This is a genomic window from Allosediminivita pacifica (genome assembly GCF_003054175.1).
Classification (GTDB): Bacteria; Pseudomonadota; Alphaproteobacteria; order Rhodobacterales; family Rhodobacteraceae; genus Allosediminivita; species Allosediminivita pacifica.
Map to the genome: position 1 here is coordinate 1 of NZ_QBKN01000021.1, position 54639 is coordinate 54639.

Genomic DNA, 54639 nt, shown 5'->3' on the forward strand with positions numbered 1-54639 from the left:
CCGTGAACTTCGATGCCTTCATGCGTTTCCGCTCCTCTCCCAGCCAGGAAAGATTAGCCGAAAACTCCAGCTTCAAACGGTCCAGTTTTCAGGGGGCAGAGCAGCCAGCCGAAGCTCCCCTGCCCCACCCTTGCCCTGCCTGTCCCGGCCCGAGGGCACTAGGAACTGCGCGACGTTTCCCCGGCGCCCTCAGCGGCCCCGCGAGGATCGCGCGAGTTCCCGTGCGAGATCGACGAAGACCTTGAAGGCCGCCGGCGGATTGCGTCGACTGGGATAATATAGGCAAAGCGGCGCCAGCGGTGGCGTCCAGCCGTCGAGAACACGCACCAGGCGCCCCGTCTCGATATCGTCCCGCACGTCCGACTCCATGAAGAACCCGATACCCAGACCATCGAGCACGGCAATGCGCGCGAGACTGGCCTCGTCCAGCGTGATCGGCCCCTCGACATCGACCTGCACCGGCTGCCCCTCGGATTCGAATTGCCAGCGAAAGAGCGCGCCGTTCGGCAGGCGCGTGCGGATGCAGGCATGCGCCATGAGGTCGGAGGGCACCTTCGGCGGTTCCCGCCCCTCGAAGTAAGCGGGTGTCGCGACCACCGCGTGACGCCGCGCAGGCCCGAGCGGGATGGCGATCATGTCGCTCGGCACGAGGTCTTGGCTGCGCACCCCGAAATCGAACCGCTCCGCCACGATGTCCACGAGGTTGCCTTCGGTCACGAGATCGATCTGCACCCCCGGAAACCTCCGCAGGTATTCGAGGACGAACGGCGCCAGGATCTCCCGGCCCGCCGTGGCGAAGGTGTTGATCCGCAGAATGCCCCTGGGCGTCTCCTGTTGCGACCGGACCGTATCGATCGCGCCGCGAATGTCCTTGAGCGCCGGGCTTACCTGATCGACGAAACGTTGCCCGGCGGCGGTCAGCGACACGCTGCGGGTCGTGCGATTGAAGAGCCGCACGCCGAGCTGCTCCTCAAGCTTCGAGACCGCGCTGCTGAGCGCGCTCGTGGACATTCCCACATCCAGCGCCGCGGCCCGGAAAGATCCCCTCCGGGCGATCGCCAGGACCGCGTCGAAATCGGCCAGCTTGTAGGTCGCCATTATCCCGAGAACCCAAACTCCACGTCCAGATTAGTCCCGCTTATCCGCATTGTGTCAAAGCCTTAAATTCGTGCTCAGGGCGCCGGTCCCAATGCGACCCGGAGGGCAAGCCGCGAGATCGGTAGCCACCACTGATGCCTATCCAGAAAGGAGACCCACCATGAGTATCGAACTTCCCGACGTGATCGCCGCCTATTTCTCGGCCGACAAGAAAGGCAACGCACAGGCGATATCCGAATGCTTCACCGAGGACGCCACCGTCGTCGACGAAGGCAACACCTACACGGGCCGCGACGCGATCCGACGATGGATGGCGAACGCTTCCACGCAATACACCTACACGGTCGAGCCGTTCGACATCGCCGAGGACGGCCAGCGCACGATCGTCACCAGCCATCTCGTCGGCAACTTCCCCGGGAGCCCGGTCGACCTGCGCTATTTTTTCGTTCTCCGCGGCGACCAGATCGCCGAACTGGAGATCGTGCCATGAGCCCCTTCCTGACCCTTGAGGGGAAACGGGCCCTCGTCACCTCCGGCACACGCGGTGCCGGAGGAGCGACCGTGTCCCTGTTCAAGGAGCTTGGCGCCGACGTCCTGGCGACCGCGCGGACAAGGCCGCCGGAGATGCCGGAAAACCGGTTCGTGGCGGCAGACCTGACCCGGGCCGAGGGCTGCGCCGAGGTGGCCGAGGCCGTGCGCGAGAGGCTGGGTGGCGTGGACATCATCGTCCACATGCTCGGCGGTTCCTCGGCGCCCGCCGGCGGCTACAGGGCGCTTGGCGAGGAGGAATGGCAGAGCGAGCTCAACCTGAACCTGATGCCGGCGGTCCGCCTCGACCGTGCGCTCGTTCCCGATATGGAGGCACGGGGCAGCGGCGTCGTGATCCACGTCACGTCCATCCAGCGCGAGCTTCCTCTGCCAGAGGCGACGACCGCCTATGCCGCCGCCAAGGCGGCCCTTTCAACCTACAGCAAGAGCCTGTCAAAGCAGGTCTCGCCAAAGGGTGTGCGGGTCGTCCGTGTCTCTCCGGGCTGGATCGAGACGGAGTCCTCGGTCGAACTGGCCGAACGCCTCGCGGCGGAGCACGGGGTCGACGTGGAAGCGGGCAAGCACATGATCATGGAGTCGCTCGGCGGGGTGCCGATCGGGCGCCCATCCAAGCCGCTGGAGATCGCGAACCTCGTCGCCTTCCTCGCCTCCGACCGCGCGGGTACCATCACCGGCACCGAATACGTGATCGATGGCGGCACCGTGCCGACAGTGTGAGGCATCCTATCATTCACCCATTCCTGAACAGGAGACGACTTGTTCGAAGCAGTTCCTTGCGAACGAACTTCTGGCCTGGCCCTCGGATCCGCACGGGTGCTGGACTGGCCACCGGCCACGGCATCCACAATGCTTTCTTGCTGGGCTTGGCCAATCATCTCGAAGATTGAACTGGCCGAAAGAATGACGGGATCGATAGGGTGCCATAACGAACAAACCGTCTGGGCATGCTGAACGCACACCGGAGTCCGAATGAATCTCAAATCCCTTCAGCTTTTTCGCCAGATCGTCCTGACGGGATCACTGGCGGAAGCCTCGCGACGGTTGAACGTCTCCAACTCCGCTGCGAGCCGACTGTTGTCGCTACTTGAAACCGAACTCGATATCACGCTCTTCAGCCGGGAGAAGCGGCAGCTGATCCTTACCGATGATGGGGACACCTTCTACCGTCGGCTGGTCCAGACCCTGGATGGGCTGGACGAGATCCCGAGGCTTGCGAGTGACATTCGCAACCGTTCGCATCGCCGGCTGTCGCTTGTGACCGCGGCGCCGATCGCCCGCACGCTCGTGTCGCCTGCGCTCTCTCGGATGGAAGCCGGAGGGCGATCGATGCAATGTTCGCTCAACGTCGAGACGCGGTTCGACATCGAAAGCAAGGTTGCTGCGCGGGGCTACAACCTCGGAATTATCTCTTTGCCGGTGGAAAACGCGATCCTCGACGTGGACGTGGAGCCGATCCTCGAGGCCCGGAACGAAGTGCTGATGCCGCGCGATCACCGGCTTGCGAGGAAGGACAGCATCACGGTCGAGGATATCGCCGGCGAACGTTTCGTAGCGCTACGGCCAGGGCAACGCTGGCGCGACCGGCTGGATCAGGTCATGGGGCTCGCTGGTCACGAAGCGGATGTCGCGGTCGAGACGAGCTCAAGCATCGTGGCGCTGCAGCTCGTGCGGGATCGGCTGGGCATCACGCTGACCGACCGGGCGTCGGTCGATCTGCAGCACGACGATGAGGCGGTCTTGCGGCCGCTCGCAGACACGCGCCCCGTGACGTATGCGGCCATCCATGCACCGGGGCCGCGCGCACCGCTCGCCACCGCATTCCTCGACGCGGTGAGCGAGGTCATTGAGGCACGTCGGGCAGCAGATCCGGCCGCAGCAGCGATGCTCGAACTGATCTGAGTGCTCAGCCGCGTAGCGCCGCGGCGCGCTTCTCGGCAACATCCGCCAGCCGGTGCGCGATTCCCGCGCTCTGTCCGGTATAGCCGGCAGGATCGAGCAACGTGCGCACCTCCGCCGCGCCGAGGGCGCGGACCTCGGGAACGGTCAGAAGCGTCGTCTCGAGCTCTGCCCCGCTTTCCGCGACATATTCGACCGCGTGATGCACCAGATCGTGCGCGCGCGAGCGTCCCGTGACCGGCGCAAGCGCCATCATCAGACGCTCGGTCGCGACCAGACCACCCGACCGCGTCAGGTTCTCCCGCATCCGGACCGGATGTGTCTCGAGACGGTCGAGGAAACGCGCGAGATCGCGTGCGACGGTCCAACCGAGCGGGAGCGCCGTGTCGAGCACCGAGGACAGCAGATGATTGGCGGCAGCGTCGCCCTCGTGGCTGGGCAATCCAGCCTCGAGGGCGGGCGCGGTCTGAGCCCTGAGGCGGGCGCACTCGGCCTGCAGACGCACGACGTGCTTGGGGTTTACCTTGTGCGGCATGGTCGAACTGCCGACAACACCGACCTCGAGCCTTTCGCTAAGCTCACCGATTTCCTCGGTCATCAGAACATAGGCCTCGCGGGCGATACGTTCGGTCGTCATACCGAACATGCCGAGCTGCATCACGAGCTCGATGAAGAGGTCGTTCACCGTGCGCCCGGGGACAAGGAGCTCACCAAGGTCCAGCTCGTTCGCCAGCGCCGCCATCAGCGCCGGCCCGTCCTCTCCGTAGCCATGAAATGCGCCCACGGCGCCGCCGAACGGCAGCCGGAAGGTGCGCGCCCCGGCGTCGTCGAGGCGGTCGACCGCGCGCGAAAGTTCATCGATCCAGCCGGCGACCTTGAAGCCGAAGGTGATGGGCACGGCGTGCCGACGGTTGGTTCGACCTGCCATCGGTGTCTCGGCATGTTCGCGCGCCAGATCGGCAAGCCGACCGAATGCTTGCGCAAGTGCATCGTCGATACCTGCCCGCGCACGCCTGATCAGCAGCAACCGTCCGGTTTGCATCACGTTCTGCGTCGTAGCGCCCCAGTGCACGTATCGACCGGCCTCGCCGGCGTCTTCCGCAAGGCAGCGGGTCAGCGACAGGATCGGGGCCATCGTAAGCGCGATGGAGGCCCGCAGGCGGTCCTCGCCAATGGCTTCGATGCGGGCATGGCGGGCAATCTCCTCCGCCGCCCAAGCAGGGATCATGCCAATCTCCGCCTGCGCCCGGGCCAGAGCCGCTTCGACATCAAGCCATGCCTGCCATAGCGTGCGGTCTGAAAAGAGCGTCTCGGGGGTAATGTCCTGCAGGTGTTGGTCCTTCATACCGCCAAATCCCTGGTCTGGGCGTCGTCACGCTCGAACCGAGGTGCCGCCGCCAATAGGCGCTTTGTGTAGTCTGTTGCGGGATTGGTCAGCACCTCGTCCGCAGGACCGGCCTCGATTAGCCGTCCGTTCAGCATGACCGCCACGCGGGTCGCGACCTGGTGGACCACCGCCATATCGTGGGTGATGAGTAGGCAGGTCAGGCCGAGATCGCGCTGCAACTGGACGAGAAGGTTGAGGATCTGCGCCTGAACGCTGACGTCGAGCGCCGAGGTGGGCTCGTCGCAGACCAGCATCCGGGGATCAGTCACCAGCGCGCGGGCGATGGCAACGCGCTGGCGCTGACCACCAGAGAGCTGCGAGGGATACGAGTGCAGTAGCCGATCCGGCAGGCGAACAAGCTCCATCATCTCGCACGCCTTCCGGCGGCGGGATCGGGCATCACCCTCGCCGCGAAGCGCAAGCGGACGGGCAATGATCTCAGCCAGCGTGCGGCGGGGGTTCAGCGAGGAATAGGGGTCCTGAAAGATCGGCTGAACGCGGCCCGCGCGATCCATCGGCGCCATGTCAGAAACGCGCGTACCATCGAGGAGGATCTCCCCGGTCGTTGGTGCATCAAGGCCGAGCAGCATGCGCGCGAGCGTCGACTTGCCCGACCCGCTTTCACCTACGAGGGCGAGGATCTCACCACGTTTTACGTCGAGGTTCACGTCGTCGACGGCACGGATCTCGTGCGGTGGACCGAACGGGCCCTTACGACTTCGGAAGACGCGCGTCACGCCCTTCGCCTCGAGCGCGATCTCCTCAACGTCCGCGCGTGCGCGCTCGATCGCTTCGGGCGCATGTTGCGTCGCACGAAGCTCCGCAGCGGCGAGCACGCAGCGACGCCAGTGATTGGAATCCCCCCTGACCGGCGGAACGCTTTCCTGGCACTCGGGGCGGGCCTGCGGACACCGGGGCCCGAAAACACAGGCCTCCGGCCGCGCATAGAGCGACGGCACCGTGCCCGGGATCGCCTCCAGCTTTCGCGCAGGCCCGTCAGTCCGCGGGATCGCCCCGAGAAGCGCGCGCGTGTAGGGATGCCTCGGCATATGCAGCACTCGAGCAGCATCGCCGGCCTCGACGACTTCGCCGCCATACATGACAGCGACGCGGTCGACGTTGCGGGCAACCACGGCAAGATCGTGGGTGATGAGGATCATGCCCATCCCCATCTCGCGACGCAGGTCCTCGAGCAGTTCCATGATCTGGGCCTGGACGGTCACATCAAGCGCCGTCGTCGGCTCGTCGGCGATCAGCAGGTCCGGCTCCATCATGAGCGCCATCGCGATCATCACGCGCTGGCGCTGGCCGCCCGAAAGCTGGTGGGGATATTGCGCCATCCGCGCCTCAGGTTCGGGAATGCCGACCCGGTCCAGTAGCTCGATCGCGCGTCGGCGGGCAGCAGAGGCCGTTAGCTTGCCGCCGCGGACGCTCGCCTCCGTCAGCTGCCGCCCGATCCGGTAGACCGGGTTGAGCGAGGTCATCGGCTCCTGGAAGATCATGCCGAGCTTCGGGCCGAGGTAGTCGCCTGCGAAGGTCGCGTCGTCCAAGCCGCCTAGGTCCACATCGTCGAAGCGAATTGCACCCGCCCCCATCCGTGCGCGCCGCGGCAAGAGCCGCATCAGCGCAAGCGCGGACATCGACTTGCCCGAGCCGCTTTCCCCGACGATGCCGAGACTCTCGCCCCGATCGAGGCTGAGCGAGACGTCCCGGACCGCATGAAGGGGGCCGGCGGGCAGGTCGAGTGTCACCGAGAGATTGTCGATCTCGAGCATGGGCATATCAGTTCCTCCCGTCGGGCGAGGTCACGTCGCGCAGGCCGTCACCGAGAAGGTTGGCGCCGATCACGAGCGCGAAGAGGCAGAGGCCGGGCAGCACCACCAGCCAGGGGCGGTAGAACATCGACTGCTTCCCCTCGGCGATCATCAGGCCCCAGGACGGCATCGGGGGCTGTATGCCCACACCGAGGAAGGACAGGCTCGATTCCGCGAGGATCGCAATGCCGAGTTCGAAGGTGAAGATCACGATGATCGAACTCACGAGGTTGGGCAGGATTTCGTGCCGGATGACCTGCCCCGGCGTCGAGCCCGCGGCCTGCGCGGCGGCGACGAAATCGAGGCTCCGGATGCGCTGCGTCGCGGCTCGGGTCACTACGAGGTAGTAGGTCCAATGCAACACGCCGACGATGCAGATCACGACCCATACGGACGGGCCGATGATGAAGACGAGCGCCATGGCGAGCAGGAGACCCGGCAACGCGAGCTGCGCGGTTAGAAGGAAGCTCACCGCATGATCGATCCAGCCGCCAAAATAGCCGGCGGTGACGCCGAGGGTAACGCCGATCAGCATGCCGATGCTGGCGGCCCCGAGGCCGATCATCAGCGAGATGCGGGCGCCGTAGATAAGCCGGCTGAGATAGTCGCGGCCGTTCTGGTCGGTGCCCAGCAGGTATTCGGCGTTGCCGCCCTCGGACCAGACAGGCGGCAGCATCCGTGCGCTGAGCGACTGGGCGAAGGGATCGTGCGGCGCGAGAAGCGGAGCGAAGATCGCGGTCAATATCAGCAACAAGATGATCGTGCTGCCGATGAGTAACCCGCCGTGCCCGTATGCCCGGGTCAGGGCGAGGCGGCGCGGCGTCGGAGGCAGCGCCTCGCGCCTATCGTCGGTAGCGGCGACGGCGCTGCGCGCGGCATGGGGCTGCGTCGGGTCGGTCTGTGCGGGGTCTGCGTCAGTCATGGTCATCCGATGCGGATCCTCGGGTCCAGCGCTGCGTTCATGATGTCGGCCAGGAGGTTCATGGCCACGAAGACGAGGGCGAAGACGAAGATCAGCATCTGCACCGTCGGAATGTCCGAGCCGAGAATCGACTCGAGCGCGAGGCGTCCCAGCCCGTTGATCGCGAAGATGCTCTCGGTGATGACGGAGCCGCCGAACTTCTGCCCGAGTTGCACGGCCAGAACCGACACGACCGGCAGGATGGCATTGCGCATCGCGTGTCGGGTCAGCAGCGGCATGCCGCGAAAGCCCTTGGAGCGGGCGGTACGGATGTAATCGCTGTCCATCACCTCGATGAGCCCGGTGCGGGTGAGACGCATGACGGCGGGAACCGAGCTTGCCCCGAGAACGAACGCGGGCAGAACGAAGTGCAGCCACGTGTCGTCGCCCGAGACGGGGAAGATCGGGACCGTCACCGCGAAGAGAATGATCATGATGAGGCCGAGCCAGAAGTTCGGCACCGCCTGCGCCGACACCGCGACGCCGAGCGCGAAACGGTCGGCCCATGAATTGGGCTTGAGCGCAGCCAACGCGCCGAGCGGTATCGAGATCAGGATGGTCACCGACAGGGCCGAGAGTGCCAGTGCAATGGTCGTCGGCGCGCGAGAGGCGACGAGTTCGGCAACCGGCTTGTTCCAGTAGTAGCTTTCGCCGAAATCGCCGGTTAGTACGCCGCCGAGCCAGTCGAAATAGCGAGAGGCGAGCGGCCGGTCGAGGCCATGTGTCTCGCGGATCTGCGCCAGCATTTCTGGCGTCGCGTCTTCCCCGGCGATGGCGTAGGCTGGGTCGGTGGCAACGTTCAGCAGAAAGAACGTCGCCAGCGACACCGTGAACGCCACCGCAAGCGCCAGCGCGCCGCGTTGCAGGATGTATCTGAACATGAGGTCTCCTCCCCTCGGACGTCCCGCGCCGGGGCCGGCGCGGGAGCCGTCCTACTTCACTTCCACGACGACTCGTCGAGGCGCGGCAGCCCGTCAGGGCTGAGCGGGAAATCGAGTTCGGGGTTCACAAGGTAGTTCTGCGAATACGAGAACAGTGGCGCCCAATACGCCTGCTCGGCGATGGTCGTGAGCGCTTCTTCGTAGAGCCTCTTGCGTTCTTCCGGATCGGCGGTCTTTTCGGCGGCGAGCACGGTTTCCGTCAGTTCGCCATCCCCGGAGAGGTTGCGGTCGCTCTCGGAGGAGAAATGCACGCGCGCGATGGCGGCGGTGTCGGCAGTACCGCCGGAACCCCAGGTTCCGAAATAGGCCGGGATCTCCTGCTGCGCGCGCGCCTGGTTCAGCGAGGCGAGCTTGACGTAGCGCAGGTTCACATCGATGCCGACCGCCTCGAGATCGGCGGCAATGGCCTCGGCCGCCGGCTTGTCGCGGTAGGCCCAGAGATCCATCCGGAAACCGTCACCGTAGCCAGCCTCATCAAGCAGGGCTCTAGCCTTCTCGGGATCGTAGGGATACGCCGGGATGTCCTCGGTGCAACCGAACTGCGCTGGATGGCAGGGCGTGTGGATCGGCTCGGACGAGCCGCCGATCAGGAACTTCGACATCTCCTCGCGGTTAAGCGCGTGATTCACAGCCTGCCGCACCTTCACGTTGGTCAGCGGGCCTTCCTCGTCGGTGTAACCTGCGGCATCGAGCACGAGAAAACCGACGCGAAGATCCGGCCCGGAGAGGTGCGTCGCCTGCGGCGTATTGCCGAGCGACTCCGCGACATCGAGCGGCACCTTGAACATCCAGTCGACGCCACCGGACATGAGCTCGGCCTGCTGCGTGCCGATGTCGGGCAGGTTCCGCACGACCACGTTTTCGATGGCGGGACGTTCGCCCCAGTAGTCCTCGAAGCGCTCCAGCACGACCTCCTGTCCCGGCTCGAACGCTACGACCTTGTAGGGGCCTGCGCCGATCAGGTCGGACGCCATCGCACTCTCGTCGATGCTGCCGTCATCAGCCTCGTAAGCGCCCTCGGGACGCAATTTCACCCGCTGCGCCATGTCGCGAAGCACAAGCGGGTAGACCGACTTGAGGTGAAACCGCAGCGACAGATCTCCCGTCACCTCGACATTGTCGAGCCAGCGCTCGATCGTGCCCTTGGCCTGGGCTTCGCTCTCCTCCGAGACGATCCAGTTGTAGGTGTAGGCCACGTCCGCCGCTGTGAGTTCCGATCCGTCATGAAACGTCACGCCCTCGCGCAGGGTGACGTCGAGCGTGGTGTCGTCGACCCAATTCCAGTCGGTGGCGACGGCCGCACCGAATTCCTGTGTTTCGGGGTCGAGCTCGAATAGAGTGGCGTCGGTCAGCTCCGCCATGATGATGTATTCGCGCTTGGTCGTATAGTTGTAGTCGAGGTTCAGGATTTCCTCGGCAAGTGCGACGCGCAAGGTGTCGTCCTGCCTTCCCGCCTCTGCAGCGTCTGGCAAGGCACCGGATAAAGCGGTGCACAGGGCGGTTAGGGCAACGGTAGTTCTCAGCATATCACTCCTCCCAGAGCTGATGATGCCGAGACCCTACGGCGGCGCAGGAGATGTATAAACTGCAATGATTGGATAAATAGTTGCAAAAATTCGAACTATAGACCGCTCTCTTGCGGCCTCAGCCGCGACAGTTGCCGAACTTTCCGGAAGCTTCGCGCCTCTGAAAGCGATGGGATACAAGAGAATTTCACGTGCGTCTGCAGCGCGTTCACGGGGCGGCGCGCCGCCGAGAGCCGTGCCGCGTCGGAAAGGGCAATGGTGGCCTCTGCCAGTTGTTCGGGCGTGTTCCTGAGCGACGTGCGCTTCGCCTTGCGAGGCAGAAGGCTGCGGCCGCGCCGGATCGAGGCGAAGCGCTAGCGCACGCCGGCGGTGACGGTCGCCGGGCCTTGGCCCGCCGCAAGCACCAGTCGCACCCGCCGCTGGCGCGCCGCATCGGCCTTCACCGCGTTCAGCAGCAGGCCGGCGACCGTATCGGCGCCCGGTTCGACCAGGTTCTTCCTGCTGACCGCCGTGCCCGCCATCGCGACCTCCCTAGGAGGGATGCCGGCGGTGGCCGTCACCGACGGCGGCCCTCAATGCGCGATCCGGATACAAGAGGGGCGCCCACGAGGGCGCCCTGCATGTTGTTGAAGCCAATGTTGGCCGGGTTTTCGAGGCGTCTGGCCACATACCTGATGCGGCTCGAGGCCCTGCGAATTGCTCAGGAACCTGGCTTCGCGGGATCTTTGCCCCGGTTTCGAGGCAGCCTTGCCCCGATCTACACGCTCAGTGCGTCCAGGTCGTCCGGCGGTCGTGGGCAAAGTTCTCGGCGTAGCCGCGGGCCCGCACGTTCGGGCGGCGGACCTTGGGGTCGAAGACCTGCGCGTCGATACCGTGCTCGCGCGCGTATTCCAGCGCCTCTTCCTTGGTGTCGAAGCGCAGCTTCACCTGGGCCTGCGTGTCGTCGGAGGAGGTCCAGCCCATCAGCGGATCCACCTCGCGCGGGCTCTCGGACACGTAGTCGAGGACCCAGTGCTTCGTGCGCCCCTGCCCCGAGGACATGGCGGTCTTGGCTGGCCGGTAGATGCGTGCGCGCATGGTCACCTCCTGATCGATCCCCTGCTATATCGGGCATCAGGCGCTCGCGGGCAAGCCTTTGAACCGATTGAATTGTCGCAGAAGGCGGGAACCGCAAGCGGCGGTCGGTCGGCTGGATCCCGAGGGGAGCGAGGGGTGGGTGTGTCCGGAGCGCCATCCGGCCAAACGCCTGCTTGCGGGCAAAAACTACCCGGCGCGTCGCAGGCCCCGCAACCGGCAAATCCGGTCAGTGCCGGCGGCAGCACTTCGCCTTGCGATGAACGACGCAGCGTAAGCGACTGAGTGCCTTTCGGAAAAGAGGCAGACCGCGACACTTTGCACCGTCAGATCAAAGCAACAGATCGACGAGCGCCCCCACTTCAGTTGCCGGCCAAACGGGCATGTGTCAGGGCAACCGGACACTTCACGAAGCCGGCGACTGTCACGCCTGCAGCCAGGTCACAAGCGCCCCGGCGTCGGCCGAGACACGGATCCGCGCTTCGTCTTCCAGACCATAGCCGCTCGCCGAGAGCTGGAACATCCGCATCATGCCGTAGCCGGTATCGCTGCTGACCAGGTAGCCGCGCCGCACCCCGCTGCGCTCGGGAAACTCGGAGAAGATGAAGGCATAGCCGCGGAAACGCACCACCGGCGTGTGGTCGAAATCATGGTGCCGCAGGTCCCACAGCGTCGGGCGCCGTGCGCCCAGCCGCGGGTCCGAAATCAGGTGACGCGTCGCCGCCGAAAGGCTCTCTCGGTCGACCACGCCCTCCGCGATTCCGTAGCTGAACTCGAGGCCGTTCTGCGATCTTGCGAGGCAGATCTCGATCCGCCCGCCGGGCCCGGCCGCAAAGGTGCGTTCGGTTCCGGGAACCGCCTCCCAAGGGTCACCGACCTGCAATTCCTCTCCCGGCATAAGCCGCTCCCTCGTCGTTCTGAAATGTCACCACAGAATGACCGACAAATCAAATCCGGCCCGCGCAGCGCGCCTTCCACGCGGCCGCGGGATGAAACATAAATGGCCTCAAGATGTCCCAGGGGACGCCGAGCCCTTGATCCCCGCGCGCCGCGCTTCAATCTAGGGGACAGGAACAAGGAATCCCCGATGCCCTACGCCCACTCCGACAAGTCCGAGCCCATCCTGCACGCCGCCGCGCCCGACGTGGCGACGCGCGAAAAGCTCGAGGGCGGCAAGCGCTTTGTCATGCACACGGAATACGCCCCGGCGGGCGACCAGCCGACAGCCATCGCGGAACTGTCACAGGGGGTCATGGAGGGCGAGCACAATCAGGTCCTGCTCGGCGCCACCGGCACGGGCAAGACCTTCACCATGGCCAAGGTGATCGAGGAAACCCAGCGTCCCGCCATCATCCTGGCCCCCAACAAGACGCTGGCAGCGCAGCTATACGGCGAGTTCAAGCACTTCTTCCCCGACAATGCGGTCGAGTACTTCGTCTCCTACTACGACTACTACCAGCCCGAGGCCTACGTGCCGCGCAGCGACACCTTCATCGAGAAGGAAAGCCAGATCAACGAGCAGATCGACCGCATGCGCCACTCGGCCACCCGCGCCCTGCTCGAACGCGACGACGTCATCATCGTGGCCTCGGTCTCGTGCATCTACGGCATCGGCTCGGTCGAGACCTACGGCGCCATGACCCAGGACCTGCACGTAGGCTCTGAATACGACCAGCGGCAGGTCATGGCCGATCTCGTCGCTCAGCAGTACCGCCGCAACGACGCCGCGTTCCAGCGCGGCAGCTTCCGGGTGCGCGGCGACACCCTGGAAATCTGGCCCGCCCACCTCGAGGATCGCGCATGGCGCCTGTCCTTCTTCGGCGAGGAGCTGGAAGGCATCACCGAGTTCGATCCCCTGACGGGCGAGAAGACCAGCAACTTCGACCGCATCCGCGTCTACGCGAACTCGCACTACGTGACGCCCAAGCCGACGATGCAGCAGGCCGTCATCCAGATAAAGAAGGAGCTGCGCCAGCGGCTTGACCAGCTCGTGGGCGAGGGCAAGCTGCTCGAAGCGCAGCGGCTCGAGCAGCGCACCAATTTCGACATCGAGATGCTCGAGGCCACCGGCGTCTGCAACGGGATCGAGAACTACTCGCGCTATCTCACGGGCCGGGCGCCGGGCGAGCCGCCCCCGACGCTCTTCGAGTTCATCCCAGACAACGCCATCGTCTTTGCGGACGAATCCCACGTCTCGGTTCCGCAGATCGGGGGCATGTACCGGGGCGACTACCGGCGCAAGTTCACGCTGGCCGAACACGGCTTCCGCCTGCCGTCCTGCATGGATAACCGCCCGCTGAAGTTCGAGGAATGGGACGCCATGCGCCCCCAGTCGGTCTTCGTCAGCGCCACGCCCGCCAACTGGGAACTGGATCAGTCGGGCGGCGTCTTCACCGAACAGGTCATCCGCCCGACCGGCCTGCTCGACCCGCAGGTCGAAATCCGGCCCGTCGAGATGCAGGTCGACGACCTGCTGGACGAGATCCGCCGGGTCTCCCAGGCGGGCTTCCGCACGCTTGCCACCGTGCTGACCAAGCGCATGGCCGAAGACCTGACCGAATACCTGCACGAACAGGGCATCCGCGTGCGCTACATGCACAGCGACATCGACACCATCGAGCGGATCGAGATCCTGCGCGACCTCCGGCTCGGCGCCTTCGACGTGCTGGTGGGCATCAACCTTCTGCGCGAGGGGCTCGATATCCCCGAATGCGGGCTCGTCGCCATCCTCGACGCCGACAAGGAAGGTTTCCTGCGCTCCGAGACCTCGCTGATCCAGACCATCGGCCGCGCCGCGCGCAACTCCGAGGGACGTGTGATCATGTACGCCGACCGGATGACCGGCAGCATGGAGCGCGCCATCGGCGAAACCAACCGCCGCCGGGAAAAGCAGATCGCCTACAACGAGGAACACGGCATCACGCCCGCCACGATCAAGAAGAACGTCGAGGACATCCTCGCCGGGCTCTACCAGGGCGACGTGGACATGAACCGCGTGACGGCCAAGATCGACGACAAGCACGCCGGCGCCAACCTGCAGACCATGCTCGACGGGCTGCGTACCGACATGCGCAAGGCGGCCGAGAACCTTGAGTTCGAGGAAGCCGCCCGCCTGCGCGACGAGATCAAGCGCCTCGAGGCCGTGGACCTCGCCGTCGCCGACGACCCCCTCGCCCGCCAGCAGGCGGTCGAGAAGGCCTCGGCCGAGGCCACGAAGTCGAAGGGTCGGAGCACCTCCGGCAAGCCGGGCCAGCGCGGCGGCAATGTGAAACGCAAAAGGTAGGGTGCGTGCGAGCACGCACCCTACGGCCTGGCATGGGGGGTCGCGTCCGTCGACCGATGGATCGACGAATAGGGCCATGCCTCCGGGCACGTGACGAACCCGTGTTTCACCGGGCTATGCCAGCAATACTGGACGTGCGCCGCGTAATCCTCCGCGTTTCGGATATGGTGCTCCCAATAGCGCCGCTGCCAGATTCCGCGCTCCATCCGGGCCACATGGCTCGCACGCAGCGGCCCCTTCGGCAATCCGCGCGAAAATCGCGACTTGATCAACCGCCAGCGCGTCGGGAAATCGCGATCCCCCTCGGGCAGGGTCCAGACGCAGTGCATGTGGTCCGGCAGAACCACCCAGGCGTCGACGGCGAAGGGGCGCTCGCGCCGCGTGGCAACGACGGCCCCACGCAAGCGGTCGATCTCACGCACCAGCAGATCCGACCCACGCTCGGCCAGTGTCACGGTAAAGAAGATGGTCGCGCCAGGCGCCCGCGGTCGGATGTAATTCGGCATCCCCCAAGAGGGTCCGAAACAACGTTAAGACCACCCTCACGTAGGGTGCGTGCTCGCACGCACCCCATAAAACAAACACAAAAAAACGCGGCCCCTGCAGGGACCGCGTCGCATCTCTCCGGAAAACCGGAAGAAGGCTTCAGAGCAGCTCGAGGTTCGTCGCGCTCTCACGGCCGTCACGACCGGATTCCAGATCGTAGGACACTTTCTGGTTGTCGGCGAGGCCGGTGAGGCCCGAACGCTCAACGGCGGAGATGTGCACGAACACGTCTTTGCCGCCCGTCTCGGGTGCGATGAAGCCGAAGCCTTTGGTGGTGTTGAACCATTTCACAGTGCCGGTGGCCATGTGTGTTTTCCTTTTGTCGGTACCGCTCGCGGAACTGCAGCGGCTCGGCATAGCGCGTCCTGGATCGAATGACTGCGTGCCGGTGAAGGAAAACAGGGTCGATAGAAAGTCTAAGCCCCTCCCAAGTGACAGGTTTGCAGCCATCTGGCAAGGGGAACCTCGCGACGCTCAGCCTGCCCGCGCGGGACAATCCTGACAGGCGGTTAACGCGAGCAGCCAAGCCCTTGGAATCGTTCGATCCGAAAAATGTCCCGGCCCGGGACACCCTCAGCCCGCGCCCTGATAGACCTCGAGAAAGGCCGGACGCCCGCCGTAGCCCCAGACCCTCACGAGGATATAGGCCGACCCGTACTGCCGCATCTGGGCCTCGATCTGCGGGTTTCCCCCGCCCGCCGCATAAAGCTGCGGAATCGCCTGCCGCGCGCCTGTCGAGGTAAAGAGAGGGTCCCACCCGTCCTCCGGATGCGCCCTTCCGAAGCGGTGGAAATTCGCCCGGTCCTGCTGGAGAAAGGCATCGAGCGATCCCAGCCGCGCGCCGCTCGAATTGAAAAGATCCGGCCCCGCGATCAGGGTGTAATACTCGGCCAGCAACTGCTGTGCCCGCGCGCCCGAAGCGCCCGCCAGCACAAGACCGGCCGTCAGAATCAGGATTCGAAACATATTTGCCTCCCGGCACAATGGAATGCCGGAAAGCTACCCTGCCCCGCGGAAGTCACAAAGTCCGGAATCCCGCCTTCGGGCCTCAGGTGCCCGCTTCGACCATCCGGGCGATCTCGGTCGCCCATTTCCCGACGATGGGCAGGAACTCCACCTGCGCCAGAAGCCACAGCATGACCGACAGCAGCACCGTGGCGCCGATGACCGTCCCGAGGCCCATGGCCACCCCGCGGATGAAGTAGAAGTACATCATCCGGTACCACCGGGTGTGCGCCCGGAAATAGTTGTGGGACCGGATCCGCCCGAGCTCCATCCGGAGTTCGTGAACCTCGGTTCTCAGAATTTCTGTTTCGGTCGGCATGAACGTCCCGTTGGTCTGCGCCTGCGTGGCGCGCCGGGCCGTCCTACCATGTTTGCGGGCCGGGTGCGCCCTCGATCCGCCCACGAAGATTCGGTGTGACCCAACCGCCATACCGCCCGCCGGGCTGCGGCAAGGCCGCCGCCCCGCCGACGCGGCAGCTTTCCATCGACAGCGCCGACAGCGCGATATGCCCGCGCAGGGACTTGTAGCGCCCGCGTGCTTCCGGGTGATCCCAGGCCGCGCATTCCGCGGTCACGCCCGCGGCTCTCAGTGTCCAGTAGTAGGCCTGCGCGCACCAGGCGCAGATCCCCTCGCCCGGCAGCGCCAGCAGGTCCGCCCGCAGATCCTCGAGCGGCAGGTAGTAGGTCGGCGCCTGCCCCCGCTTGAGCACGCGGAGCCCCCAGACCGTCCGCAGGATATCCACGCCGCCCAGCCGGACCACGATCTCGTCGGGCACAGGCTCGATCAGGGGCGTGATGGGATAGCTTTCGACATTTTCAGGTGTCAGTGGCATGAATCCGAAGGTAGCGCCAAGCGCAACACCTTCTCAATGAAGACCGCCCGATCCGTGCTTGAGGATCACCGGAACGATGAGTTCTTCCTCATCTTCGAGGTGCCTGCTCAGAAGTGCGTCGAAATCGAGCAGCTCCTCGCGGAAGGCCCCTACCTCCACCTGGCCCCGCAACACGCCGTTCGCCCCGGTCGTGAAACGCTCCAGCAGCCCGTCCATAGCGTGGTGGTCCTTGTCGAGGATGGAAAAGCCCCGCTCCAGCGACCGCTCCATCCCCGAAAGCACGGGGAAATAGTGCATGTCCTCGATCTGGTGATGGCCGTGAAGCTGCTGCACGAGCATGCCGCCAAAGCGCGACAGCCGCGCCTTCTGGGCCTCGACATCCATCTTGCCGTCCATGACCGCCTCGGAATCCTCGTTCAGCGCCGTGGTCAGCTTGCGGAACATCAGGTGCCGGTCGAGCCAGAATTCCACCAGCCCCGAGAAGTTGGCATGCGCCTCCCACTCGTCGCGCGGATAGCTTTCCAGCAACGCGCGCAGCGCGTCCGGCAATCCCGCGCGTGACCTCAGATCCAGCTCGTCCATACCTGCGCCTTTCTCATCAGGGAGTTCACCGAATGATGGCATCCGGTACGCCGCGGTCAAATCACGGCGCCTGTGCCTTTCCGCACGCCCATCGGTTGTGCAAATCGGTCAAAAGCGATGCATTCCGCCCTTCCTCGTTCAAACTCCGGCCATAATTTCCTGCTATCCATCCTCACCGGCCGCAGAAAGGGCCTCAGACGGTCCCCTCCCCACAGAACGTTCCGGACGGATCAGCCCAATTGCCATGTGTGTGGCCCCTGTCGGGTCACCGGCGGGCCCCAACCAAAACGGTGAGGATCTGAAGTTGCGTTACCTGATCGCGGAAACCACCTGGGAAACGATGTCTCTTGCTGTCGCGCTTGCCAACAACGGCACGCTGCTGACTCGGACCGACCGGCCCGAGGACATCCCACATTATCTCGAATGCGGCGCGCACGACCTGATCGTGCTCGATTCAGCAGCCCTGGCCACCCAGGTCCGGCTTTCGGCGCTTTCGGTTCTCGCCCGCCGTACCCCGATCTGCGTGCTCGCACGCAAGGCAACCTCCGCGCAGGTCGCGAAGTGGCTCGACAACGGGGCCGCCATGGTCATCGACGCAGCCACCGACCCCGAGGAAGTGGTCGCGCGCCTGCACGCCGTGGCCCGCCGGGCACGCGGCATCTCGCACGGCGAGATAGACTACGGCCCGCTGCGCATCCGCCTGAAGGAACGGCGCGCCCAGATCGGTGCCGCGACCCTCTCGCTCTCGCCCAAGCTCTACGAGATCCTCGAATACCTCGCGCTGCGCCCGGGCACGCTCGTCACCCGCGACGCCCTGCTGAGCCACATCTACGGGCTGGAGGATGAACCCGCCCCCCGAGTCTTCGACGTCTACATGTGCAATCTCCGCGCCCACCTCGGCCTGGCCGAGGGCGCCGTCGCCATCGAAACCGTCCGCGGCTCGGGCTACCGCTTCGCGGTCTCGGCCGACGCCATTCCGCAGCGCATCGCCGCCTGATCGCTCGCGCGACACCCGGTGTCGCCCATGCACCAGCGCCCCGCGGCTTCGCCCGCCGGGGCGCCTTTTCGTTGACATGACGCCCTAAGCTGGCAGAAATGCCCGAAAAAATCGCAAGACGGGCGCTGCGGCCATGATCCCATGCACGTCGCCCCGCGGACGAGCAGGAACAGGCCCCATGACACGACCCAGCAGCATCGACGACAGCCTGCGCGAGACCATCATCGCGCAACCCGACATCATCCTTGACGACAAGGACGTGATGCAGGCGCTGATCGACACCAACGAACGGAACATGGGCGGCAACATCGTCGACCTGCGCGGCGTCGCCATGGAGCGGCTCGAAGAACGGCTCGACCGGCTCGAGGACACGCACCGTAGCGTCATCGCCGCCGCCTACGAGAACCTTGCCGGCACCAACCAGATCCACCGCGCCATCCTGCGGATGCTCGACCCGGTCGCGTTCGAGCCCTTCCTGCGCGATCTCGGAGGCGACGTCGCCCAGATCCTGCGCGTCGACGTGATCCGCCTCGTGCTCGAATCGACCCAGAGCGAGGACGACCCCGCCGTCAGCCGTCTGGGCGAGGTCCTCTCGGTCGCCGATCCCGGCTTCACCGACGCCTACATCTCCGCCGGCCGCGAAGCCCCGGTCCGCCCGGTGACCCTGCGCCAGGTCGACCAGGGCGATCCCGCCCTCTATGGCGACAAGGCCCCCTGGATCCGCTCCGAGGCCTGCCTCAAGCTCGACTTCGGCCCGGGCCGCCTGACCGGCCTGCTTCTCATGGGCTCCGAGGACGGCAACATGTTCACGCCGCAGCAGGGCACCGACCTGCTGACCTTCTTCGGCGGGGTCTTTGAGCGGACCATGCGCCGCTGGCTGGGATGACAGCCGCAATCTCCCCCGCCGCGCTTGCCGCGCTCGACGACTGGCTGGCCGGTCAGAGCGCCCTGCGCGGCGCGGCGAAGAACACGCTCACCGCCTACCGCACCGACCTGCTCGACTTCATCGCCTTCATGACCCACCACAAGGGCGAGCCGCAGGGCCTTGCGCCGCTCGCCCGCGTGACCACCTCGGACATGCGCGCCTGGATGGCCCACCTGCGGCGCGACGACGTCGGCTCCCGCTCTGTCGCCCGCAAGCTCTCCGCCGTGCGCGGCTTCTACCGCTGGCTGGCCGACCGCGAGGGGTTCGAACCCACCGCAGTCCTCTCGGCCCGCGCGCCCAAGTTCCAGAAGAAGCTGCCCCGCCCACTGACCAAGGACGCCGCGCGCGCGATGATCGACAGCGTCGAGGTGCAGGCAAAGGACAGCTGGATCGGCGCCCGCGACGCCGCCGTCGTGACCCTTCTCTACGGCTGCGGCCTGCGGATTTCCGAAGCGCTCGGCCTCACCGGCCGCGATCTGCCGCTGGGCGAGGCGCTGCGCATCACCGGCAAGGGCGGCAAGGAACGCATCGTCCCCGTCATTCCCGCCGCGCGCAAGGCGGTCGAGGTCTACCTGCAGCTTTGCCCCTACGAGATGACGCACGACGACGCGCTCTTCCGCGGTCAGCGCGGCGGGCCGCTCAATGCCCGGCTCATCCGCAAGGTCACCGAAAAGGCCCGCCTGCAGCTTGGTCTGCCCGCCACGGCCACGCCCCACGCCATGCGCCACAGCTTCGCCACGCACCTGCTGTCCGCCGGCGGCGACCTGCGCGCCATCCAGGAACTGCTCGGCCACGCCTCGCTTTCGACGACGCAGGCCTACACCTCGGTCGACGAGGTCCAGCTCATGAAGGTCTACGAGGCCGCACATCCCAAGGCGCGCTGAGCTTGCCAGCCGGCGCCGCTGGCCCTATCCCCGGGACAAAGTTGCAAGTTCGGGAGTTCTCGTCATGAAACTGCTCAAGGCCGGCCCCTCGCCCTTCGTCCGCAAGGTGCTCGTGACGCTGCACGAAACCGGGCTCATGGATCAGGTGGAAATGGTGCAGGTCACCGCCTCGCCGCTCGATCCCGACAGCAAGCTGACCAGCGCCAACCCGGTCGGCAAGGTGCCCGCGCTGGTCCGCGACGAGGGCCCGACGCTCTACGACAGCCGCGTCATCTGCCGCTATCTCGATCACGTCGCCGGGACAAAGCTCTACCCGCAGGCCCGAATCTGGGACACGCTGACGCTCGAGGCGACCGCGGACGGCATCCTCGAGGCGGCGGTTCTGATGGTCTACGAAGGCCGCTTCCGGCCGGAAAACCTGCGCTACGACCCGTGGATCGAAGGCCAGTGGGCCAAGGTCACACGCGCACTTGCCGCGCTGGAAGGCCGCTGGATGAGCCACCTCAACGGGCCGCTCGATGCCGGTCAGATCGCCTGCGCCTGCGCGCTGGGATATCTCGACTTCCGCCACGCCGACCGCCCCTGGCGGGCGGCGCATCCCGCCCTTGCGGAGTGGGAAGCCGGGTTCAAGGCGCGGGACTCGATGATCGCCACGCGCCCCGAGTGACGCCTCAGAAGCGCATCGCGATACCGACGTTCAGCGCGTTGGTCTTGATGTCCACGTCCATCGACCCATCGTTGTCGAAATCGACATCGTTGCTCGTGTAGGTGAACTGGTACTCCCCGAAGACGGCGAAGCGGTCGTTGATCGGATAGCTCAGGCCGGCGGTCAGACGCGCGGCCGGGCCGGTCAGCTGATACCCGAAGGTGTCGGAATCACCCGCCGGATACTCCGCGTCCACGTGCGGGACCGAGATCCCCAGACCGCCGCCCACGTAGGGCGTCGCCCCGCCCCAAAGCTCGGGCCAGCGGCGCATGACGTTGGCAGTCAGGATGTTCAAACCGTCGGTGAACTCGAGCCGGTCAAAGCCCAGATCCTCGCGGTCGTCCTTGTCCGCGTAGACTTTGTTATGGCTGAACTCGATGCCATAGCCGATAGTCTCGGACCGCCACCAGGTGCCGCGCACGCCGTAGTAGGGCGGCATCTCGAAGGACTTGCCCTCCCAGCCGAAAAGCTCGTCGTAGCTACCGCCGCCGCCGGGCAGATCGCCGTCGACACGGCTGTGCGGCGCGGTCTGGTAGCCGGTGTAGAACGACAACTCCATTTCCGCTGCCGCAGCACCGGCCGTCGCGGCAACCATGGCCGCACTGATCAACAAGGTCTTCATGTCCGATGTCCCCCGGGGAATTCAGCGGCAAATAAGCATTGCAATGCAGGTGTTTCAACCGCGACACTTCCGCGCTTCCGTCGGCAAGGCGGGTTTGCGTTCTGGACTGGTCAACCGCCTCCCGTTAAATAGCCGTCCGAACGCCGCCGTCCACGCGGCCACCACCCTTTTTGCGGCCAAACCACCGGCCCGAAGCGAAGGAGTAGATTCGTGTCGCATGCAGAAGACCACGAAGGCACCCGGAGGGACTTCCTCTACTACGCCACGGCAGGGGCCGGCGCCGTCGTTGCGGGCGCTGCCATCTGGCCGCTGGCCAACCAGATGAACCCCTCCGCCGACGTGCGGGCGATGTCGACCATCCGGGTCGATGTCTCGGGCGTCAGCGAAGGCAGCCAGCTCACCGTGCAGTTCCTCGGCAAGCCGGTCTTCATCCGCCGCCGCACCGAGTCCGAGATCGAGGCGGCCCGCTCCGTCGACCTCGGCGACCTCGTCGACCCGATCGCGCGGAACGCCAACATCCAGGGCGACGTCCCCGCCACCGACGAGAACCGCGCCCTCGACGAAACAGGCGAATGGCTCGTCCAGATGGGCGTCTGCACCCACCTTGGCTGCGTGCCGATCGGCAACGCCGGCGACTTCCAGGCCGAAGACGGCGTGGGTGGCTGGTTCTGCCCCTGCCACGGTTCGCACTACGACACCGCAGGCCGCATCCGTCGCGGTCCCGCCCCCGAGAACCTGCCGATCCCGGCTGCCGAATTCGTGGACGAATCCACGATCCTGCTCGGATAAGGAGACGCGCCCATGTCCGGAATTCCGCACGATCATTACGAACCGTCGACGGGGGGCGAGAAGTGGCTGCACAAGCGGCTGCCGATCGTCGGCCTGCTCTACGACACCATCATGATCCCCACGCCCAAGAACCTGAACTGGATGTGGATCTGGGGCATCGTCCTGACCTTCTGCCTCGCGCTGCAGATCGTCACCGGCATCGTGCTGGTGATGCACTACACGCCGCATGTCGACATGGCCTTCGCCAGCGTCGAGCACATCATGCGCAACGTGAACGGCGGGCACATGCTCCGCTACCTGCACGCCAACGGCGCCTCGCTCTTCTTCGTGGCGGTCTACGCGCACATCTTCCGTGGCCTCTACTACGGCTCCTACAAGGCCCCGCGCGAGGTCACCTGGATCATCGGCATGCTGATCTACCTCGCCATGATGGCCACCGCCTTCATGGGCTACGTGCTGCCCTGGGGCCAGATGTCCTTCTGGGGCGCCACCGTGATCACAGGCCTCTTCGGCGCGATCCCCTTCATCGGTGAATCGATCCAGACCTGGCTGCTGGGCGGGCCCGCCGTGGACAACGCCACGCTGAACCGCTTCTTCTCGCTGCACTACCTCCTGCCCTTCGTCATTGCCGGGCTCGTGATCGTGCACATCTGGGCCTTCCACACCACCGGCAACAACAACCCCACCGGGGTCGAGGTGCGCCGCACCTCCAAGGCCGATGCCGCGAAGGACACCGTGCCCTTCTGGCCCTACTACGTGATCAAGGATCTCTTCGCCCTCGCGGTGATCATGATCATCTTCTTCGCGATCGTGGGCTTCATGCCGAACTACCTCGGCCACCCCGACAACTACATCGAGGCGAACCCCCTCTCGACGCCCGCGCACATCGTTCCGGAATGGTACTTCCTGCCCTTCTACGCGATCCTGCGCGCCTTCGACTCCGAGGTTTGGGTCGTCCAGATCGCCAGCTTCGTGACCGGCGGCATCGTCGACGCCAAGTTCTTCGGCGTGCTCGCCATGTTCGGCGCCATCGCCGTGCTGGCGCTGACGCCCTGGCTCGACACCTCCTCGGTGCGCTCGGGGCGCTACCGCCCCTCCTTCAAGTGGTGGTTCTGGCTCCTGGTCGTCGACTTCTTCGTCCTGATGTGGGGCGGCGCGATGCCGGCCGAAGGCATCTACCCCTACATCTCGCTGATGGGGGCGGCCTACTGGTTCGCCTACTTCCTGATCATCCTGCCGCTGCTCGGCGTGATCGAGAAACCGCTGCCCCAGCCCGCGACCATCGACGACGACTTCAAGGCCCACGCCGCCAAGACCGGCGGGACCAAGACCGTCGCAGATCCGACGCCGGCCGAGTAAGAGAAAGGACACTTTCGAAATGTTCAGGAAACTCGCCCTCTCGGCCGCAGCGGCCCTCGCTCTGACCACCGGCGGCGCCTATGCCGCCGGCGAAGGCGGCCACACCGAGGACTTCAGCTTCTCCTTCGAGGGGCCCTTCGGCACCTACGACCAGGCGCAGCTGCAGCGCGGCCTTCAGGTCTACACCGAGGTCTGCTCCGCATGCCACGGCCTCAAGTTCGTGCCCCTGCGCACGCTCTCGGCCGAGAACGGCCCCGGCATGCCCGAGGATCAGGTCCGCGCCTACGCGGCCCAGAACTACGAGGTCTTCGACCAGGAAGAGGATGATTACCGCGCGGCCCTGCCGACGGACCACTTCCCGGCCAACGACACGGTCGGTGCTCCGGACCTGTCGCTCATGGCGAAGGCCCGCGCCGGCTTCCACGGCCCCTACGGTCTCGGGCTCAACCAACTGTTCAACGGCATCGGCGGGCCCGAGCACATCGCCTCGATCCTGACCGGCTACACCGGCGAACAGCGCACGCAGGCAGGTACCACGCTGTACGAAAACCACGCCTTCGACGGTGGTTGGATCAGCATGGCGCCCCCGCTCTACGGCGATGACGTGACCTATGCCGACGGCACCGAGGCCACGATCGAGCAGGAGTCCAAGGACGTGGCCGCCTTCCTCATGTGGACCGCCGAGCCCAAGATGATGGCCCGCAAGCAGGCCGGTTTCGCCGGCGTGCTCTTCCTGACCGTGCTGTCGGTGCTGCTCTACCTCACCAACAAGCGCATCTGGAAGCCGATCAAGTACGGCAAGAAGGACTGATCCGGTCCCTCCCCGAATGCAGAAAGCCCCGCCAACCGGCGGGGCTTTTTCTTATCCCAGATAGGCTTTCAGCGCCGGTGGCGGATCGGCGAACAGCGCCCCGGTCTCCACCGGCGGCGCTGCCCGGCCCTCGGCCACCAGCACGCAGTGCCCCGCAAAGACCCGCGCATCCTGCGGCTCGTGCGACACCATCAGCACCAGCGCGCCAAGGCTCTCGGCCACCTCGCCCACCAGCGTCAGCATCTCGGCCTTGAGCGCCGGACCCAGCGCCGCGAAGGGCTCGTCCAGCAACATCACGGGCCGGTCCTGCAACAGCACCCGCGCCAGCGCCGCCCGCGCCTGCTGACCGCCCGAAAGCTGCCCGGGCCGCCGGTCTTCCATGCCCTGCAGCCCGACCCGCGCCAGCGCGCGCTCCAGCGCGCGGCGCTGCGCCGCGTCCAGCCGCCCGCCATCGGGGCGCAGCGCCAGCGACAGGTTGCGCGCCACGCTCAGGTGGGGAAACAGGTTGCCGTCCTGGAACAGCATCGACACGGGCCGGTCCTGCGGCGCAAGCGCGGTCAGGTCCCGCCCCTCCCAGCGCACCCGGCCCGCCTGCGGCGCGTAGAACCCCGCGATCACGTCGAGCAGCGTGGACTTCCCTGCCCCCGACGGGCCGATCACGGCCACGCGCGCGCCCGCCGCCAGCGACAGGTCCGCCTCCAGCGTGAACTCCCCCTGCACGACGCGCACACCCTCAAGCACCAGCATCCGCGCGCCCTCCCCTGTCGAATATCCAGAACAGCCCGAGGCTCAGCGCCAGCAGCAGCAGGGCCGCCCCCGCCGCCGCCTCCATCTGGTAGCTGCCCATGAGGCGATAGACCTGCAACGGCAGCGTTGCCCGGTCGGGATCGGCAAAAAGCGCGATCACGCCGAGATCCCCCATCGACAGCGCCGCCGTCAGCCCGGCGGCAAACCCCAGCGGCCGCCGCAGCCGCGGCAGCAAGACCAGCTGCAGCCAGGCCAGCCCCGTCAGCCCCAAAGTCGCGCTCAGCCGCGCATAGTCCCGCCGCACCGCCTCGGCCTCGGGCCGCAGGATGCGCAGCGCGAAGGGCAGCGCCATCAGCGCGTTCACCACGCCGGTCACCGGCAACGCCATGGAAAACGGGTTCACGAAGGGCCGCAGGATCAGGAACAGCCCCGTGCCCAGCACCAGTGGCGACAGCGCGATGGCTGCTAGGGCGAACAGCTCGCCCCGCTTCGTCGCCAGCGGCAGCGCCCAAGCCAGGCATAGCGCCGTCGATCCCAGCGCCACCACCAGCGAATGGCCCGCCGCCTCCCATGTGCCCGCGCCCATCAGCGCCAGCCCCGGCAACCCCCGCGCCACCACCATGCCCAGCGGCGTCAGCAGGAACAGCGCCGCCGCCGTGATCGCCACGCCATCGACCACGCGCGCCCCAAACGACCGCCCGTCCCAGCGCGGCACCACCCGGTCCAGCCCCGTGCCGAAGCCCTGCCCGCCGGACAGCCGCAACGCCACCAGCCCCGCCGCCAAGGCCACGGCAAGCTGGATCAGCGACAATAGCGCTGCCCGGCCAAGGTCGAACTCGAACCGCACCGACTGGTAGATCGCCAGCTCCACCGTCGTCGCCCGCGGCCCGCCGCCCAGCGTCAGCGCCACGGCAAAGGACGTGAGGCAAATCGTGAAGATCACCGCGAAGGCCCCCGGCGCGATCCGCCGCACCAGCGGCCAGTCCAGCGTCCGGATCACCGCCCAAGGCGACAGCCCAAGCGAGGCCGCCAGCCGGTAGCGCTCCGCCGGGATGGCGAGCCACCCCTGCAACAACAGCCGCGTCGCCAGCGGCAGGTTGAAGAAGACATGCGCCAGCACCACCCCGTGCAGCCCGTAAATGTCGATCCGCGGCCCGCCCAGCACCGCCAAGGCCCGGCTCACCACACCGTTCTGGCCGAATACCGCGATCAGCCCCAGCACCGCCACGATCACCGGCAGGATGAAGGGCGCGCCCAGCAGCGCGATCAGCGCCCCCCGCCCGGCAAAGCGCCGCCGCGCCAGCGCGCGCGCCACCGGCACCGCCAGCGCCACGCTGAACCCCGCCGACAGCAGCGCCTGCCACACCGTGAAGCGCAGCGCCGCCCATTCCGGCGCGCCCAGCGTGCCCAGCCCCCCGGCGCGCAGCAGGACCGCCGCCAGCGGCCCCGCCGTCAGCGCGGCAAGAAGAAGCGCAGCCCCTAGCGCGACAGCCCTTGCCGCCATGCCTCGATCGCCTCCTCCCGCAGCGCCGCCGCCTCGTCCTCATCGTAGAACAGGACCTTTTCGGGCAGCTCCAGCTGCTGGAACCCCTCGGGCCACTGGTCCCTGGGCAGCGCAGCCGGGATCGACCAGTTGCCCGTGGCGATCATCGACTGGAACTCCTCGCCCAGGATGAAGTCCATGAACCGGTCCGCCAGCTCCGGCTGGTCGGTCGAGGCCACCTTGGCCGCCAGCTCCACCATGAAATAATGCCCCTCGGGGAAGATCGCCGCCTTCTTGGTCTCATCCCCCTCGGCGATGATGTGGTAGGCGGGCGAGGTGGTGTAGCTCATCACCATGTCGGCCTCGCCGTCGGTGAACAGCCCGTAGCTCTCGGACCAGGCCTTGGTCACCGTCAGCACCTTCGGCGCGAGCTTGTCCCAGGCCGCCTCGGCCCCATCGCCGTAGATCGCCTGCACCCAAAGCACCATCGCCAGCCCCGAGATCGAGCTGCGCGGGTCCTGGATCACCAGCCGCAGGTCGTCCGGCGCCTCCAGCAGCGCGTCGAAGCTCTCGGGCGGGGTCTCCAGCCGCGTCTCGTCGTAGACAAAGGCCGTGTGCCCGTAGTTGAACGGCAGAAAGACCTCGTCCTCCCACGCGATCGGCAGCGTCAGCGCCGACAGGTCCACACCGTGCGGCGCGAACAGCCCGCTCTCGCGCGCCCGCTTTGTCACGTCGGTGTTCAGCCCGATCACCGCATCGGCCTCGGTCCGCTCGCCCTCCAGCAGGATCCGCGGCAGCAGGTCGCCCGGCTTGAACTGCAGATCGCAGCCGCAGTCGGCCTCGAACAGCTCCTCGATCTTCGGGCCGGGGCCCCATTCGGACACGAAGTAGTCCGGGGCATAGACGGTCAGGACAGGGGTCTGGGCCATCGCGCTGGTGGCCGTCAGAAGTCCCGCTGCAAATGTGAGGTTGCGCATCTCGCACTCCATATCTGCGGCGAGGGGCAGGATCAGGAGCCACGTTTGCATCACGCGTCCGCACCTTCCCTCCGCCGGTGTTAACCGGTTCAGGTTCAACGGGTTCGCTGATCGCATCTCAGCCTGCCGCCCATGTCGGGCGGTGCGGCACCCCGAGGTGGCGCCGACGCTAGGGGCCACGCCCCGGCGTTTCAAGCGAATTCGCTTGAGCGGTGCGCCCCCCTGCCCTAACAGGGCGCGCAAAGGAGCCAAGCCCATGAGCCTCAACAGTTTCGGCCACCTCTTCCGCGTCACCACCTGGGGGGAAAGCCACGGTCCCGCGCTCGGCGCGACCGTCGACGGCTGCCCGCCGAACGTGCCCGTGGACGAGGAGGCGCTGCAGCTCTGGCTCGACCGGCGCAAGCCGGGGCAGAACAAATACACCACCCAGCGGCGCGAAGCCGACGCGGTGCGCATCCTGTCTGGTGTCTTCGAGGGGCGCACCACCGGCACGCCGGTGCAGCTCATGATCGAGAACACCGACCAGCGCTCCAAGGACTACTCGGAAATCGCCGAGAAATTCCGCCCCGGCCACGCCGACATCACCTACTGGCAGAAGTACGGCATCCGCGACTATCGGGGCGGCGGCCGCTCCTCGGCGCGCGAAACCGCGGCGCGGGTGGCCGCGGGCGGTCTTGCCCGCGCGGCGCTGTCACAGCTTGCGCCGGGCCTCGCCGTACAGGGCAGCATGGTGCAGATGGGCCCCCGCGCGATCGACCGCGACAACTTCGATTCCGACCAGATCGGCCAGAACCCCTTCTGGTGTCCCGATGCCACGGCGGCGGCGGACTGGGCGGATTACCTCGACCAGCTGCGCAAGTCCGGGGACAGCGTCGGCGCGGTGATCGAGGTGCGCGCCTCGGGCGTGCCCGCAGGCCTCGGCGCGCCGATCTACGGCAAGCTCGACACCGATCTGGCCGCGGCGATGATGTCGATCAACGCGGTCAAGGGCGTCGAGATCGGCGAAGGCATGGCCGCCGCCGCGCTGCGTGGCTCCGAGAACGCGGACGAGATCACGATGGGCCCGGACGGGCACCCCGAATACAGCTCCAACCACGCGGGCGGCATTCTCGGCGGGATCTCGACGGGGCAGGAAATCGTCCTGCGCTTCGCGGTCAAGCCGACCTCCTCGATCCTGACCTCGCGCCGCACGATCACCAAGGCGGGCGAAGAGACCGAGATCGTCACCAAGGGCCGTCACGACCCCTGCGTCGGCATCCGGGCGGTTCCGGTGGGCGAGGCGATGATGGCCTGCGTCCTGCTCGATCACCTGCTGCTGCACCGCGGCCAGGTGGGCGACACCGGCGGTCGGATCGGCCCCGCCGACTGAGCGCGCACCCCCCTCCACGCCCGCCGCGGACAAACCGGAGGATGCGTCCGCAGCCCGGGCAAGGTGAACATTCCCCTCGGACAAGATCGTGGGGAAGCTTATTTCCCTCCGCTCTTGGCCAGGGAGGCGGTCGAGACCGCATTTGCCAGGGCGTTCCGCCCGCTCACCAGCGTAGCTCGATCCCGCCATTTGTTTCCGCAGCTGCTCTGCCCGCGTCACGGCTCGCTCCCGTAGCTGGAAGCCGGGCCATGCCTCAGAACTCCGTCCAGATCCCCGCCTGGTTGCCGCCGGCTGCTTGGGCCGGCGCGCTGCGCTTGGCCGGGGCCGGGGCCGGGGAAGAGGGCTCCGGCGGCTCGAAGCTGGCCAGATCCGCCTTGACCGGCCGCGCTGCGACTTCATCCACGATCGAGGGATCGTAGCCCGACGACGGCATTGGATCGTTGGCAGGTGCCGCAGTCACGTCCGAGGACCCCGCGTGCCCTACCCCCTCGAACTGTGCCAGCAGTTCAGCCAAGCGTTCGGCCTCGGCACTGAGCTGGCTGCTCGAGGTGCTGGTCTCGCTCACCATGGCCGCGTTCTGCTGGGTCACCTTGTCGAGTTCGGCAACCCCCACATTGATTTCCTTGATGCCCGCCGCCTGTTCCTTGGCCGAGCTGGCGATGTTCGCCACGAGGTCCGACACCTCGGTCACGCTCTGGACGATCTGGGTCAGCGTGGCGCCGGTCTCGGAGACCAGCATTTCGCCATCCTTCACCTGCTGCGAACTGTTGGAAACCAGCGTCTTGATCTCGCGCGCGGATTCCGAGGCACGTTGCGCCAGCGAGCGAACCTCCGAGGCGACCACCGAGAAGCCCTTGCCGCTTTCGCCGGCGCGCGCCGCCTCGACACCCGCGTTGAGCGCCAGGAGGTTGGTCTGGAAGGCGATGTCGTCGATTACCGAGATGATCTGGGTGATCTGCTCCGAGCTCTGCGCTATGGAGCCCATGGCCGCCAGAGCCCGCTCCATGACCTTGCCGCCCTCCTCGGCCTTGCGACGTCCCTCGACGACGCGCCGGTCGGCGTGGTCGGCGCGTTCCGCGGCCGAATGCACACTGGAGGACAGTTCCTCCAGCGCCGCGGCGGATTCCTCGAGCGTCGCGGCCTGAACCTCGGCCCTTCGGGACATGTCGTCGGACATCGACGACAGATCCTTGGAGCTGCGTTCCACGATTCCCGCGCTGTCGCGCATGGTGGCGACGAGTTCGCCGAGATCCTCGGCCAGCTTGTTGTAGTCCTCGCAGAGCCGGATGTAGGTCGCGCCCATGTCCTGCCATTTGCCGGTGTCGATCCGCCGGTTCAGCTTGCCCTGCGAGAGCACCTGCATCGCTTCGCCCAACTCGTCGAAGAGCTTCGACCGGCGCTCGTTCATGTGGCGCTCGGTTTCCGCCGCCTCGTCGGCAGCGCGCAGTTTGCCGCGCAGCGCGTCGAGGTTGGTTGCGATGTCGCCGATCTCGTCCTTGCGGTGCGTGCCCTTGATCTGCGTGTCGTAATCGCTGTCGGCGATCCGCTCGACCGCGCTGGCCGCCTCGCGCACCGGGCTCGACAGCAGCTTGCCGAAAACCAGCGCCATGATCAGGGCCACGGTGACCACGATCCCGTTGGCGACGAGCAGCATGACGGGGCCCTGCCTGGCGGTCGCCTCGGCCTGTTCCGCGATGGCATCGACCTCGGCGAGCATGTCGTCCTGGAAGGCGTTCACGCCTTCGCGCAATTCCGCCATGAGCGGGACAATCTGGTTGTAGGCAAAGACCTTGCGCTCGAAAAGGGGCAGCGTGGCAAGCTGATCGGTGCGGGCCTGAAGCTCCTCGACCAGCGGCAGGAAGCCCAGAAGCGCCTCGGCCAGTTGCGGCTTGCTCGAATCGGCCTCGCGCGTGTCACTGAAGACGTCAGGTGCGCTGGACAGGTCGCGGTAGTTTTCCTCCAGGTTCCCGCGCAGCCCCTCGATCCTCTCGTCGTCACCCAGCACGAAACCGTAGAGATCGCCGATCCCCTGCTCCACGTCCTCCTTGATGAAGTTCAGAAGGTCGTTCTGCTCAAAGGCGTCGTGGGTCCGGCTGAGACTGTGGCTCAACGAGCTGGTGACCGTCCAGGCAATCGCCGACACCACGAGCAGGGTCGCGATGAAGGCCGAAGCCAGGAAAAGGATCTGAGTTCGAATCGAAAACCTGCTCATGTCGGTCCGTCCAATTGCCTTGCGCAGCGCGCGTCAGGCGCAATGGATACGGACAAGGCGTTAATGTCGCCTTGTCGCGAACAGCGTTTTCCGACTGGCAGAACTGCTACTTCCGGTCGAAACGGGCCAGTTGCACGGCGAGGATGCCGCCCGCGATCACGGCCACGCCCAGGATATCGCGCGCGCCCAGCGCCTCGCCCAGAACCAGCGCGGCGATGGCCACGCCCAGGAAGGGATTGAGGAAATGGAAGGTCGCCGCGCGCACAGCGCCGATGCGGTTGACCAGCCAGAACCAGGCGACGGTCGCCAGAAGCCCCGGCACCAGCGTGGTGTAGAGGAAGGCCAGCACCAATTCACCCGACCAGTCGATCACGAAACGCTCGAAGCCCAGCGACACCGGCAGCAGCACCGCGCTGCCCACCAGCATCTGCAGGCCCACCACCATCAGGAACTTTCCGCCCGAGATCGCGCCCCGCACCGAGAGCGTCGCCGCGGTCAGCGCCAGCACGCCGCCCATGCAGAGCGCGATGCCCGGCCCCATCCCGGCGCCGCCAAGCCGGGCGCCCATGATGATCGCGACGCCGGCAAAGCCCGCCACGAGCCCCGCGAGGCCCAGCGGGCGGATCTTCTCGCCCAGCATCAGCCAGCTTGCCAGGGCCACCATCAAGGGCATGGTTGAGGCGATGATCGCCGCGAGCGAGGCCTCGATCGTCTGCATCGCGACGAAATTGAGCCCAAGGTAAAGCGCGTTCTGACAGACCCCGAAGATCACGGTGGCGCGCCATTGCGCCCGCGTCAGCCGCCAGCTCTGGCCCATGAGCCGCGCCAGTGCCACCGCGATCAGCCCTGAAAGCAGGAACCGCAGGCCGAGTGCCAGCAACGGCGGAGCGGCCGCCACGATGATACGGGCCGAGGTGAAGGCCGAGGACCACATCGCCGCAAAGGCCAGTCCCATGAACAGAGCGCGCAGATCCATGCCGTCTGTCTACGTGTGCGGGAGCGGAGCGGAAAGGGCAGATCCCCGCCCAGCCTCGCGCGCCGCGAGACAGCCGGATTGCCCCCTCGAACCACGCTCGCTATAGGCCCGCGACGACATTTTTTCCGGAGATATCATGCGCCTGCTACCCCTTGCCCTCGCCGCCACCCTCGCGCCGCTCGCCGTTTCGGCCCAATCTCTCGTCGACGCCGGCGACCCCGACCGCCTGGTCGAGCTTCTGCACGAGGGGGGCTACGTGGCCGAGCGCACCATCGACGGCGTGGGCGATCCGATGATCGACGTGACGCTGCCCGGTACCAGCTTCGAGGTCTATTTCTACGACTGCACCGACGGGAGCGATTGTCTGACCCTGCAGTTCAGCTCTGGCTACGACCTGCCCGACGGCATGTCGCTGGAGCGCGTCAACGAGTGGAACCGCGACAAGCGCTACGCCACGGTCCACCTCGACGAAGAGGACGACCCCTTCCTGCAGATGGACCTCAACATCGACTACGGCGTGACCGAGGAGAACTTCAGCGACAACGTCACCCTCTACGTCCGTCTGCTCGAGGACTTCGAGGACGAGATCGACTGGTAAGACCAAAAAAGCCCCGCCTGCACGCAGACGGGGCCAGTCGGGTCCCGTCGGGAAAACCCCGGGACCTCGGCGGTAACCTGTTACCTGTTGTCAGAAAATTTTCAGCCCGCAGTGTCCATCTCGGACCGGATTTGCTGGCGCAGCACGTCGATGGGGACAGTCTTGCCGTCGCGGCGGATGCACCAGTAGGTCCAGCCGTTGCAGGACGGTGCCCCCTCGAGCGCGGCGCCCACCTGGTGGATCGAGCCATTCACCCCGTCAGCCACCAGCGTGCCATCGGCGCGCACCTTGGCCGCGGCCTTGCCGTTCACCGAGACCAGCGTCTCGCCCGGGCGCAGCATGCCGCGTTCGACCAGCTGGCCGAAGGGCACGCGCGGCGCGGCGCGCTTGGACTGGCTCACCTGAAGCGCGGAACGATCGTAGGCGCGGATGTCCTTCATGCGGCGCTCGGCCACCTCGATGTAGCCCGCGTCCCGCTCGATCCCGATCCAGTCACGGCCCAGCATCTTGGCTACGGCGCCGGTCGTGCCGGTGCCGAAGAAGGGGTCAAGCACCACGTCGCCGGGGTTCGTCGCGCCCACCAGAACCCGGTGCAGCAGGCCCAGCGGCTTCTGCGTCGGGTGTGCCTTGTCGCCGTTGGCATCCTTCAGCCGCTCGCCGCCGTTGCAGATCGGCAGGACCCAGTCCGACCGCATCTGGATGCCGTCATTGAGCGACTTCAGCGCCTCGTAGTTGAAGGTGTAGCGCGCACCCTCGGACTTCGACGCCCAGATCATGGTCTCGTGCGCGTTGGTGAACCGCTTGCCCCGGAAGTTCGGCATCGGGTTCGACTTGCGCCAAACCACGTCGTTGAGGATCCAGTAGCCCTCGTCCTGCAGCGCGGCGCCCACACGGAAGATGTTGTGGTAGGAGCCGATCACCCAGATCGCCCCGTTGGGCTTGAGGATGCGGCGCGCCTGCTTGAGCCAGGCCCGCGTGAAGGCGTCGTATGTCTCGAAGCTGGCGAAGCGGTCCCACTCGTCGTCCACCGCGTCCACGCGGGAGTTGTCGGGACGGTGAAGATCGCCCCGAAGCTGAAGGTTGTAGGGCGGATCCGCGAAAATGAGATCCACGCTGGCTTCGGGCATCCCCGCCATGATCTCGATGCAGTCGCCCTGCAGAATCTCGTTGCGTGGGAGCACCGCCGCTTCCTTAACCTTGGTCATTGCTGTCTCTGCCTCTTGTACCCGGCGCTTCGCGCTCGTTGGTTTATTGAGGGCAAGATGAGTCAAAGCCGATTCGGCGTCAATTTATTTTTCTGAATCAAGGACTTACAGAATTCTCTTGGCACAATATCTTGTGTACCGGAGCGAAGGACCGTCTATGGTGTGGGGTCACACCAAGATCTCGGAGGGCATTAATGTGACACCTCGTGGGATAGCCCATGTTGGTCTCCCAGCCGTATCCCGGGCACTCCTCCGCCAGCCGCGCCATGAGAGCGTCGCGGTGCGTCTTGGCGATGATCGAGGCCGCCGCGATGGAAAAGGACACGCCATCGCCGCCCACCACCGCCGTGCCCGAGCAGGGCATCGGATCGAACAGGTTGCGCCCGTCGATCAGCAGACGGTCGGGATCGCAGGGCAGCGCCTCGACCGCGCGGCGCATGGCCAGCAGGCTCGCCTGCAGGATGTTGATCCGGTCGATCTCCTCGACGCTGGCCATTCCGATGCCGATCTCCGCGCAGGCGCGCAGCTCCTCGGTCAGCACCACGCGCCGCTTCGCCGTCAGCTTCTTTGAGTCGTCCAGCCCCTCGGGCCAGCAGGCGGGGTCCAGTACCACCGCCGCCGCCACCACGGGGCCCGCCAGCGGGCCCCGCCCGACCTCGTCGACCCCGGCCACGCATTGCGCGCCCTCGGCCCAGAGGCCGCGTTCCAGATCCAGTCCGATTGCCATGACCCCCTCAAAGCGCAGCCGGCCATGGCACGCAAGAGGTCACATCGCGCTCAGGAGGGCACGAAGAACCGCGGCTTGAAAAGCTGCAGCGCGATGGCCCCCACGCCGGTCAGCGCAAGCAGCAGCAGCAGGATCCAGCCCAGCACCGGGATCAATCCCAGCAGCCCCACCGCCAGCGCACCCACTGCCGCCGACAGCGCCCGATCGGCCAGGTCATGGGGCTCGTGCCGCCCCGCCCGGCGCAACAGCCCCACGCCCAGCGCATAGGCGCCGACAAGATAGCCCGCGATGCCCGACAGCACCGAGATCAGAATCGCCGCCGGCAGCAGCAACAGCCCGATCAGCGTCAGCGACACGAGGATGCCGCCACCCACCAGCACCGACTGGGCCAGGAACCCGGCCAGCACCGCGCGGCCGGGCTGCGCCAGCACCGTCCTGCGCAGGCGTGCCATGGTCTCGGGCATCAGCGCCGCGGCGATCGCGCTCGCCACGGTCACAAGCAGCACGCCCATCAGGAACGACCCCACCATGCCGCCAAGGCTGACCGGGGCGTAGTCGCCGAAATCGCCGAAATCGTCGTCCCAGTCGTCGGCCTCGCGCCGCTCGATCCGGTCCTCGGGCACGACCGTCTCGGGTACCACCAGTGTGCCCGGCTCCTCTTCGTAGAGGATCAGATTGCCCTGCACGCTCGCCGAGGGGCCGAAACTCACCTCGCGCGCGGTCAGAACCGCGTCGCCCCCGACCATGCCGTCCCAGTCCACGAACTCGCCCGCGATGACAGCCGTACCCGTAACGGGCGCCCCCAGGGCGATTTCCGATCCGAAAAGCCGCAGGTCGCCGCCCACCTCGCCGGCGACGCTGACCTCCTGCCCCGCCAGCGTCGCATCGCCGGCGACCGCACCGCGCAGATCGACCGTCTGCCCCATCGCGTAGAGATCGCTGCCGATCCCGCCCTCCAGCGTGAGCCAGCGACCCGCCACGTGCGCGCTGCCGGTGACATCGCCGGTGACGCTCACCCGCTCCCCGGCAAGGAAAAGATCATCCCGCCCGGCCGCGTCCACCTCCTGCACCCGCGCGGCACGGTAGAGATCCGTGCCCACCGCGAACTCCGCAGTATCCCCCTCCTGGGCCTGCACCGCGCCTGCGGCGAGAACCAGGGCAACCCAAAGACCGCGCCACATGGCGATTCCCCCTGTGCTCCGACGCGGCGGAGTGTACAGCCACCGAGGCTCGCGCGAATTGCCCTATGTCAAATCGCCCAATAGGCGAGCGCGATCACCGCCTCTTCCGGCCCCAGCCCGCTGCGAAGCGCCAGCGCATCCAGCGCCCGGCGCTCCTCGGGGGCGAGTTGCAGCAAGATCGGCCGGGCAGTCCCGCGCCCGCGCCCGGCAAGCTGATCGGGCGCCTCGCGCAGGGCGGCCACCACCGCCCCGCGCAGCAGAAAGGCCAGCGGCCGATGATCGGCACTGCGCGCGACCAGCCCGCGGCGCAGGTCCTCGGGCAGCCGGATCGTCAGGGCTTTGCGGGCATCTCGGCGGCTCATGAGGCAGATCCCGGTCTTTTGCGGCCCCGGCGTCATGTCAGGACCCTGCCGGGCTTGCAACGGCGCCCCGGGGCCTTAGAAGCGCCGGACGCAACCGGAGGCCCCCTGATGACCCATGACCTGATCTTCGTCTACGGCACGCTGCTGACCAGCGCCGAGCACGACATGGGCCACCGCCTGCGCGACGGCGCCTCGCTCGTCGGGCGCGGCTCGATCCCGGCGCGGCTCTACATCATCGACGATCCCGACATGCCCGGCCAGAACCGCTACCCCGGCGCCCTGCCCTCGCCGCTGCCCGCCGACCGCGTGCACGGCGAGCTCTACCGCATGCACAGTCCCGCCGACCTGCTGCCCGCCTTCGACGCCTACGAGGCCTGCTCCCCCGACTGGGACGAGCCGCACGAATTCATGCGCCGCACCGTCGAGGTTTCCCTCGAGGACGGCGCTCTCGTGACGGCCCTGTGCTACCTCTACAGCTGGGACGTCTCCACGGCCACGCACGTCGCCTCCGGTCGGTTCACCGACGTCGCGCCCCAGGTGCGCTGAAGGACGTCCCCGGGCCGTCCGGGGAACCTTCCAGCGCTGGAAGCGTGTTCCCTCCCTGAACACCGATCGTTCCGGAGGTCCGACATGCCGCTCGACGACACCAAGAAGACCGCCACTCTCTACAGGATGGTCATGCCCGACCATCTCTGCCCCTTCGGTCTCAAGACCAAGGCCCTGCTCGAACGCGAAGGCTACGAGGTCGACGACCACTGGCTCGAGACCAAGGACGAAAAGGACGGCTTCATGGAGAAGCACGGGGTGAAGACCACCCCGCAGGTCTGGATCGCCGACGACCGCATCGGCGGCTACGAAGAGGTGCGCGCCCATTTCGGCAAGCGGGTGAAGGGCGGCGACGAAACCACCTACCAGCCGGTGCTCGCGATCTTTGCCGTGGGCGCCCTGATGGCGCTGGCGGTCAGCTGGGCAGCCTTCGGAACGGTTTTCACGATCCGCACGATCGAATGGTTCCTCGCGATCTCGATGACGCTTCTCGGGCTGCAAAAACTGCAGGACGTCGAGAGCTTCTCGACCATGTTCCTCAACTACGACCTGCTTGCGCAGCGCTGGGTCCGATACGGCAAAATCTACCCCTTCGCCGAGACGCTGGCCGGCGTGCTGATGATCGCGGGCGCGCTTGTCTGGATCTCGGCGCCGATCGCGCTCTTCATCGGCACGGTGGGCGCAATCTCGGTCTTCAAGGCCGTCTACATCGACAAGCGAGAGCTGAAATGCGCCTGCGTCGGCGGCGGCAGCAACGTGCCGCTCGGCTTCATCTCGCTGACCGAGAACCTGATGATGATCCTCATGGGCCTCTGGATGCCGGCAAAGGCCCTGCTGATGTAGGCGGTTCGGCACCGAAACGTGACTTCGCCGCCCGTCGCAACACTTGCAGAGGGGCGCTCGGGCCGCATAGCGTCCGGCGCCATGAGAGCTGCGCTTCTCCCGATCCTGCGCGCCATCTGCGTGGCGCTGCTGCTGCCCCTGTCTGCCGGGGCTCAGCCGTCCCATCACGGAGGCGCGCAGCATCCTTGCGTGGCCTCCGTCACCGCAGAGCTTGAGCCGATCACGGCCAACGCGGGCTCTCGCATGGACGCATCGCAACCATGTGACACCCGGCAGGATCCCGGGCATGCCGGATGGCATTGCCCCGTCGCCGGTTGCGCCGCGATCCATACCTCGGCCCCGGAATCCTCTGCCCCGCAAGGATCGGTGGACGCCGTGTTCCCCGCGCCCTTCCCCGATGCGCTCCTGCCCCGGCGGGCCGAGGAACGGCATCGCCCTCCGGACGCGTGAGGTCCGCGCAAGCTGCGCCGAACCTCACCCAGAATGCCGCGCGGGTCAGTGCCCCGCGCAAGGCAAACCCATCCGGAGACATCATGAAACTCTTCACCCTATCCACGGCCCTGATCCTCGCCGCCGGCGCCGCCCTCGCGGCCGGCTCCGATGATCACAGCCATGCCTCCCCCCATGCCGAAATGCCGGCCGGCCAGCCGGGTGACCCGGCGCAGGTCGACCGGACGATCCACATCCGCATGATCGAAACCGATGGCGGCATGGCCTACGAGCCCTCCTCGCTCGACATCGAAACCGGCGAGACGGTTCGCCTCGACGTCGTGAACGACGGCGCCCTCGACCACGAGCTCGTCCTCGGTACGGAAGGCAGCAACCGCGCGCATATGGCCGAAATGGCGGACATGCCCGACATGGCCCATGACGACCCCAACGCGCTGCGGCTCGCCCCGGGCGAAACCGGCCAGATCGTCTGGACCTTCGACACCGAGGGCACATTCCAGTTCGCCTGCCTGATCCCGGGCCACATGGAGGCCGGCATGCACGGCCCCGTTCACGTCCACTGAATTTTGCGGTGCCACCGCGCCGAGGGCCATTTGCCCCGGCGCGGCAGGCACGAGGAGACACACACGATGAAACAAGCCCACATGACCCGCCGCGCGATGCTCGCCGGCACCGCCGCCCTTGGCCTCACCGCATTCCTGCCCCTGCGCGGACGGGCCGCGGCGCCCGCCATCCACGTCCTCAAGGATCCCAACTGCGGCTGCTGCTCGGCTTGGGTCGAAATCCTCGAACGGGACGGCTTCGACGTCACGGTCGAGCTCTCGCGCGGCGCCGCGCTCAGCCGCTACAAGATCGACAACGGAATCCCGGTGCAGATGGCCTCCTGCCACACGGCCCGGATCGACGGCTACATGATCGAAGGCCACGTGCCCGTCGCCGACATCCGCCGCCTGCTGAACGACCGCCCCGATGCCGTGGGTCTCGCCGTGCCCGGCATGCCCTACGGCTCGCCCGGGATGGGGCCGGAAACCCGGCGTGAGGCCTACGAGGTCCACCTCATCCTGCAAGACGGCAGCACCGAAGTCTTCACCAGCTACGACGCGGCCTGAAAGGCACCCCGTCGGGGCGGACGCGCCCCGACGTTCGCCATCGGCCCCCGAAACGAATAGGCCCCGACCAAGCGGGGCCTAGCGATCCTTGACGGAGCGGCCCAAGGGCGGCTCCTGCGCTCGTCCAACTCGACATCGGTCGACCTCCCCACGCGATCACGGCAACCCCGCCTGCGCGCGAGACGGTCGGATAGCTCTCCGCCCGTTCACATGGGGATTTTCCTTGCGCTGCCTAGGCTTGCCCTCGTTCAATACCGCGAAGCCAACCACAAGGCTCCGGTCGCCTCGCCGGCTGCCTCTCAGGTCGCCGTCTTCCCTTGCAGGCATGTCCCCCGAGCCCGGAAGTGCGCGGGGCAGGAGGCGCGCGATGAACCACACCTTCATCTTCATCTTCATCTTGATGTATCTTCTGACCGGTGCAACTTCGGTGGACCCACTGGAGGAGTTCCGGCACCGTCCGGCCCGGCTCGCGATCCAGCGGATATTCGTCGCGGTGATTGCGTGGTTGCCGATCAAGCTCATCAGGGCACGCGAGGATCGCAGAGCCGTCGGAGACCTGGGCAAGTATCTGCTCGGCTACGGTGTGCTCGTGGCCATCCCCTACCTCTTCTACTGAGCATAGGACCGTTGCGCCCGGGGGTACGGCGCACGGCACGGGACACCGGTCAAAGGCGCCATCGCCGCCGCCACCTCATGTCCGGGGACGGATCGGCCTTCCCCGAACGCAAAAAGGCCCCGCTTGCGCGGGGCCTTTCCGTATCTCCGGCAGGATCTGCCGATGATTACATCATGCCGCCCATGTCGGGCATGCCGCCACCTGCGGGTGCGCCGCCATCCTTCTGGGGAAGGTCGGCAACCATGGCTTCGGTGGTGACCAGCAGGCCTGCGACCGAGGCTGCGTCTTCCAGCGCGGTGCGGACAACCTTGGCCGGGTCGATCACGCCGAACTTGAACATGTCGCCATATTCGTCGGTCTGCGCGTTGTAGCCGAACTTGACGTCCGAGCTTTCGCGGATCTTGCCTGCCACGACCGAGCCGTCGACGCCGGCGTTCTCGGCGATCTGGCGCAGCGGAGCTTCCAGCGCGCGGCGCACGATGGCGATACCCGCGTTCTGGTCGCTGTTGGCGCCGGTGACGCCCTCGAGTGCCTTGGCACCCTGCACCAGCGACACGCCGCCGCCGACCACGATGCCTTCCTGAACGGCGGCACGGGTTGCGTTGAGCGCGTCATCGACGCGGTCCTTGCGCTCTTTCACTTCCACTTCGGTCATGCCGCCGACGCGGATCACGGCCACGCCGCCTGCGAGCTTGGCAACACGCTCCTGCAGCTTCTCGCGGTCGTAGTCCGAGGTAGTCTCCTCGATCTGGCCGCGGATCTGGCTGACGCGTGCCTCGATCTCATCCTTGTCGCCTGCGCCGTCGACGATGGTGGTCTCATCCTTGGAGATGTTCACCGTCTTGGCCGAGCCGAGCATGTCCATGGTGACATTCTCGAGCTTCATGCCGAGATCTTCCGAGATCACCTGGCCGCCGGTCAGGATCGCGATGTCCTGCAGCATGGCCTTGCGGCGATCGCCGAAGCCCGGTGCCTTGACGGCTGCGATCTTCAGGCCGCCGCGCAGCTTGTTCACCACGAGGGTGGCCAGCGCTTCGCCTTCGACGTCCTCGGCAATGATCAGCAGCGGCTTCTGCGACTGGATCACCTGCTCGAGCAGCGGAACCATCGGCTGCAGCGAGGAGAGCTTCTTCTCGTGCAGCAGGATGAGGCAGTCGTCCAGCTCGGCAACCATCTTCTCGGAGTTGGTCACGAAGTAGGGCGACAGGTAGCCGCGGTCGAACTGCATGCCTTCGACGACCTCGACCTCGGTCTCCATGCCCTTGTTCTCTTCGACGGTGATGACACCCTCGTTGCCGACCTTCTGCATCGCGTTCGCGATCATGGTGCCGATCGACTCTTCGCCGTTGGCGGAGATGGTGCCGACCTGTGCGACCTCGTCGGAGTTCTCGACCTTGCGGGACTGCGAGCGGATGTGCTCGACGACCTTCGCGGTTGCGAGATCGATGCCGCGCTTGAGATCCATCGGGTTCATGCCGGCGGCAACCGACTTGAAGCCGTCCTTGACGATGGCCTGGGCCAGGACCGTCGCGGTGGTGGTGCCGTCACCGGCTTCGTCGTTGGTGCGGGAAGCGACTTCCTTCACCATCTGTGCGCCCATGTTCTCGAACTTGTCTTCCAGTTCGATTTCCTTGGCGACAGAGACACCGTCCTTGGTGATGCGGGGCGCGCCGAAGCTCTTGTCCAGCACCACGTTGCGGCCCTTGGGACCCAGCGTGACCTTCACGGCATCGGCGAGGATGTTGACGCCGCGCACCATGCGCGACCGGGCGTCGGTATCGAACTTGACGTCTTTTGCCATTGAAGCGTTCTCCTGAATATCTTGTTTCGTCTTGCGTCTCGGGTGCGCTCACGCACCCGCAGGATCACAGGGCCGCTCAGGCGGCCTTGGCTTCGGCGGCATCCGCGATGATGCCGAGGATGTCCGATTCCTTCATGATCAGCAGGTCTTCACCGTCGATCTGGACCTCGGTGCCCGACCACTTGCCGAACAGGACCTTGTCGCCCTCTTTCACGGCCATGGCGATCAGTTCGCCGTTGTCCTTGCGGGCGCCTTCACCGCAGGCGACCACGAGGCCTTCGGCAGGCTTTTCCTTGGCGCTGTCGGGAATGATCAGACCACCCTTGGTCTTGTCATCGCTTTCCACACGGCGGACGAGCACGCGGTCATGAAGCGGTTTGAATGCCATCTTCGAGTCTCTCCTAGCTCAAAGTTTCTCCCTACCCCCCGCCGAGCGGGAGGCGTTATCACTCCGTCGAGGCGAGTGCTAACAGGCCGGATTTAGGCAGGTGATGCGGCGCTGTCAACACGGCCTCGTGAAAATTTCATCCGGGCCGGAACCCGGCTGGCCGGCGCCGCACTGCAGCGCCTTCCGTGGCCTTTCTGCGCAAGATGTCGTGGTCCGACCTCACGCTCGCAACCCCTTGACCGGGAAACATATTCCCTTGACAAGAACACACCCCGAACAGGAGCGCGCATGATCCGGACCCTGCTTGCCTGCCTTGCCCTCGCCGGCCTTGCCACGATGGCGCAGGCCGCCTGCGAGGGTCGCGACCTGCGTTCCACGCTCACCGCCACCGAACGGCAGACGCTCGCCGTCGCGGTCGCGGCCACGCCCTACCCGGCGGGAAACCGCTGGCGCGCCACCCGCGGCGGTGACGTGATCGAGATCCTTGGCACCGTGCATCTCGACGACCCGCGCCTGGCCGGACCCGCCGCGCGGCTGCGCCCGCTGGTCCGCGACGCGGGCCTTGTCCTGCTCGAGATGACGGAAACCGAGCGCGCGGATCTCATGCGCGCCATGCAGTCCGACCCCACACTGCTGGTGCTCGACGACACCACTCTGCCCGAGCTCATGGAAGAGGACGACTGGCAGCGCCTGTCCGACGCCGCCCGCGCCCGCGGCCTGCCACCCTTCATGGTCGCGCGCTTCCGGCCGTGGTACGTGGCGATGCTGCTGTCCTTCCCGCCCTGCCTGAAAGCCGAGCTCGCCGAACAGAACGGCTTCGACGCGCAGATCGAGTCCATGGCCCGCGAGGCCGGCACGCCCCTGCGCGCGCTCGAGCCCTACGACACCGCCTTCCGCGCCTTCGACCGCGTGCCGCGCGCGGCGCAGCTCGACATGATGCTGACCTCGCTGACCGATGCCGGCACCTCCGAGGACCAGCTCGCCACGCTGCTGGCCGCCTACTTCGACGAGGACCACGCCGCCGGCTGGATCGTGAACGAGATCCTCGCGCCCCGCACCGGCGTGCTCGAGGGCGAGGCCGCCGAGGCCGCCTTCGCCACCCTGACCGAGGCCCTGCTCGACGCCCGCAACCGCGCCTGGATCCCCCGCATCGAAGAGGCCGCCGCCGCAACCGACGCCCCCGTCCTCGCCGCCTTCGGCGCCGCCCACCTGCACGGCGAGGCGGGCGTTCTGAATCTGCTGGACGAGGCCGGCTGGACGCTGGAACGGCAGAGGTTCTGAGCCCCAACCGCAAGACGCGCAACATATCCCCTCCCCCTGCCCGAGGCAGGGTCAGGGAGGGGGTCACCTTTACAGAGACCGACACCCGCCACCTGCCCAACAGGTCCCCTCTCCCCTCGGGGGAGAGGGTTAGGGTGAGGGGCGGAGGCAGATCGGCGAGAAGCCCTGACGATCAGCGCAACACATCCCCTCCCCCGGCCAGGGGGAGGGCTAGGGAGGGGGTAGACCCCGGGACACCTCTCAGGCGGCCAATCCGCGCCCCTTCAGAAGCGCCTCCACCCCGGGCATCTTCCCGCGGAATTTCAGGTAAAGATCCTCCGCCTCCTCGGAGCCGCCGCGCGACAGGATGAAGCCCTCCAGCTTCTTCGCGACCTCCGGATCGAAGGCCCCGCCCGCCTCCTCGAAAGCGGCAAAGGCGTCGGCATCCATCACCTCGGACCACATGTAGCTGTAGTAGCCCGAGCTGTAGCCGTCCCCGGCAAAGACGTGGGCGAAATGCGGCGTCGCGTGCCGCATGGCGATCGCCCGCGGCATGCCGATCCCCTCGAGGATCTCGGCCTGCTTCTGCATCGGATCGGCCGGGGCAGTCCCTGAGTGGAACTCCAGATCCACCAGCGCCGAGGCCACGTATTCCACCGTCTGGAAGCCCATGTCGAAGGTCGCCGCAGCCAGAACCTTGTTCAGCAGCGCCTCGGGCATCGCCTCGCCGGTCTCGGCGTGGGTGGCGAACTCCGCCAGCACCTCCGGCACCTCCAGCCAGTGCTCGTAAAGCTGGCTCGGCAGCTCCACGAAGTCCCGCGCCACGCTGGTCCCCGCGACCGACCCGAACTCCACGTCCGACAGAAGCTGGTGCAGCGCGTGCCCGAACTCGTGGAACAACGTCCGCGCGTCATCGTAGCTCAGCAGCGCCGGTTTCCCGGCCGACGGCTTGGCAAAGTTGCAGACGTTCACGACAATCGGCGTGCGCGGCTCGGGCCGCTTCGCCTGCATCCGGAAAGCCGAACACCAGGCCCCCGACCGCTTCGACGACCGCGCGAAGTAGTCCCCGATGAAGACGCCCAGGTGCTCGCCGTTCCGCGTCACCTCCCAGGCGCGGCAATCGGGGTGATAGAGCGGCACGTCCAACTCCCGCGCCTCGATCCCGAACAGCCGGTTGGCGCAGGCAAAGGCGGCCTCGATCATCCGGTCGAGCTGCAGGTAGGGCTTCAGCTCGGATTCATCGAGGTCATGCAGCCTCTGCCGCCGCTTCTCGGCGTAGTAGCGCCAGTCCCAGGGCTCCAGCGGCCCCGCGATCCCGTCGGCGCGCAGCATCTCCTCCATCTCGGCGGCATCCGCCTCGGCCTGCGCCCTCGCCGGCCCCCAGACCGCCATCAGAAGGTCGCGCACCCTGTCAGGCGTGCCCGCCATCTCGGGTTCGAGCTTGTAATGCGCGAAATCGGGGTAGCCGAGCAGGTTGGCCCGCGTCTCTCGCAGCTTCAGGATCTCGGCGGCGATACCCCGGTTGTCCGTCTCGCCGCCGTTGGCGCCACGGCTCGTCCAGGCGCGCCAGGCCTTTTCGCGCAGGTCGCGCCGGGGCGAGAACTGCAGGAAGGGCACGATCAGCGACCGCGACAGGGTGATGACCGGCGCTTCCTCGCCCGCCGCTTCACCGGCGGCGCGCGCGTTGTCCACGGCGAACTGCGGCAGGCCTTCGAGGTCGGCCTCCGCCAGCACCATGGACCAGCCGCTTTCGTCCTTGAGCAGGTTCTGCGTGAACTCGGTCCCGAGCACGGCGAGGCGCGACTTAACCTCCTTCATCCGTTCCGCATCGTCGCCCTCGAGCGCCGCACCGGCACGGACAAAGCCGCGATGCGTGAGATACAGCAGCCGCTGCTCCGCCTCGCTCAGGTCAAGATCCGCGCGCGCATTCCAGACCGCCTGCACACGCTCATACAAGGCCTTGTTGGCATAGATGGCCGAGCTGTGCGCGGCGAGCTTGGGCGAGAACTCCCGCTGCAGCGCCTGCCGCGCGTCGTTGCTGTCGCTGCCCGCGAGGTTGAAGAAGACGCCCAGCACGCGGTCAAGCTGCCTGCCCGCGCCTTCCAGCGCCAGGATGGTGTTCTCGAAGGTCGGCGGCTCGGGGTTGTCCGCGATCGCCGCGATCTCGGCCTCATGCGCGGTCAGCGCCTCCTCGAAGGCGGGCGCGAAATCGGCGTCGGAGAACTCGGCGAAGGGCGGCAGCTCGAATTCCGTGGTCCAGTCTGCCAGAAGCGGGTTGGTCATGCGGCTCTCCTTGATGCGTTGCACCAAAGCTATGTCCGCGACCCCGCCGCCGCAACGGGTCGTCAGACCCCGCCGCAGACCGGACAGCCCTCGCGCCGCGTCAGGGTGATCTTGCGGGTCTCGCCCCAGAGCGCGTCATGGATCAACATCTCGCCCCGCAGCGGCTGGCCCGCCCCGGCGATGACCTTCACCGCTTCAGCCGCCATCATCGCGCCCACGATCCCCGGAAGCGGCCCCAGCACGCCCGCCTCGGCACAGCTGGGTGCCAGCCCGGCGGCGGGCGCCTGCGGAAAGAGGCAGGCATAACAGGGCGCCCCATGGGCCGGGTCGAAGACCGAAAGCTGCCCTTCCCACTGGCTCAGCGCGCCCGAGACCAGCGGTATTCCCCTCGCAACGGCGGCACGGTTCACCAGATACCGCGTCTCGAAATTGTCGGTCCCGTCGAGCACGAGGTCATAGTCTGCCAGCAGATCGCCCGCGATCTCCGCGGTCAGCTTCCGCTTGTAGGGCTTCACCGTCACATGCGGGTTGAGCGCCAGCATGGCCTTCTGCGCCGAAAACACCTTGGGCATGTCGATGTCGGCATCGCGGTGGATCACCTGCCGCTGCAGGTTCGTCACGCTCACCACGTCGTCGTCGATCACCCCGATGGTGCCCACGCCCGCCCCGGCCAGGTACAGCAGCGCGGGCGAGCCGAGGCCCCCGGCCCCCACCACCAGCACGCGCGCCTTCTTGAGCCGCGTCTGCCCGGGCCCGCCCAACTCGCGCAGCACGATGTGGCGGGCATAGCGATCCAGCTCTCCCTCGTCGTAGGTCTCGCTACTCTGAACCGGCGCACGTTCAGCCTCCACCGCCTCGGCCCGCCCCTTCACGCGCCGCAGCACCCAGGCGTAGCCGACCCCGAGCGCCACGAAGCCGCCAAGGACCAGCCAAAGCGCCGCGCTGTCCCCCGTGGCGACCCGCAGCGGGTGCCCTTCCGGCAGCACGAGATGCACCATCAACACGCCCACGTAGAGCAACCCGATCATGTAGCCCCGCGCCACGCGCGGTGCGCCCATCAACCGGCCGATCCCCCAGAGCGCCGCAGCCAGCGCCAGCACGAGCAGCATGTCAGACCCCCGTCGAGCCGAACCCGCCCACGCCCCGCGCGGTGGCTCCAAGGTCCGGTGCCAACCGGAAACTGGCCCGAATGACCGGCGCGACAACCATCTGCGCGATCCTGTCGCCGTGCGACACCGTGAACACCTCCTGCCCGGCGTTCATCACGATCACGCCCAAAGGCCCGCGATAATCCGCGTCGATGGTGGCGGGGCTGTTGGGCAGCGTGATCCCGTGCTTCAGCGCCAGCCCGGATCGCGGGCGCAGCTGCACCTCGTAGCCCTCGGGGATCGCCAGCCGCAGCCCCGTGGGCACCAGTGCCCGTTCGCCGGGTGCCAGCGTCACGGAACGCCGGTCGGGAAAACTCGCCCGCAGGTCTGCCCCGGCCGCCCCCCCGGTCTCGTAACTCGGCAGCCCCAGCGTCTCATCGGCACCCTCGTCGAAGCTGAACAGCACCGTCACGTCACTCATCTCGATCTTCCTCATAAGTTCGACCCGCGCCTGAAGGCGGACCCGGAAGCGGGGTGGGTGGGTGGGCGCCCCGGGGCCGCCTTCAGGCGCGGCCCAACGCCGCCGCGATCCGGTCGGCCAGCCGGCGCGCCACCTCCACCTTGCCCGCGCGCGGCCATTCTTCCTGCCCGTCGCCGGAAATCAGCGTCACCGCGTTTTCGGTCCCGCCCATGATCCCCGTGGCGGGCGACACGTCATTGGCCACGATCCAGTCGCAGCGCTTCCGCGCCCGCTTGGCGGTGGCATGGGCAATCACGTCGTCCGTCTCGGCGGCAAAACCCACCAAAAGCGTGGGCCGCCCCGCGCCCATCTGCGAGACTTCCGCCAGGATGTCCGGGTTCTCGGAGAAACGCAGCGCGGGCGCCCCGTCGGGCCCCTTCTTGATCTTCGACGCGCTCGCGCCCTCCACGTGCCAGTCCGCCACGGCGGCGGCAAAGACCCCGGCATCGGCGGGCAGCGCCGCCTTCACCGCATCGCGCATCTCGCGCGCCGTCTCGACCTCAATCACCTCGACGCCCGTCGGCCGCGGCGTCTCGGCCGGGCCGGTGACAAAGACCACCTCGGCGCCCAGATCCCGCAGCGCCGCCGCGATCGCGCTGCCCTGCGCGCCCGACGACCGATTGGCGATGTAGCGCACCGGATCAATCGGCTCGTGCGTCGGCCCAGAGGTCACCACGACCCGCCGCCCGCTCAGCGGCCCCGACGACAGCGCCGCCTCCACCGCCGCGACAATCTCGAAAGGCTCGCTCATGCGCCCGGGCCCGTATTCGCCGCAGGCCATGTCGCCCTCGTTCGGGCCGACCACGCGCACGCCGTCGCCCTGCAGCAGCGCAAGGTTGCGCCGCGTCGCGGGGTTCTCCCACATGCGCACGTTCATGGCCGGCGCGATCATCACCGGCGTGTCCGTGGCCATCAACAGGGTCGAGGGCAGGTCGTCGGCCTGCCCGTTCGCCATCTTCGCCATGAGGTTCGCGGTCACCGGCGCCACCAGCACCAGGTCCGCCACGCGCGACAGCTGGATGTGCCCCATCTCGGATTCGTCGGTGAGATCGAAAAGCTCGGTATAGACCTTCTCTCCGGCCAGCGACGCCACCGTCAGCGGCGTCACGAACTCTCCCGCCGCCGCGGTCATCACGGGCGTCACCGCCGCACCGTCCTTGCGCAGCAACCGGATCAGTTCCGGCACCTTGTAGGCGGCGATTCCCCCGCCGATGATGAGAAGAATGCGCTTCCCCGTGAGCATCACTTGCCGTCCCGATCCCGTGATCCGCCTACGACCTTAACAAGCCGTTAGCAGGCGCACCCTATCCTTTGAGGCTCGGAAAAGGAAAGCACCCGGGGTCGCACAGCCGCCATGCAATTCGTCGACGAGGCCAGCACCAGCGCCGCCTGGGCCATGATCGGCCCGGTCATCGCCGCGCGCCAGGCCGCCGCGGCAGAGCGCGATGTCGAGACCCAGCAGGAACAGGCAAAGCAGCAGGTCGTGACCGAACTCAAGGCCCGCGACCGCGAGGTGCGCACCCACGAACAGGCGCATGCCGCGGTGGGGCGCCCCTTCACCGGCCAGCCGAGCTACACCTACCAGGCCGGCCCCGACGGCGGGCGCTATGCCGTGGGCGGCGAGGTGCCCATCGACGCCAGCCCGATCGAGGGCGATCCCGCCGCCACCATCGCCAAGATGGAAATCGTCAAGGCTGCCGCCCTCGCCCCGGCGGAACCCTCCTCCGCCGACCGCAAGATCGCGGCCCTGGCCGATGCCAACCGCGCAAGGGCGCAGGCCGATCTCGCCGCCGAACGCGCCGCCGAAAGGCACGGCGACAGCAACGCCGTCGACCTGCGCTTCTAGGGGATCAGCCCTCTTCCGTGGCGAAAGCCGCGCAGGGGTCCTCGCGCTCCACCGGGTCGGTGATCTCGACCGCGTCGAACCCACCCTCGGGCGCCCCCGTGGGCGTCTCACCCTGCCCCAGCGAGTGCACCGTCACCTCCGGCGCGACACGGGCCAGCGCCGCCGGCGCGCCCCAGTCCTTGCGGGCATGACCGTTGCCGGTGATGACCACCACCGGCCCGCCGGTGTCCTCGAGTGCCTGCAACGCGGCCTGCGCCAGCCGCGCGTCGCGCAGCCGCTGCACCTCGACCATCATCGGCAGCATCTCGACCGGCAGAGCGTCGCAATGCGCCGCCATCTGCATCTCTTCCCGACTGGCCTGCTGATCTTCGGGCAGCGGCTCGGTCAGACCGTAGCGGGCCGCTTCCTCGCCAAAGACACCCTCGGCCCCGGCCTCCATCGCCCGCCGCGCCAGATCCCGCGGCACCGCGGCCCCGTAAACCGAGGCCTCTGGCGCCGCCGCGAAGATCGGATGATACATCGCGAAGTCCGGCCAGCCGCTGTCGCTCCACACCAGTGCCGCGCCAAGCGCATCGGCGTCCCCGACAAGCGCGGGTGTCACCTTTTCAGCCTGCTCGGGCGTCAGCATCTCGAAGACAAGCGCCACTGGCGCCACCTCGCGGACGATTTCGGCCTGACGGGCGTGATGGTGGGGATTGTCGTGCTGCTCTCCAAGGAACAGCACATCGGCCTCACCAAAAGCGGCCGACGCAATGGCCGGCCACAGGGTAAGCAGGAAGATAAGGCGCCTCATGCGAGGAAGTGTCGCACCTCGCCGCTCTGGTTTTCAAGCGACTTGCGCATCTTCGTGAAGGCCGCCGCCTCGAGCTGCCGGACACGCTCCTTGGACAGGCCCAGCTCCGTGCCGAGCGACTCCAGCGTCCGCCCGTCCTCGCGTAGCTTTCGCTCGCGCACGATGAACCGCTCGCGTTCGTTCAGCGCGCCCATCGCCGACACCAGCCAATCACGTAGCTGCTGCGTGTCATGGCTGTTCTCGACGATCTGGGCGGCCTGATCGCCCTCGTCTTCCAGCGCCTCGATCCACTCGCGACCCTCGTCCTCGGTCGATTGGGTCGCGTTCAGCGAATAATCGGAGCCCGAAAGCCGGCCTTCCATCATCTCCACGTCCGTGAGCGGAACGCCGATCTCGGTGGCGATCATCTGGCGCAGCTGGTGCTTGTCGAGGCTCTCACCAGTCGAGGCCGCCTCGCGTTCCAGCCGGGCCTGAACGCGGCGCATGTTGAAAAACAGTGACTTCTGATTGCTCGTAGACCCGGTCCGCACCATCGACCAGTTGCGCATCACGTAATCCTGGATGCTCGCCTTGATCCACCAGACAGCGTAGGTCGAAAACCGCACGCCCCTGTCGGGGTCGAACTTGTCGGCGGCCTTCATCAGGCCAAGCCCGGCCTCCTGGATAAGATCGTTCATCGGCGCGCCGTAGCGCTTGAACTTGGCGGCCATCGAAATGGCCAGCCGCATGTAGGCGGTGATCAGCCTGTGAAGCGCCTGTTCATCGCGCTCGTCGCGCCAGGCGTATGCCAGCTTCAGTTCGGTTTCAGCGTCCAGCAGTTCAGCCTTCATGGCGCGGCGGGACAGGGTTTGGTCATTGAATGCGTCGAGTGCCATGGTCGCTCCCCAGGTCGGCCGCGGTGCGGCAATCTCTGTTGGCCTTCACCTAGTCTTACGGGCCAAGAACGTTTCTGGATGACTGCAGGTTGCAAAAAAGTTTCCGGGCGATGCGAGCATCCGCAATGTCGGTTCACGATCCGTTAACAGTCGCCTCACATCTCGAAATTTCCCATATCCATCGGCACCAACTAATCTGGGACGGCGTAACCTGCGCAGACGGAAGGAAATCAGGATGACCGGCACGCTCATCATCGGCGATTACGCCCATTCAAGCTGGTCGCTGCGCGGCTGGCTGCTCTTCGAGAAATTCGGCCTGTCCCCCGAAATCAGACTACTGGACTTCAAGGAAAGCAGCGTCGCCGCCCAACTTCAGAAGGTCCGCCCGGCCCGCACCGTCCCGACCTGGATCGCGCCCGAGGGCACGGTGGTTTGGGACAGCCTCGCCATCGCCGAGGAACTGGCCGCCCGTCACCCCGAGGCCGGCCTCTGGCCCGATGCCCCCGGCCTGCGCGCCACCGCACGCAGCCTCGCCGCCGAAATGCACTCCGGATTCACCGCCCTGCGCCAGGCCTGCCCCATGAACCTGCGCGCCGCCTACCAGGGCTTTACTCCCTCGGAGGCCGTCATCGCAGATCTCGTGCGCATCGCCGACCTCTGGTCCTTCGCGCTCGAGGCATCGGGCGGCCCCTGGCTCTGCGGAGAATACTCCGCCGCCGACGCCTTCTTCGCACCGGTCGCCACGCGCGTTGCGACATTCGACCTGCCCCTGCCCACGCCGGCCTATGACTACGTCGCCGCCCACCTGACCGACCCGGCCTTACGCCGATGGCGCGCCATGGGGCTGGTCCGGGGCCAGCACCTGCCATGGTACCACTTCGACCTGCCCGAACGCCCCTGGCCCGGTCCGACACCGCGCCCGGCCCGCCCCGTGGAGGAGGGCACGCCCGAGAACGACGCCTGCCCCTACTCCGGCAAGTCCCCCACCTATCTCATGGAATGCGAGAGCCGCATCTTCGGCTTCTGCAACCCCACATGTCGGGACAAGACCGTGGCCGACCCCGATGCCTGGCCGCAGGTGGCGGGCTGGCTCGACAGCGACCGCGCCGCCTGATCCCACCCGCGTTAACCAACTTCTAACCATGTCTCCCCCACCCTGCCCATCGGGCTCAGGGAAAGGGGTGGCATGGTCTCACACGCCTACACGGTCGCGTTCGAGGGGGTCGAGGCCCGCACGGTCGAGGTGCAATGCGCGCTCTCGCCCGGCACGCCCGCCTTTTCCATCGTGGGCTTGCCCGACAAGGCCGTGTCCGAGGCGCGCGATCGCGTCCGCGCCGCCCTCACCGCGCTCTCCATCGCACTGCCCTCCAAGCGCATCACGGTAAACCTCTCGCCCGCCGACATGCCCAAGGAGGGCTCGCACTTCGACCTGCCCATCGCCATGGCCCTGCTGGCCGCGCTCGAAATCCTGCCGCACGAGGTCGTCGCCCAGACCGTTTCCCTGGGCGAACTCTCCCTCGACGGCTCGCTCGTACCCGTGATCGGCGCCCTGCCCGCCGCCATGACCGCCGCCGCCGAGGGCAAGGTGCTGGTCTGCCCCCGCGCCTCCGGCGCCGAGGCCGCCTGGGTCGAGGCCTGCCCCGTCATCGGCGCGGGCGATCTCATGGAGGCGGTGCGCCATTTCACCGGTCAGGCGGTGATCGAACCGGCCCGCCCCGGCGAGGTGCACGAGGATCCCTCGGGCCGCGACCTGCGCGATGTGAAGGGGCAGGAACGAGCCAAGCGCGCCCTTGAAATAGCCGCCGCCGGGCGCCACCACCTGCTTATGCTGGGCTCGCCGGGCTCGGGCAAGTCGATGCTCGCCGCCCGCATGCCCGGCCTGCTGCCGCCGCTCACCCCGTCCGAAGCGCTGGAAACCTCGATGATCCACTCGCTCGCCGGACTGCTGGACGAGGGCGGCATCTCGCGCACGCGCCCCTTCCGCGAACCGCACCATACGGCCTCCATGCCCGCCATCGTCGGCGGCGGCCGCTCCGCCCGGCCAGGCGAGATCAGCCTCGCCCACAACGGCGTGCTCTTCCTTGACGAACTGCCCGAATTTCCCCGCGCCGTGCTGGAAACCCTGCGCCAGCCCATCGAAAGCGGCACGGTCATGGTGGCCCGCGCCAATGCCCACGTCAGCTACCCCTGCCGTTTCCTGCTGGTGGCCGCCGCAAATCCCTGCCGCTGCGGCCACCTCATGGACGCCTCCCGCGCCTGCAACCGAGCCCCCAATTGCGGTGCCGATTACATGGGCCGCATCTCGGGCCCTCTCATGGACCGCTTCGACCTGCGCCTCGAGGTGCCGCCCGTCGCCTTCACCGATCTCGACCTGCCCCCGGCCGCCGAAGGATCGGCCGAGGTCGCCGCCCGCGTGGCCCTGGCCCGCGACCGGCAAAGCGCGCGCTTCCGCAACGCGCCGACCTGCCGCACCAACGCAGATGCCGAAGGCCGCTTGCTCGAAGAGATCGCGACGCCCGAAGCCGCCGGGAAAGAATTGCTGGCCAAGGCCGCCGACCGCTTCGGCCTCACGGCGCGGGGCTATCACCGGGTGCTGCGCGTGGCCCGCACGCTCGCCGACCTCGAAGGTGTCGACACCGTGCGCCGCGCCGACGTGGCCGAGGCGCTCAGCTACCGCCTGGTTTCGCTGGAACCGGCCTGAGGCATTCCCGCACGAAGACAGCCGCGCGGCGCAGGGTCTGCCGCGCCTCGGGAAACCAGCCCAGGAAATAAGGCCATACGTGCGGCGCCACCGGGTGCACCATGCGCCGGACTTCACTGCCTGCCTGCTCCAGCCGGTCCGCCAGTCGCGCCGCATCATCGCGCAGGATCTCGGTTTGCGACCAGGCGATGAAGACCGGCGGCGGGGTGGGGAAATCCGCCCAAAGCGGCGAGGCGCGGGGATCGGCGGGATCGGCCTCGCCCAGCCAGATCTCCGCCAGCTCCCCGATGCGCCCCACCGGCAGCAGCGCATCGGCCTCAGCGTTCTCGGTCAGGGACGCGCCGCTCAGCGTGAGATCTGTCCAGGGCGAGAAAAGCACCGCGCCCGCAGGCGGTGTGCCCCGCTGGCAAAGCCACGCGAGCAACCCGGCGGCAAGCCCGCCGCCCGCGGAATCCCCGCCGATCACCACGTCTTCGGGCCGGTAGCCCTCGGCCATCAGCCGCTCCCAGGCGGCGCGCGCATCCTCGACCGCCGCCGGAAACCGCGCCTCCTGTGCAAGCCGGTAGTCCGGCGCGCAGACCTCGACCCCGGCCAGCCGCGACAGGCGCCCCAGCATGGCACGGTGCGTGCGCGGGCTGCCCGCCACGTAGCCGCCGCCGTGAAACCAAAGGATAACGCGCCGCGGCGCGCAGGGCCCCTGAGAGAACCAGTGCATCCCTCCGGGCCGCACGACATGGCGCAGGAAGGGCGGCGGCCGAAACAGAAATCGGGCGCCGCGCTCCATGTCGCGCGCCGCCACCTCAGGCGTCGGGGTTCGTGCCAGTCGGGGCCGCGCCGTGTGGCGCAGCAGCATGTTGAAGAAATGGAGCCGCCGGCTCATCCCGTGCGGGCTTCCACCGCCTCCCAGATGCGGGCGGCGACGTTGATCCCGTCGAAGCGCTCGAGTTCCTGGATGCCGGTGGGCGAGGTCACGTTGATCTCGGTCAGGTAGTCCCCGATCACGTCGATGCCAACCAGAACCTGCCCCTTCTCCTTCAGCAGCGGCCCGATCGCCTCACAGATCTCGTGATCGCGCGGGGTCAGGTCCACCTTCTC

At 67.1% G+C, this 54639-nt stretch carries 57 protein-coding genes, 1 pseudogene and 1 riboswitch (1 of these 59 only partly in view); of the genes and pseudogenes, 23 read left to right on the forward strand and 35 right to left on the reverse strand.

Annotated features, from left to right (window positions below):
• Positions 1–189: 189 nt before the first annotated feature.
• Positions 190–1098 (reverse strand): LysR family transcriptional regulator, encoded by a 909-nt coding sequence (locus tag C8N44_RS15615; RefSeq protein WP_107977710.1) that lies wholly within the window; start codon positions 1096–1098, stop codon positions 190–192.
• A gap of 160 nt (positions 1099–1258) precedes the next feature.
• On the opposite strand from C8N44_RS15615, the gene C8N44_RS15620 reads away from it, so the two are divergent.
• The 3 genes from C8N44_RS15620 (at position 1259) to C8N44_RS15630 (ending at position 3546) form a co-directional block, all read left to right on the forward strand.
• Positions 1259–1588, forward strand: a complete 330-nt coding sequence (locus tag C8N44_RS15620) for a nuclear transport factor 2 family protein (RefSeq protein WP_107977711.1) — start codon at positions 1259–1261, stop codon at positions 1586–1588.
• Positions 1585–2364, forward strand: coding sequence for an SDR family oxidoreductase (locus tag C8N44_RS15625; protein ID WP_107977712.1), 780 nt, complete (start codon positions 1585–1587; stop codon positions 2362–2364). The genes C8N44_RS15620 and C8N44_RS15625 overlap by 4 nt, the downstream gene beginning before the upstream one ends.
• Before the next feature lie 252 nt (positions 2365–2616).
• Positions 2617–3546, forward strand: a complete 930-nt coding sequence (locus tag C8N44_RS15630) for a LysR family transcriptional regulator (RefSeq protein WP_107977713.1) — start codon at positions 2617–2619, stop codon at positions 3544–3546.
• A 4-nt stretch (positions 3547–3550) separates the two neighbouring features.
• Here C8N44_RS15630 and C8N44_RS15635 read toward each other — a convergent pair whose 3' ends face one another.
• The 8 genes from C8N44_RS15635 to C8N44_RS15665 form a co-directional block, all read right to left on the reverse strand.
• Entirely contained in the window at positions 3551–4888 is a 1338-nt protein-coding gene (locus C8N44_RS15635) for a lyase family protein (protein ID WP_107977714.1), read from the reverse strand.
• Complete coding sequence (locus C8N44_RS15640) at positions 4885–6711, reverse strand: dipeptide ABC transporter ATP-binding protein (protein ID WP_107977715.1); 1827 nt, start codon at positions 6709–6711, stop codon at positions 4885–4887. The genes C8N44_RS15635 and C8N44_RS15640 overlap by 4 nt, the downstream gene beginning before the upstream one ends.
• A gap of 1 nt (position 6712) precedes the next feature.
• Positions 6713–7672 (reverse strand): ABC transporter permease, encoded by a 960-nt coding sequence (locus tag C8N44_RS15645; protein WP_244641103.1) that lies wholly within the window; start codon positions 7670–7672, stop codon positions 6713–6715.
• Positions 7669–8586, reverse strand: coding sequence for an ABC transporter permease (locus C8N44_RS15650; protein WP_107977716.1), 918 nt, complete (start codon positions 8584–8586; stop codon positions 7669–7671). Before C8N44_RS15650 ends, C8N44_RS15645 begins: the two co-directional genes overlap by 4 nt.
• A gap of 56 nt (positions 8587–8642) precedes the next feature.
• The gene (locus tag C8N44_RS15655; protein ID WP_244641104.1) at positions 8643–10079 is read right to left on the reverse strand and encodes an ABC transporter substrate-binding protein; all 1437 of its coding nucleotides are present in this window, start codon (positions 10077–10079) and stop codon (positions 8643–8645) included.
• Between the two features lie 446 nt (positions 10080–10525).
• Entirely contained in the window at positions 10526–10693 is a 168-nt protein-coding gene (locus C8N44_RS23420; protein WP_158274069.1) for a DUF6880 family protein, read from the reverse strand.
• A 244-nt stretch (positions 10694–10937) separates the two neighbouring features.
• Entirely contained in the window at positions 10938–11249 is a 312-nt protein-coding gene (locus C8N44_RS15660; protein WP_107977718.1) for an ETC complex I subunit, read from the reverse strand.
• A gap of 421 nt (positions 11250–11670) precedes the next feature.
• Positions 11671–12144 carry a hypothetical protein gene (locus C8N44_RS15665; protein ID WP_107977719.1) on the reverse strand — a complete coding sequence of 158 codons (474 nt, stop codon included), beginning with the start codon at positions 12142–12144 and terminating at the stop codon, positions 11671–11673.
• Positions 12145–12333: 189 nt separating this feature from the next.
• Between C8N44_RS15665 and uvrB the strand changes: the two genes are divergently transcribed.
• Entirely contained in the window at positions 12334–14529 is a 2196-nt protein-coding gene (gene uvrB / locus C8N44_RS15670) for an excinuclease ABC subunit UvrB (protein WP_107977720.1), read from the forward strand.
• Between the two features lie 20 nt (positions 14530–14549).
• On the opposite strand, the gene C8N44_RS15675 is transcribed toward uvrB, so the two are convergent.
• The 6 genes from C8N44_RS15675 to C8N44_RS15700 form a co-directional block, all read right to left on the reverse strand.
• Entirely contained in the window at positions 14550–15035 is a 486-nt protein-coding gene (locus C8N44_RS15675) for an REP-associated tyrosine transposase (protein WP_107977721.1), read from the reverse strand.
• Positions 15036–15174: 139 nt separating this feature from the next.
• On the reverse strand, positions 15175–15381 hold the full coding sequence (locus C8N44_RS15680) for a cold-shock protein (protein WP_107977722.1): 207 nt from the start codon (positions 15379–15381) through the stop codon (positions 15175–15177).
• Between the two features lie 267 nt (positions 15382–15648).
• Positions 15649–16041, reverse strand: a complete 393-nt coding sequence (locus tag C8N44_RS15685; protein WP_107977723.1) for a hypothetical protein — start codon at positions 16039–16041, stop codon at positions 15649–15651.
• Between the two features lie 82 nt (positions 16042–16123).
• Positions 16124–16399, reverse strand: a complete 276-nt coding sequence (locus tag C8N44_RS15690; protein ID WP_107977724.1) for a DUF5665 domain-containing protein — start codon at positions 16397–16399, stop codon at positions 16124–16126.
• 43 nt (positions 16400–16442) lie between these two features.
• Positions 16443–16913, reverse strand: a complete 471-nt coding sequence (locus C8N44_RS15695) for a DUF427 domain-containing protein (protein WP_107977725.1) — start codon at positions 16911–16913, stop codon at positions 16443–16445.
• A gap of 33 nt (positions 16914–16946) precedes the next feature.
• Positions 16947–17495 carry a hemerythrin domain-containing protein gene (locus tag C8N44_RS15700; RefSeq protein ID WP_107977726.1) on the reverse strand — a complete coding sequence of 183 codons (549 nt, stop codon included), beginning with the start codon at positions 17493–17495 and terminating at the stop codon, positions 16947–16949.
• Positions 17496–17799: 304 nt separating this feature from the next.
• Between C8N44_RS15700 and C8N44_RS15705 the strand changes: the two genes are divergently transcribed.
• From C8N44_RS15705 to C8N44_RS15720, 4 genes are all read left to right on the forward strand, one after another.
• On the forward strand, positions 17800–18492 hold the full coding sequence (locus C8N44_RS15705; protein WP_107977727.1) for a winged helix-turn-helix transcriptional regulator: 693 nt from the start codon (positions 17800–17802) through the stop codon (positions 18490–18492).
• 178 nt (positions 18493–18670) lie between these two features.
• Complete coding sequence (locus C8N44_RS15710; protein WP_107977728.1) at positions 18671–19378, forward strand: DUF484 family protein; 708 nt, start codon at positions 18671–18673, stop codon at positions 19376–19378.
• Positions 19375–20301: a tyrosine recombinase XerC gene (locus tag C8N44_RS15715; RefSeq protein ID WP_107977729.1), complete on the forward strand. Its 927-nt coding sequence runs from the start codon at positions 19375–19377 to the stop codon at positions 20299–20301. Before C8N44_RS15710 ends, C8N44_RS15715 begins: the two co-directional genes overlap by 4 nt.
• A 64-nt stretch (positions 20302–20365) precedes the next feature.
• Positions 20366–20968, forward strand: coding sequence for a glutathione S-transferase (locus C8N44_RS15720; RefSeq protein ID WP_107977730.1), 603 nt, complete (start codon positions 20366–20368; stop codon positions 20966–20968).
• A gap of 4 nt (positions 20969–20972) precedes the next feature.
• On the opposite strand, the gene C8N44_RS15725 is transcribed toward C8N44_RS15720, so the two are convergent.
• A complete protein-coding gene (locus C8N44_RS15725) occupies positions 20973–21629 on the reverse strand; it encodes an outer membrane protein (RefSeq protein ID WP_107977731.1) in 657 nt (218 codons plus the stop codon).
• Positions 21630–21839: 210 nt separating this feature from the next.
• Between C8N44_RS15725 and petA the strand changes: the two genes are divergently transcribed.
• Genes petA through C8N44_RS15740 form a run of 3 tightly spaced genes read left to right on the forward strand, consistent with a single transcriptional unit; the run spans position 21840 to position 24588 of the window.
• Complete coding sequence (gene petA / locus C8N44_RS15730; RefSeq protein WP_107977732.1) at positions 21840–22418, forward strand: ubiquinol-cytochrome c reductase iron-sulfur subunit; 579 nt, start codon at positions 21840–21842, stop codon at positions 22416–22418.
• Between the two features lie 12 nt (positions 22419–22430).
• Positions 22431–23777, forward strand: a complete 1347-nt coding sequence (petB, locus tag C8N44_RS15735; RefSeq protein WP_107977733.1) for a cytochrome b — start codon at positions 22431–22433, stop codon at positions 23775–23777.
• Positions 23778–23796: 19 nt separating this feature from the next.
• Positions 23797–24588, forward strand: coding sequence for a cytochrome c1 (locus tag C8N44_RS15740; protein ID WP_107977734.1), 792 nt, complete (start codon positions 23797–23799; stop codon positions 24586–24588).
• Positions 24589–24639: 51 nt separating this feature from the next.
• Here C8N44_RS15740 and C8N44_RS15745 read toward each other — a convergent pair whose 3' ends face one another.
• From C8N44_RS15745 to C8N44_RS15755, 3 genes are read right to left on the reverse strand one after another with little or no spacing between them, the layout of a single operon-like run.
• Positions 24640–25335: a thiamine ABC transporter ATP-binding protein gene (locus C8N44_RS15745; protein WP_107977735.1), complete on the reverse strand. Its 696-nt coding sequence runs from the start codon at positions 25333–25335 to the stop codon at positions 24640–24642.
• A complete protein-coding gene (locus C8N44_RS15750) occupies positions 25322–26839 on the reverse strand; it encodes a thiamine/thiamine pyrophosphate ABC transporter permease ThiP (protein ID WP_107977736.1) in 1518 nt (505 codons plus the stop codon). The genes C8N44_RS15745 and C8N44_RS15750 overlap by 14 nt, the downstream gene beginning before the upstream one ends.
• Positions 26815–27795, reverse strand: coding sequence for a thiamine ABC transporter substrate-binding protein (locus C8N44_RS15755; protein ID WP_107977795.1), 981 nt, complete (start codon positions 27793–27795; stop codon positions 26815–26817). The genes C8N44_RS15750 and C8N44_RS15755 overlap by 25 nt, the downstream gene beginning before the upstream one ends.
• A gap of 49 nt (positions 27796–27844) precedes the next feature.
• Positions 27845–27960: riboswitch (TPP riboswitch) on the reverse strand.
• 91 nt (positions 27961–28051) lie between these two features.
• Here C8N44_RS15755 and aroC point away from each other — a divergent pair.
• Complete coding sequence (gene aroC / locus C8N44_RS15760) at positions 28052–29164, forward strand: chorismate synthase (RefSeq protein WP_107977737.1); 1113 nt, start codon at positions 28052–28054, stop codon at positions 29162–29164.
• A gap of 253 nt (positions 29165–29417) precedes the next feature.
• On the opposite strand, the gene C8N44_RS15765 is transcribed toward aroC, so the two are convergent.
• The gene (locus C8N44_RS15765; RefSeq protein ID WP_107977738.1) at positions 29418–31376 is read right to left on the reverse strand and encodes a methyl-accepting chemotaxis protein; all 1959 of its coding nucleotides are present in this window, start codon (positions 31374–31376) and stop codon (positions 29418–29420) included.
• Positions 31377–31482: 106 nt separating this feature from the next.
• Positions 31483–32352, reverse strand: coding sequence for a DMT family transporter (locus tag C8N44_RS15770; RefSeq protein WP_107977739.1), 870 nt, complete (start codon positions 32350–32352; stop codon positions 31483–31485).
• A gap of 136 nt (positions 32353–32488) precedes the next feature.
• Here C8N44_RS15770 and C8N44_RS15775 point away from each other — a divergent pair, with 136 nt between their 5' ends.
• Positions 32489–32950 carry a YbjN domain-containing protein gene (locus C8N44_RS15775; RefSeq protein ID WP_107977740.1) on the forward strand — a complete coding sequence of 154 codons (462 nt, stop codon included), beginning with the start codon at positions 32489–32491 and terminating at the stop codon, positions 32948–32950.
• A gap of 101 nt (positions 32951–33051) precedes the next feature.
• Here the strand turns inward: C8N44_RS15775 and C8N44_RS15780 are convergent, their stop codons facing one another.
• The 4 genes from C8N44_RS15780 to C8N44_RS23425 form a co-directional block, all read right to left on the reverse strand.
• The gene (locus tag C8N44_RS15780) at positions 33052–34155 is read right to left on the reverse strand and encodes a site-specific DNA-methyltransferase (RefSeq protein ID WP_107977741.1); all 1104 of its coding nucleotides are present in this window, start codon (positions 34153–34155) and stop codon (positions 33052–33054) included.
• Positions 34156–34252: 97 nt separating this feature from the next.
• Positions 34253–34882, reverse strand: a complete 630-nt coding sequence (locus C8N44_RS15785; RefSeq protein WP_107977742.1) for a ribonuclease HII — start codon at positions 34880–34882, stop codon at positions 34253–34255.
• A gap of 50 nt (positions 34883–34932) precedes the next feature.
• Entirely contained in the window at positions 34933–36063 is a 1131-nt protein-coding gene (locus tag C8N44_RS15790) for a DUF8173 domain-containing protein (RefSeq protein WP_107977743.1), read from the reverse strand.
• Between the two features lie 68 nt (positions 36064–36131).
• Positions 36132–36425: a hypothetical protein gene (locus tag C8N44_RS23425; RefSeq protein WP_158274070.1), complete on the reverse strand. Its 294-nt coding sequence runs from the start codon at positions 36423–36425 to the stop codon at positions 36132–36134.
• Between the two features lie 108 nt (positions 36426–36533).
• Between C8N44_RS23425 and C8N44_RS23430 the strand changes: the two genes are divergently transcribed.
• The 6 genes from C8N44_RS23430 (at position 36534) to C8N44_RS15815 (ending at position 39989) form a co-directional block, all read left to right on the forward strand.
• Positions 36534–36971: a gamma-glutamylcyclotransferase family protein gene (locus tag C8N44_RS23430; protein ID WP_158274071.1), complete on the forward strand. Its 438-nt coding sequence runs from the start codon at positions 36534–36536 to the stop codon at positions 36969–36971.
• An 84-nt stretch (positions 36972–37055) separates the two neighbouring features.
• Entirely contained in the window at positions 37056–37814 is a 759-nt protein-coding gene (locus C8N44_RS15800) for a glutaredoxin family protein (protein WP_107977745.1), read from the forward strand.
• Positions 37815–37895: 81 nt separating this feature from the next.
• Positions 37896–38264 (forward strand): hypothetical protein, encoded by a 369-nt coding sequence (locus tag C8N44_RS23160; RefSeq protein ID WP_146178852.1) that lies wholly within the window; start codon positions 37896–37898, stop codon positions 38262–38264.
• 83 nt (positions 38265–38347) lie between these two features.
• Positions 38348–38827, forward strand: coding sequence for a cupredoxin domain-containing protein (locus tag C8N44_RS15805; RefSeq protein WP_107977746.1), 480 nt, complete (start codon positions 38348–38350; stop codon positions 38825–38827).
• A gap of 66 nt (positions 38828–38893) precedes the next feature.
• Entirely contained in the window at positions 38894–39373 is a 480-nt protein-coding gene (locus C8N44_RS15810; RefSeq protein ID WP_107977747.1) for a DUF411 domain-containing protein, read from the forward strand.
• 367 nt (positions 39374–39740) lie between these two features.
• Complete coding sequence (locus C8N44_RS15815; RefSeq protein WP_107977748.1) at positions 39741–39989, forward strand: hypothetical protein; 249 nt, start codon at positions 39741–39743, stop codon at positions 39987–39989.
• Positions 39990–40155: 166 nt separating this feature from the next.
• On the opposite strand, the gene groL is transcribed toward C8N44_RS15815, so the two are convergent.
• The gene (gene groL, locus C8N44_RS15820) at positions 40156–41790 is read right to left on the reverse strand and encodes a chaperonin GroEL (protein WP_107977749.1); all 1635 of its coding nucleotides are present in this window, start codon (positions 41788–41790) and stop codon (positions 40156–40158) included.
• A 76-nt stretch (positions 41791–41866) separates the two neighbouring features.
• Positions 41867–42178: a co-chaperone GroES gene (gene groES / locus C8N44_RS15825; protein WP_107977750.1), complete on the reverse strand. Its 312-nt coding sequence runs from the start codon at positions 42176–42178 to the stop codon at positions 41867–41869.
• 288 nt (positions 42179–42466) lie between these two features.
• Between groES and C8N44_RS15830 the strand changes: the two genes are divergently transcribed.
• On the forward strand, positions 42467–43459 hold the full coding sequence (locus C8N44_RS15830) for a TraB/GumN family protein (protein ID WP_107977751.1): 993 nt from the start codon (positions 42467–42469) through the stop codon (positions 43457–43459).
• A gap of 240 nt (positions 43460–43699) precedes the next feature.
• On the opposite strand, the gene C8N44_RS15835 is transcribed toward C8N44_RS15830, so the two are convergent.
• The 4 genes from C8N44_RS15835 to coaBC form a co-directional block, all read right to left on the reverse strand.
• The gene (locus tag C8N44_RS15835) at positions 43700–45721 is read right to left on the reverse strand and encodes a M3 family metallopeptidase (protein ID WP_107977752.1); all 2022 of its coding nucleotides are present in this window, start codon (positions 45719–45721) and stop codon (positions 43700–43702) included.
• Positions 45722–45783: 62 nt separating this feature from the next.
• Positions 45784–46830, reverse strand: coding sequence for a HesA/MoeB/ThiF family protein (locus tag C8N44_RS15840; protein ID WP_107977753.1), 1047 nt, complete (start codon positions 46828–46830; stop codon positions 45784–45786).
• Between the two features lies 1 nt (position 46831).
• Positions 46832–47290, reverse strand: a complete 459-nt coding sequence (gene dut / locus C8N44_RS15845) for a dUTP diphosphatase (RefSeq protein WP_244641105.1) — start codon at positions 47288–47290, stop codon at positions 46832–46834.
• 82 nt (positions 47291–47372) lie between these two features.
• Positions 47373–48572, reverse strand: coding sequence for a bifunctional phosphopantothenoylcysteine decarboxylase/phosphopantothenate--cysteine ligase CoaBC (coaBC, locus tag C8N44_RS15850; RefSeq protein ID WP_107977755.1), 1200 nt, complete (start codon positions 48570–48572; stop codon positions 47373–47375).
• 90 nt (positions 48573–48662) lie between these two features.
• Here coaBC and C8N44_RS15855 point away from each other — a divergent pair.
• Positions 48663–49175: pseudogene (locus tag C8N44_RS15855) on the forward strand (putative metalloprotease CJM1_0395 family protein); the annotation flags it as partial.
• A gap of 4 nt (positions 49176–49179) precedes the next feature.
• Here C8N44_RS15855 and C8N44_RS15860 read toward each other — a convergent pair.
• Together C8N44_RS15860 and C8N44_RS15865 are read right to left on the reverse strand one after the other, a co-directional pair.
• The gene (locus C8N44_RS15860) at positions 49180–49968 is read right to left on the reverse strand and encodes a ChaN family lipoprotein (protein ID WP_107977757.1); all 789 of its coding nucleotides are present in this window, start codon (positions 49966–49968) and stop codon (positions 49180–49182) included.
• Entirely contained in the window at positions 49965–50843 is an 879-nt protein-coding gene (locus tag C8N44_RS15865) for an RNA polymerase factor sigma-32 (RefSeq protein WP_107977758.1), read from the reverse strand. The genes C8N44_RS15860 and C8N44_RS15865 overlap by 4 nt, the downstream gene beginning before the upstream one ends.
• Positions 50844–51078: 235 nt before the next feature.
• Here C8N44_RS15865 and C8N44_RS15870 point away from each other — a divergent pair, with 235 nt between their 5' ends.
• Together C8N44_RS15870 and C8N44_RS15875 are read left to right on the forward strand one after the other, a co-directional pair.
• On the forward strand, positions 51079–51957 hold the full coding sequence (locus C8N44_RS15870) for a glutathione S-transferase (RefSeq protein WP_107977759.1): 879 nt from the start codon (positions 51079–51081) through the stop codon (positions 51955–51957).
• Positions 51958–52029: 72 nt separating this feature from the next.
• Positions 52030–53544 (forward strand): YifB family Mg chelatase-like AAA ATPase, encoded by a 1515-nt coding sequence (locus C8N44_RS15875; RefSeq protein WP_107977760.1) that lies wholly within the window; start codon positions 52030–52032, stop codon positions 53542–53544.
• Here the strand turns inward: C8N44_RS15875 and C8N44_RS15880 are convergent.
• Both C8N44_RS15880 and gshB read right to left on the reverse strand, forming a co-directional pair.
• Positions 53510–54424, reverse strand: a complete 915-nt coding sequence (locus C8N44_RS15880) for an alpha/beta hydrolase (protein WP_107977761.1) — start codon at positions 54422–54424, stop codon at positions 53510–53512. The genes C8N44_RS15875 and C8N44_RS15880 overlap by 35 nt on opposite strands.
• Positions 54421–54639, reverse strand: partial view of a glutathione synthase gene (gene gshB / locus C8N44_RS15885; RefSeq protein WP_107977762.1) — the final stretch only. 717 nt of this gene lie beyond the right edge of the window; 219 of the gene's 936 nt are visible here — the last part of the coding sequence; its start codon lies beyond the right edge, outside the window — the gene reads right to left on this strand; it ends in the stop codon at positions 54421–54423. Before gshB ends, C8N44_RS15880 begins: the two co-directional genes overlap by 4 nt.

Coding starts and splice junctions, on each gene's coding strand:
- C8N44_RS15615 (WP_107977710.1), bottom strand. CDS start 1,098: ATGGCGACCTACAAGCTGGCCGATTTCGACGCGGTCCTGGCGATCGCC.
- C8N44_RS15620 (WP_107977711.1), top strand. CDS start 1,259: ATGAGTATCGAACTTCCCGACGTGATCGCCGCCTATTTCTCGGCCGAC.
- C8N44_RS15625 (WP_107977712.1), top strand. CDS start 1,585: ATGAGCCCCTTCCTGACCCTTGAGGGGAAACGGGCCCTCGTCACCTCC.
- C8N44_RS15630 (WP_107977713.1), top strand. CDS start 2,617: ATGAATCTCAAATCCCTTCAGCTTTTTCGCCAGATCGTCCTGACGGGA.
- C8N44_RS15635 (WP_107977714.1), bottom strand. CDS start 4,888: ATGAAGGACCAACACCTGCAGGACATTACCCCCGAGACGCTCTTTTCA.
- C8N44_RS15640 (WP_107977715.1), bottom strand. CDS start 6,711: ATGCCCATGCTCGAGATCGACAATCTCTCGGTGACACTCGACCTGCCC.
- C8N44_RS15645 (WP_244641103.1), bottom strand. CDS start 7,672: ATGACCATGACTGACGCAGACCCCGCACAGACCGACCCGACGCAGCCC.
- C8N44_RS15650 (WP_107977716.1), bottom strand. CDS start 8,586: ATGTTCAGATACATCCTGCAACGCGGCGCGCTGGCGCTTGCGGTGGCG.
- C8N44_RS23420 (WP_158274069.1), bottom strand. CDS start 10,693: ATGGCGGGCACGGCGGTCAGCAGGAAGAACCTGGTCGAACCGGGCGCC.
- C8N44_RS15660 (WP_107977718.1), bottom strand. CDS start 11,249: ATGCGCGCACGCATCTACCGGCCAGCCAAGACCGCCATGTCCTCGGGG.
- C8N44_RS15665 (WP_107977719.1), bottom strand. CDS start 12,144: ATGCCGGGAGAGGAATTGCAGGTCGGTGACCCTTGGGAGGCGGTTCCC.
- uvrB (WP_107977720.1), top strand. CDS start 12,334: ATGCCCTACGCCCACTCCGACAAGTCCGAGCCCATCCTGCACGCCGCC.
- C8N44_RS15675 (WP_107977721.1), bottom strand. CDS start 15,035: ATGCCGAATTACATCCGACCGCGGGCGCCTGGCGCGACCATCTTCTTT.
- C8N44_RS15680 (WP_107977722.1), bottom strand. CDS start 15,381: ATGGCCACCGGCACTGTGAAATGGTTCAACACCACCAAAGGCTTCGGC.
- C8N44_RS15685 (WP_107977723.1), bottom strand. CDS start 16,041: ATGTTTCGAATCCTGATTCTGACGGCCGGTCTTGTGCTGGCGGGCGCT.
- C8N44_RS15690 (WP_107977724.1), bottom strand. CDS start 16,399: ATGCCGACCGAAACAGAAATTCTGAGAACCGAGGTTCACGAACTCCGG.
- C8N44_RS15695 (WP_107977725.1), bottom strand. CDS start 16,913: ATGCCACTGACACCTGAAAATGTCGAAAGCTATCCCATCACGCCCCTG.
- C8N44_RS15700 (WP_107977726.1), bottom strand. CDS start 17,495: ATGGACGAGCTGGATCTGAGGTCACGCGCGGGATTGCCGGACGCGCTG.
- C8N44_RS15710 (WP_107977728.1), top strand. CDS start 18,671: ATGACACGACCCAGCAGCATCGACGACAGCCTGCGCGAGACCATCATC.
- C8N44_RS15715 (WP_107977729.1), top strand. CDS start 19,375: ATGACAGCCGCAATCTCCCCCGCCGCGCTTGCCGCGCTCGACGACTGG.
- C8N44_RS15720 (WP_107977730.1), top strand. CDS start 20,366: ATGAAACTGCTCAAGGCCGGCCCCTCGCCCTTCGTCCGCAAGGTGCTC.
- C8N44_RS15725 (WP_107977731.1), bottom strand. CDS start 21,629: ATGAAGACCTTGTTGATCAGTGCGGCCATGGTTGCCGCGACGGCCGGT.
- petB (WP_107977733.1), top strand. CDS start 22,431: ATGTCCGGAATTCCGCACGATCATTACGAACCGTCGACGGGGGGCGAG.
- C8N44_RS15740 (WP_107977734.1), top strand. CDS start 23,797: ATGTTCAGGAAACTCGCCCTCTCGGCCGCAGCGGCCCTCGCTCTGACC.
- C8N44_RS15745 (WP_107977735.1), bottom strand. CDS start 25,335: ATGCTGGTGCTTGAGGGTGTGCGCGTCGTGCAGGGGGAGTTCACGCTG.
- C8N44_RS15750 (WP_107977736.1), bottom strand. CDS start 26,839: ATGGCGGCAAGGGCTGTCGCGCTAGGGGCTGCGCTTCTTCTTGCCGCG.
- C8N44_RS15755 (WP_107977795.1), bottom strand. CDS start 27,795: ATGCGCAACCTCACATTTGCAGCGGGACTTCTGACGGCCACCAGCGCG.
- aroC (WP_107977737.1), top strand. CDS start 28,052: ATGAGCCTCAACAGTTTCGGCCACCTCTTCCGCGTCACCACCTGGGGG.
- C8N44_RS15765 (WP_107977738.1), bottom strand. CDS start 31,376: ATGAGCAGGTTTTCGATTCGAACTCAGATCCTTTTCCTGGCTTCGGCC.
- C8N44_RS15770 (WP_107977739.1), bottom strand. CDS start 32,352: ATGGATCTGCGCGCTCTGTTCATGGGACTGGCCTTTGCGGCGATGTGG.
- C8N44_RS15775 (WP_107977740.1), top strand. CDS start 32,489: ATGCGCCTGCTACCCCTTGCCCTCGCCGCCACCCTCGCGCCGCTCGCC.
- C8N44_RS15780 (WP_107977741.1), bottom strand. CDS start 34,155: ATGACCAAGGTTAAGGAAGCGGCGGTGCTCCCACGCAACGAGATTCTG.
- C8N44_RS15785 (WP_107977742.1), bottom strand. CDS start 34,882: ATGGCAATCGGACTGGATCTGGAACGCGGCCTCTGGGCCGAGGGCGCG.
- C8N44_RS15790 (WP_107977743.1), bottom strand. CDS start 36,063: ATGTGGCGCGGTCTTTGGGTTGCCCTGGTTCTCGCCGCAGGCGCGGTG.
- C8N44_RS23425 (WP_158274070.1), bottom strand. CDS start 36,425: ATGAGCCGCCGAGATGCCCGCAAAGCCCTGACGATCCGGCTGCCCGAG.
- C8N44_RS23430 (WP_158274071.1), top strand. CDS start 36,534: ATGACCCATGACCTGATCTTCGTCTACGGCACGCTGCTGACCAGCGCC.
- C8N44_RS15800 (WP_107977745.1), top strand. CDS start 37,056: ATGCCGCTCGACGACACCAAGAAGACCGCCACTCTCTACAGGATGGTC.
- C8N44_RS23160 (WP_146178852.1), top strand. CDS start 37,896: ATGAGAGCTGCGCTTCTCCCGATCCTGCGCGCCATCTGCGTGGCGCTG.
- C8N44_RS15805 (WP_107977746.1), top strand. CDS start 38,348: ATGAAACTCTTCACCCTATCCACGGCCCTGATCCTCGCCGCCGGCGCC.
- C8N44_RS15810 (WP_107977747.1), top strand. CDS start 38,894: ATGAAACAAGCCCACATGACCCGCCGCGCGATGCTCGCCGGCACCGCC.
- C8N44_RS15815 (WP_107977748.1), top strand. CDS start 39,741: ATGAACCACACCTTCATCTTCATCTTCATCTTGATGTATCTTCTGACC.
- groL (WP_107977749.1), bottom strand. CDS start 41,790: ATGGCAAAAGACGTCAAGTTCGATACCGACGCCCGGTCGCGCATGGTG.
- groES (WP_107977750.1), bottom strand. CDS start 42,178: ATGGCATTCAAACCGCTTCATGACCGCGTGCTCGTCCGCCGTGTGGAA.
- C8N44_RS15830 (WP_107977751.1), top strand. CDS start 42,467: ATGATCCGGACCCTGCTTGCCTGCCTTGCCCTCGCCGGCCTTGCCACG.
- C8N44_RS15835 (WP_107977752.1), bottom strand. CDS start 45,721: ATGACCAACCCGCTTCTGGCAGACTGGACCACGGAATTCGAGCTGCCG.
- C8N44_RS15840 (WP_107977753.1), bottom strand. CDS start 46,830: ATGCTGCTCGTGCTGGCGCTGGCTGCGGCGCTCTGGGGGATCGGCCGG.
- dut (WP_244641105.1), bottom strand. CDS start 47,290: ATGAGTGACGTGACGGTGCTGTTCAGCTTCGACGAGGGTGCCGATGAG.
- coaBC (WP_107977755.1), bottom strand. CDS start 48,572: ATGCTCACGGGGAAGCGCATTCTTCTCATCATCGGCGGGGGAATCGCC.
- C8N44_RS15860 (WP_107977757.1), bottom strand. CDS start 49,968: ATGAGGCGCCTTATCTTCCTGCTTACCCTGTGGCCGGCCATTGCGTCG.
- C8N44_RS15865 (WP_107977758.1), bottom strand. CDS start 50,843: ATGGCACTCGACGCATTCAATGACCAAACCCTGTCCCGCCGCGCCATG.
- C8N44_RS15870 (WP_107977759.1), top strand. CDS start 51,079: ATGACCGGCACGCTCATCATCGGCGATTACGCCCATTCAAGCTGGTCG.
- C8N44_RS15875 (WP_107977760.1), top strand. CDS start 52,030: ATGGTCTCACACGCCTACACGGTCGCGTTCGAGGGGGTCGAGGCCCGC.
- C8N44_RS15880 (WP_107977761.1), bottom strand. CDS start 54,424: ATGAGCCGGCGGCTCCATTTCTTCAACATGCTGCTGCGCCACACGGCG.